Source organism: Brevibacillus choshinensis (assembly GCF_001420695.1).
GTDB lineage: Bacteria > Bacillota > Bacilli > Brevibacillales > Brevibacillaceae > Brevibacillus > Brevibacillus choshinensis.
This window is the reverse complement of sequence record NZ_LJJB01000007.1, coordinates 1,338,687-1,396,357: the sequence shown is the minus strand read 5'-3', so window position 1 is coordinate 1,396,357 and position 57,671 is coordinate 1,338,687. Positions and strand designations below refer to the sequence as shown.

The following is a 57,671-nucleotide window of genomic DNA, read 5'->3' as shown; positions in this document are numbered from 1 at the left end:
AGGCATTATCGGCCCTCTCATTGGCGGAGTCGTCAGCCATTTGTGGGGAAACAGGGAAGCCTTTATATTTTCCGGCATCGTCGTACTAGTCGCCGCTCTCATCGCCACTTTTATGGTGAAAGAAACCAATATCAACCGTTCTGGACCTCGTTCCCACGTACGCGAGGATTTGCGGTCCGCCATCGCGAACAAACCGCTCATGTCCATATTGGGATTGAGCTTGATTGTGACGATGTCCGTGATGTTGCTAGAACCATTGTTGACCGTCTATGTCTTGCAGCTGGGCGCATCTCAAAAGGACGCATCACTCAGCGCCGGGATCATTTTCGCCTCTGTCGGGATTGCAACGGTCATTGCAGCTCCGCGATGGGGCAAACTCGGATCAAGTGTCGGTTACTCCAAGATATTGTTCATCGGGCTGATCGGTGGTGCCATCGGGAACCTGCTGCAATTCTTCTTCACGAATTTGTACGGCTTTGGGATCCTACGTTTCGTATACGGTCTGTTTTTCGCGGCCGTCTATCCTTCCATCAATGCGATGATCGTCAAAGTGACCGATCCAGACTTCCGTGGCAGGGCATTCAGTCTCAACCAGTCCTCCACGCAAATTGCAACGATGCTGGGCCCTGTTATCGGTGGCGTGATGGGTGGTCTCATCCCCATCCGCATCGTCTTTATCATCAACGGTCTCGCGCTATTGGCTACGGCTATCTTGATCCGTTACAAAAGACCGGACGAAGCTGTACAAGGTACGAAGCAGAAAACATCAGAAGCACGGCTTGCTACAAAATAGCGAACAGACGGCTAAAGGGACCCCCATGGTGAGGGTCCCTTTCCTTGTACATTTATTAAGGTAGACGCCATAAAAATCGCGCAATGTGAAAGCTACCTCTTCGGGCTGTTCTTTTGGGTTTATGTATAACGAATATCATACGTGGTTTTCAATACGCCAGACGAATAGCGTTTCAGATCTGACAGCTCGAGTGCCATGCGTGGCTTGACACTACCAAACATGGGCACACCTTGACCAACGAACACCGGATTCACTTTCAGTACCAATTGATCGATGAGCTTTTCGTTGAGTAATGCCCCCGCCAACTCACCACCCCCACACAGCCACAGCTTTCCGTCTTCTCGTTCCTTCAGGTCTCGGATAAACGCTACTGCATCACCTTGGATCAGCTCAACTTCGTCGTTCGACTCAAACTGCAAGGAATTGGATAAAATATAGTGCTTGATCCCTTTATAACCTGGTTCGCCAGGCTTCGCACCAAACAGAAATCCAAACTCGTACGTTTTTCTGCCCATCAACACCGCAGCGTATTGCTGAATATCTGCTAAAAAGTCTGGCACATGGTCTCCTTCGAACATGAAAAGAGACCGGTCGATTTTTCCGTCCATCATTTCAGGATCGGCAATGAAGTGGTCAAGCGAAACGGCTACATGATAGACGAGTGTTGCCAAGCAAAACGCCTCCCTGTTTTCCGACTCTTTATTCTACATGTAATATTATAATTTGGAAAAATCAACGGGTTTTGTTGGAAACAGACCAACAAAAAAACGTGGCAGACAAGACATAGACTTCCTGTCCATCCACCACGCTTTGTTTCTTGTATCTTAGTAAACTTTTTTCCATTCAGCGATGTTGCCCGAATCAAACTTGAACGGGTCACCTAGCATGATTTGTGTTCCATCGCCATCCTGGATAATTTCTTTGTCACCCAAGCGACCTGCTTTAAATTTCTCTCCCGCTTTTCCTGTGATGGTACCTTTGACTAGTGCATCTGCTGCGAAACCAGACAGATAGCCTACATCAACTGGATTCCACAGGTACATCCATGGGCAGACACCACTTTCGATGTATTCCGCCATTTCACTTGGTAATCCGAGACCTGTCAGTTGGATTTTTCCTTTGAGTCCTTTATCAGTCAAGACCTTCCCTGCAGCTGCGATCCCTACTGTGGTAGGGGCAATAATGGCTTTCAAATCCGGATAAGATTTCAAGAGTGCTTCTGTCTCGGACACGCTCTTGTCGCGCAAGTCATCCCCGTACGCTACTTTCACAAGCTTGATATCTTTGTACTTCGGATCTTCCAGTTCTTTTTTCATCCACTCAATCCAAGTGTTTTGGTTGGTTGCTTGAGAAGTGGCACTCAGGACGGCGATTTCGCCCTTGCCGCCAATCATTTCGCTCACCGCTTGGATTTGTACGCGGCCGATCCGTTCTGGGTCAGCCTGGTTGATATGCACCATCCGACTTTGCGCATTAACTGCAGAGTCGAGCGACAATACCTTGATGCCAGCATCCATCGCTTTCTTCAGAGCAGGCTGCAGGGCATCAGGATCGTTCCCTACAACTGCGATAGCATCTACTTTTTGAGATATGAGTTCTTCAATCATTTGAATTTGCGCCTCGGCTGTAGGCTGGTCAGGAGCTTTCAGGATCGCTTCACCGCCGAGCTCCTCGATGGCGATCTTGAAGCCTTCCATTTGTTTCTCCCCATACGGGTTCCCCGTGTTTTTAAAGATAATGGCAAATCTCTTTTTACCGCCGTCTGCGCCTCCTGCGTTGTCAGCCGGTTTTGGTGCCTGAGTACTGCAGCCGACCATAACGGTAGCCACGAGCAATAAAGACAGACACGATGTGAAGAACTTCTTCATTTGTGCTCCTCCCCTTATCTTCCATTATGTATACGAAACAGTCACGAGGACTGCTAAGTATCGAAGCCAAGAACACTCCTCAAAGAAGTAAGCGCTCTCATAAAGCGGTTAAAACGATTCATTTTTGTTTGTACCCGTTCATCTACATCTTGTTTTGTTTGTTTTTGGATACGTATGAGTCCGGTCAATCAAATCTGCCATAGGCACCTTTTCAGGAATTCTTTTCCATGAAACTGTTGTCTAGTTTTAAAGGAATGAGTCACGATCTAAAAAAAGAGACAACAAAAGAGTTCGGACAACTTCAAAGGTGCTCAATGACTTTGTTTTGTTTTTGTTTATATTTTATTATTTATGTTCTGTATGTATGCATTCGTTGTATTCTTCTGATTTCCTTCTCGATTCAAAAAATATTTCTGCAAATTTGAAGAAAAAAAGGCGTACTTAATCAGTACACCTTATCCACTCGATTGTTATGGTGCGACGATCACAGATACCGCCTTCTCTTCCAATTGTCGTAATGAGAGCGGATCGATCTCGTTATCGGTGATGATTTCATCAATCTGTCTCAGCTCCGCGAAATAGGTAAAAGCCTGGACGCCAAATTTGCTGGTGTCCGCAAGCAAGTATACCTTATCTGAGATTCCAATCATCTTTTTCTTTACTAACGCCTGCATTTCATTCGATTCACTGATTCCCCGTTCCAGATGGATGCCTTTGCAGGAGAGAAACACCTTGTCAACATGATACTGGTCCAAGGAACGTTCCGCGCTCGGTCCCAAAAAAGAGAGGGATCGAGGAGCGAGCTTGCCTCCAGTCGAGATGACTTCGACTTTTTCCTTCGAGCTCAGTTCCATCGCTACCTTGATCGAATTCGTCAGAACGGTAAGCGGGATATCCGGAATGATTGAAGCCATATACCATGCGGTCGTACTCGCATCCAGAATAATTCGGTCGTTTGGCTCGATGTAGGAGACTGCTTTTCTCGCGATGCGTTTCTTCTCCTCCATCTGGGTAATTTCGCGCTCGATATAAGGAATTTCCGGTTGATGGTCCGTGATGCTGACTGCGCCACCATGACTTCGGAGCAGCCGTCCCGCTTCCTCCAGTCGATCAAGGTCTCTGCGAATAGTCTCTTCCGTCACTTGACAGATATCACTCAATTCCGAGACGCGAATACTTCCTCTATCGTTGACCAGACGGACAATCTTTTCGTGTCTTTCCGCTACAAGCATTGTCATCCTCTTTCCCTTGTATAATGATCGCAAGTTTGTCTTGACGTGATTATTTGTATAGTTTTGATTATACCAGCTTTGCAGGAGGACGCAGGATTTTTTTTGGTTTTTTGTTTGTTTTTTTGCAACCGATCGATCTCGATTACCACGTACAAAAGAGCCAGATAATCTTCCCCTGGCTCGCTTTCCTACGGCTATAACGTCACATGGACCATTCCTAGCAGTTCTCCTGCCTTCTGAAACAGCTTTGCTTGATGTCCGATTGCCATGGCGCAGTGATGGGTAGGAGCTTCATAGAACCACTGCTCCATATACTCATCCGGGTGCTTGCGGAATTTGACTGGTGTCTGGGTATTTCCGATTTTCATGATTGGGCCGTTCGTCGACTCGCCTTCGCTAATGATCATTTTTAGTTTACCGTCCCCGGTCTGGGTCACGTTTAGCGTCGTGATTGGGCCTGTTTTTACCTTTGCTTCCACGGACACTCCCGTACCTTGCTTACCGTGGTAAAGCCCCATGCCTCTCAGCAATGGTTTTCCTTCCGAGATGGCGATATGAAACGGGCCGTCGTGTCCGAGAAGGATCGTCTCGTCTTCGTAATCCACAACCACGATCTCCGAGTAACTGCCTCCTGTACCGAGTGTATCGCAAATCTTCATGGCGATAGCCGTCTTGAGATCTCCCTCGCCCGCACACGGAATGCCACGGGCGGTCAACAGCGAATGCCCCACGATAAAGCCACCTTGCAGCTTTTCATACTCATTGCCCGGAGCACCGTGATAGTAATACGTGAGCGCATCCAGATCATATTCGCGAACCAGCTTTTCCTGTGCAGCTGCGACTCGGCAGGACCACTGCATCTGCTCGTCGGTCGGGCGCTTGGCGATAGGATCTGCCGGTGAATCCTCACTGATGGTAAACATCTCGCGCACTTCCGCTAGCTTGGCCTTTACCTCAGCTTCGGTCACATCCCGCAGCATCCGTTCTAAATCACACATTTCCACGATCTCCACATGCAACCCTGTCTGAGCCTGGATCATCGTGAAATCACTGTACATATCCAGCATGCCGTTATACGTATTTCCGAGAAATCCAAATCGGCTATGCCGCAACGTACGGGGAACGGAAGCAGCGCGAATCCATTCTTCGATTGACTTCCAAGCACGCTTTGCCGCCATATGATCACTCGTTTTTTCACGAGTCAACGAAATAGCTGGCGTGTAATCGAGACCGAGCAATCCATTGATCACACGAAATGAAATATTTGCTCTCGCAAAAGCATTGGATATTTCCGGTCCCGGGCACGCTCCGCAATGCGCCAGCCATTCCCCTGTCGTCGTCTGCTCATAGTTGATTCTCGCGGCTGGCTGTAAATTCAGTACCACAACGGGTGCTTTGCAAATTTGATGCACCGGAAGAACTGCCGAGCTGGTGCAATACGTCCCAGAATGACAGAAAATCAGATCGACGTTCTTTTCGTTGAACCACTCGCCCGCTCTCCTTCCTTCTCCTTCGGTATCTACCAGCCCGTAAAAATAGACCTCGCCGTACTCGGACATTTTGGTCTCCAAAAAACGTCCGTACTCCAGGAGTCGTTCCTTCAGTCCGGGAAACTGATTCCAATAAGCTGCCAATCCAATCGTATAGAGACCAATACGTGCTTTTTTAATGGGTTTAATCGGTTGAAGAATCGTCATTGCCATCCTCCTAGCGAAAAATACAAGCTTTATGCGTTCATTGTATTCGCTTACAATGGAAGATACATCCATGCATGTTGTTCATTCATAACAGTATCTTGCTCAAAGGAGGGACGTATGGGGATCTACATGGAAAAAGCCGCTCATGATTGGACAAACGACTCTGTCCGAATCATAGCGACCCCAAGTCTAGTAGCCAAATCCACCTATTTTTACGTACAGGAAGTCGGCCATTTCCGCACTCTGCCGACGTATTTTACGGAACGGCAGCATTTGAACTCGTTTCTGGTCGTCTACACGCTGGCTGGAAAAGGATATTTGCGCTATCGAAACCACGAATACGAGCTTCGACCCCATCACGTGTTCTTCATCGATTGTCACAATTATCAGTTCTACAATACAGATAAAAATGACTTGTGGGAAATGGCATGGGTTCATTTTAACGGAAGCAGCAGTCGCGGCTACTACGAGCAATTTCTCAAAAACGGTTCTCCCGTCATTTCTGTAGATGATAACAGTCCTATCCCCGTAATCATCGATCAGCTGCTGGAAGCCAATCGTCAAAACGACGTTCGCACAGAGCCTCTATCGTCTAAATACCTCGTAGATATTTTGACTGAGCTCCTTCTCGCAACGAGTCCTCCGCAAGCTGCAGAAGCCTTTCTCCCCGCCCATATCCAGAAAATCATTTCGGATCTGGATAAACGGTTTCAGGAGAAAATCTCTCTCGATCAGCTTGCCAGCCAGCATGCCATCAGCAAGTATCACCTATTACGCGAATGTAAAAAATACACAGGCTATACCCCAAACGAGTATTTGATTCATCGACGAATTACGTATGCAAAAGAACTGCTCACCTATTCGGATCTAACGATCGCAGCGATTGCCCACCAAACGGGGGTGGACAATGTCAGCCATTTTATCAACCTTTTCAAACAACGGGCGGAGATGACCCCACTAGCCTATCGAAAAAAATGGCAAAGGATTACCTAAGTGAGCGGCTTTTCTCTTTTCTCCAAAAAAGCAGAAAGACGAGAGAGCCTGCCAGCAAGGAGAAGATCAATCGATACTTGTTCTCTGAAAGATAGACTAGGTCATGTCCAACAAATGTCTCAAAAACCATCGAAGGAATTTTCCCTAAAAAAGTAGCCAGCAGAAAATCCGGAAACGAAATCGTCGTCAGAGCAGCTCCCAGATTGATGACACCAGACGGGATTAAAGGATTCATCCGCAATAAGACGATAGCCAAACCTTTGCGAAAACGAGACGCCCCATTGATCGTGTGGATCCACGAAAACTTCTCCAGCTTTTTCAGACCCTTTGATTTCTGTATTCCGTATCGATACAAGAGAAAGGCTACTGTCGCTCCCAGCACTTCTCCTGTTAATGAAACGAAGAAACCACCCACCAGCCCATAGACAATCGCATTTGCCCCTGACAAAAAGATGGAAGGAAGCACCCCTGCCACACTGATGATAATGTTGAGGACAATACTCCCCATAATACCGAGAATTCCCCACGAGCGAATCCATTCTGCCAATCCCTCTACGTTTGTTAACCACTCCATGAAATCGCAGGACTCCTCTCATCAACCATTCTATCTACAGAGTAAACCAAACTTGTGAAGAAATCATGGTATTGGATAAAAGAATGCGTTCAGACCATACTAACATTGGTTAAGAGATTTACACTTTTTGCTAAATCGCTCATTAAAATAGAACCTCAAGGTGATGGATACTGATGTTTTCGAAAAAAAATAAGAACAATAATGATCCCACAAAAACAATTCCATCTACTACCTGTCAAACCCCTGTCACACTGGATAATTTGAAACGGGTATTAGCCAATATCGACGAAGCGGAAATCATCGAACGACAAACGAATAACGGCCAGCAGGTGATGATGCTCTATATAAGATCGCTAGTTAATCTAGAGCGATTAAATGAAGCGATTGTCGAACCACTAATCTCCAGCTCCCACCTGACGATCCACGAGTATATGATATCCTCCAAAGTTTCTCGAATGATCACGTTAGAAGAGGCGGAAACCCACCTCCTGCGCGGAGATGTGATCCTGTACGGTATGGATCATGAGGAATTTTGGGCGGTCCCCCTGCAAAATACCTTGAGTCGTTCCATCCAGCAATCTGGTACGGAAACCATTATCTATGGCGCAAAAGACAGCTTTAGTGAACTGTTGGAACAAAATATCACGATGATTCGCAGACGAATCCCACTGATGAATCTTAAAACGGAGTCTTTTACGATTGGTTCCATCAGTAAAACAGAGGTCGTCATCCTGTACATCGAAGGAATCACCAATCCGGACTATGTTTCCATCGCTCGCAAGAAAATAGCATCGATTGATTTTGATCAATTTTTGGACTCCTCACAAGTCGCTGCCTTTATGGAAGATCATAAGCATAGCGTCTTTCCTCAGTTTCAGGAAACGGATCGTCCGGATTCCTGTGCTTTTTCATTGGGGATCGGCAAACTCGTGATTATGGTAGGCAACACGGCTTATGCCTTAATTGCCCCTATCACCTTTTTTCATCTCTTTCAATCACCAGAGGATTATTTTTTACGTTGGATTATTTCTAGTTTTTTGCGTTGCATCCGGTATCTGAGCTTTATCATTTCCGTCACGTTGATTCCGTTTTATGTCGCCGTGACTACGCATCATTACCAGATGATTCCCTTGCAGATCCTCTTCGTCTTGTTGGAATCACGAAGCAAACTGCCATTCAGCCCCTTTTGGGAAGCGTTCCTCATGTTGATCACTTTGGAAATTATAAAGGAAGCCAGTCTGCGAATGCCAACGAAGTCAGGACAAACGTTGGGAGTCATTGGTGGGATCGTCATCGGTCAAGCCACAGTCGAAGCTGGTTTTGCCAGTAATGTCTTGATCGTACTCGTGGGCATATCCGCCATTGCTTCTTTTTTAGTACCCAATTACGAAGTCACGAAATCCAATTCGCTCTTGCAATTTATTTTACTGCTCCTCGCTGCTTATCTCGGTTTGTTCGGCATTCTACTCGGTGCAATCGGTATTCTCGCCCACTTGAATGGGTTAAGTTCATTGAAGCAACCTTACTTTGCACCGGTCGCTCCTTTCTATCTCAAAGAATGGAAGGATCTGTTCATAAGAGCTCCCTTACCATGGATGAAAACGCGTCCTGAATACTTACATCCGGTGCAGAAATGGCGAATGAGCCGAAGGAGATGATCTGGTGACCGCACTTTCGTTATTTGAAAAATCTACCACTTATAACGGTGCCTACATCTTTATGATGGCAAACCGCTTTCAGATGCTTTACTTTGTGATCATCATGCCTACTTATTTGATTCATCCCTATATGATTTGGGGAATCGTACTCGTAGGAATCGTCTCGCACCTCAATCTGATGCTGTTGACCAAATGGTTTCGTTCGAGGTTTGCCACAAAGGGGTACGATGGCTTTGTTGAGCTATTTGGTGAGACCTTGGTACGTTTTTTCGCATGCATCGGCTTGTTTTTTCTGTTGTTGAAAGCATCCATCATTCTCATAGGATACGTCGAGATTGTACGTACGTTCATTTACCCTTCAATGAATCCAAAATGGCTGATTCTCTTTATGCTCTTGATCAGCTGGTATGTCGCTTCCAAAGGAATGGAAATCACCATCCGCTTTATTGTGATTGCTTTTTTCATGATCATCTGGATAATCCTGCTTATTGTGCCGTTCTATCTGCCGCCGATTGCGGCTTTCCATGATCTCTTCCCCTTAATCCCCCTGGAATGGTCCCAAGTTAATTGGGAAGGGCTGTTATTTATATGGTCTTCGTTGTCAGGACCGGAATACTTGATTTGTTTGGGTCCCTGGCTCCGTCCGAATGAAAACACCTTCAAAAGCCTAGCGTATGCAAATGCTCTGTCTGTCCTCGAATATTTGCTTTTGTTTGTTGGATCTCTCTTCTTTTTTGGATCGAATTACTTAAGTACCAGCACCTATCCCGTTGTGAATATGTACCGATATTTGCAATCACCTGTCATTGAACGCATTGACATGCTACTGATTTCCATCTATCTTTTCCAATTTGTATTTGCCATTTCCGTCTTACTGCTGTGTTTCTATGGCGCAGCCAGAATCGCTGGTAGAAAAACCACCAAGCCGACCTCTCGAATGGGATATTTCGCCAGTTGGTTTACCTTACTCGCTTGCACGATGATCATCAACGAATGGACTTGGAATAGTGGCACCGTGGTCAATAGGTTGTTGAACCTGCAGATCTGGTCAGGGGCGATCACCTATCTGTTGGTTCCTTCCTTCCTTCTCATTTCGATCTATCAAAAAGGACGGGTGTAGCCATGCTCTGGATACACGCAGCTTTTGCATTTACTATTTTAAGTGGAATCATAGGGACGACGGGATGCTCTCCTTTCGTGGAGAACAATACAATCGAGGAAATCGCCCCCGTCATTTTCTGGTCGCTCAACCAGTCCGATGATAGACATATGGATATCAGTACGTTGGTCCCTCCCCTCATCCATGAGAAAAAAAGAATGCTGACCTTAAAGGTCGATCTGCAAAAGCAAGGTGGAAAAGAATTTAATCTGATCTATTATCGAGAATTGAAACCTGGACAGCTACGTGTAATCGTCATCAATGAAGAACTCGCTAGAAAAGGGGTGTTACCGCTCATTAGTACCTATTTGATGGATACGGACATCTCTCAGCGTTTATATCTCATCATCTCTAGAGGAAATTTTGAAGAGTTCATGAGAGAACAGCTAAATGACCAGGCGAATCTGGATTATTTCCTCTATCGCATGCTCAAACACTATGAAGCGAGTAATCAAGGAGAAATGAGCATCCTCAATCTGCATCAATTTAAAAACAAGCTGTTCTCGCCCTTTGCTGACCCGTATCTACCTTTGTTTGAAGTGAAGAAGGACAATTTCACGTACAAAGGGACAGCCATGTTCAGGCATGACAAGATGATCAATATGCTTCCCCTCATGGACGACCAAATTTTTCAGCTGATTGATAATGATCACTACCTAAAGCTTTTTGCTATACCATCCTCCGATGTCACCTTAGGTCATGTCCGCTCCAAAGTCGACATCGATCTAGACCCTGCCTACAAAAATATGACGATAAAGATTGACCTCACTGGCCGTCTTGAGGAGTATCGAGGGAACAAAAATTTACACGAGCGTGAGGAGCTGGCTAAACTGCATCAAAACATTGAGAAATACTTAGTCAGTCGTACCTCCGATTTGTTGAAGACCATGCAACAATGGAAGATCGACCCTCTGGAAATTGGTACACGAACCCTTCATCCTTTTTCTAAGCCAATCAGTGATAGCGAGTGGCTAAAACTTTGGGAGAAAATGAAGTTAAAAATCGAATATCGACTCACGATCCAGCCGTTAGTTAATGTAAATCAGTAAAAGCCGAGGTGATACTTTCCTCGGCTTTTTCCCCAACTTTTCAGGCTAGTTGATATCTGCAGTCTGTTCAGCTCGGTTCACACGCTATATACAGTTGGACTTGCGCATTGTTTGGATCCGCACAGTTTTCTCGATCGTACCGTTCAAAATCAGCAGTAAATGTGCGTTTGTTTCCACTCTGATGAGACCATTCCCATACGTGACTCCATGCCTCCACGACTACTTCCACGAGAGGACCGCGTCTTGTCGTGAATACCGCATACGTGCCAGCAGGGATAGATAATACCGTAAGACCTTGAGGCACATCACTTCCCAGCTGCACGGCTGACCCGATCAACAGGTTGTAAGCTCCATTTTCATTGTTCTCATACTCCGAATAGACGCCTAAAACAACGTCCGGGTCCAGGCGATCTGGAGTACGATCCTGAATCCCTTCCGCGTAATATCTTTGCCATAGCTCCCCGATTGACCCGTTTCCTTCGCTTTGTTGCTGATTGGTTGTACGGATGCCGATCCCCGCAATACACATCTCATCCAATTTGACAAAAGTAGGATTCATTCTGATCCGCTCCCTATTCACATAGTTGCTTACAAGGATCAGTATACAGAACCTACCTTGACAACTATCTGTCAACATTCCATCTGCTTTCATATCGTTCCGTCATTTTTTTTACCGAATCGCGTATTCGACACCTGATCGATTCTGGCTCGATCACTGTCAGTGCTTCGCCAAAGCTAAGCAACATGCCATACAGCCATTCATCATTGGAAGCTACCGTTCTTACCAGAAGAGTGCCGTTCTCTCGTAGTTCTACTTCATTTGGACGAAACATGTCCTTTACTCGAACATGGACATTGGGAGAAAATTCGAGCACCAAAGATACTTGATCCACGCTTTCCCATTCCTCCAGCCATCTGAGCGTATCTACCGTTGTCTCGTGCGGAGTAAATGTCTCTTCACCAACGGTCAAGTCAGCGATGCGGGACAGACGGAACAGTCGGTACGATTGCCGCCACAGACAATAGCCATACATGTACCAAACATAGCCTTTCAAGATTAGAGTGACGGGCTCTACGGTTCTTTCCTGGGAATCTCCTTGTATCTTTGTATAGAGAAAAGACACACGATGTTTATTTTCGATCGCCTGCCGTAGCTGGCTAACTTTGCTCATCGATTCTTTCGTACTACCCCACGGATTAAAATCATAGATGATGGGATGAACCGAGCCAGTTCCCGTTCTTTCGCTCCCTGTCGTAGCCAATGTCTTGATTTTTTCCAACAAGTGACCGACTTGACTTTCCGCGGAAGAGGATTGGACGCCCTTTAGCGCCGCAATCACCGTCACTAATTCCTCCAAGGAAAGATATTGTCGATCGATCGTAAAGCTTTCCATGATTTCATAGCCACCGTTTGAGCCTGGATACGCAACGATCGGAATTCCTGCGGCATTGATGTTCTCGAGATCCCGATAGATCGTGCGAAGGGAGACTTCAAAGTGATTCGCAAGCTCAGAAGCACTCATTCTGCGCTTGTTGAGTAGCATCGTGATAATCGCGAGCAGTCGTTCTATTTTCAAGTTTCCCACCACCTTTTACACCATAACAAATAAACAGGGGACATGCAGCGATCGATACACTGCACATCCCCTTGATGTTGCTCAAGACGCTTTATACACCCGTACGTCTACGTTGATTGTTCGTTTTTTTGGTTTGTTGGCTCCTCATGGATTGATTTTTTGCTTTTTGGTTTATCGGATTGTTGGCTTGTGCTTGCTCTGCCTTTTTCTCCGCGAGTCTGCGCTTCATTGCCTCTTGCAGACTGATTTTCCCTGGCTTTTGTTCGGACGTGTCTTTTTCGTTTTGATTAGGCTCCGTCATGCGTAGCAACTCCTCATCGATAATGATCTACTCATATGTATTCTAGAGCATGAGCGGTTGAGACGCCAGTAGGAATCTACCTGTTATTTCAAACGCATCTGCGCATATTTTACGCCACTTGCCTGGTAATGTAAAATCTCCTCCAGCAACTCCGCCAAATAGGCTCCTGCCTCGATCGGCGGCGTCCCGCCACGATGAATGTTGGAAATGACGGTGCGATCTGATTCCACGGTGTTTTCATTCGGTTGATAGATCATATAGGCACTGAGACTTTCCGCCGTCGCGAGTCCAGGTCTTTCTCCTATCAAGGAAATGACGACCTTGCACTTCACGATGGAAGCCACATGGTCCTGCACCCATACGCGGCCTCTATGAATGAACACAGGCTTTGCCACACTGATCTTTTTCAATGCTAACCCTTGCATGAGGGCTGGCAACAGATCAGGAATCGTCGCCTCACACGCAGAAGTACTCAAGCCGTCCGAGATAATGATCTGGACATCCTTTCCCTTTTCCCCATGCTGGGCGAGCCATGCGGCGGATTCATCCGAGAGCATACGACCTGAATCCAGATTCATCAAATATTCTTGCATATCTTTTGCTTTCGTATGCAAGGCAGGAAGCTGCAATTGATCGAGCAGTTCAGGCGTAATGGATTTCATCACAGCATCCTGAGCAGCCGCCTGATCGATGCGAAATTGCAGATAGCTCGTCGTCTTCATCCGTGTGCCTGCCCGTCCGATACCGATTCGGGCCGGAGTCCTACTCATCGCTTGTTCCAACGCTTCTGGATTTTTGGGACGCTCTACACCTGGCTGTTTTTGCTCCGGAAACTGAATGACTTCCTGCCTCTTTTTCATGACCTCATCCCAGACACGTTGGACCAGATTATCAACATCGATTGGTTTCATCCTCTACACCCTCCCGTGTTCTAGTCAAAAATAGATAAATCTCCTGCCTGTTCCGTCAATCGCCCATTCTCCATGATCCCCATCTTTTCCAGCCACTTTTCAAACTCGCGCAAAGGCCGTAGTCCCAATAGCTCACGATAGCTGGCGTCGTCATGATAGCTCGTATCCTGATAGCTCAGCATGACATCATCACCGCCCGGCACGCCCATGTAAAAGTTGGCGCCTGCGAGCGTCGTCAGCATGCCTGCGATCTCCTGATCATTCTGGTCTGCGTGCATGTGATTGGTGTAGGTCGGAGCGATTCCCATCGGCAATCCGTGCAGTTTCCCCATAAACAAATCTTCCAGATCAGCTCGAATCATCTGCCTGCCATCGTACAACGTCTCCGGCCCGATAAATCCAGAGACGTTATTCACCATAAATGGCTTCCAATGTCTGCAGAATCCGTACGTTCTCGCCTCTAATGTCTGCATGTCGACCCCTTCATGGGAGTCCAGTGATACTTCCGAGCCTTGGCCGGTTTCGAAGTACATCACGTTCGGACCAGCCGCCGTCCCTTTTCGCAGCATCAGTTCCATCGCTTCGTCCAATATCTCTTTAGAAACGCCAAACGCCTCATTTGCACGCTGTGAACCAGCCAGACTCTGGAACATTAACGAGATAGGGGCACCACCTCGCAAAGCCTGCATCTGCGTCGTGATGTGAGCGAGTACACAGTTTTGTGTAGGAATTTGCCACTTTTGCATAAAGTCGTGGGACATCTTGAGCAGCTTGGTAACACTTTCGACTGAGTCGTTGTTGGGGTTGATTCCGATGACGGCGTCCCCCGAGCCGTAGGACAGCCCTTCCTTGATAGAAGCGAGAATCCCTTGTGGATCGTCAATCGGGTGGTTTGGCTGGCAGCGAAAGGCTAATCGCCCTGGCTCTCCGATTAACGTATTGCAATATGCTTGGTGACGCATTTTTTGTGAGGCCATCACGAGGTCAATGCTCGACATCAGTTTGGCAGTCGCTGAGATCATCTCACTGGTCAACCCACGGCTGATGCGAGTCAGCTCGGGCATTTGCGTTGAAAAGGACAAGATGTATTCACGCAGCTCTCCGACCGTCCAATTTTTGATCTCTTCGTAGATTGAGAGATTGATATCATCGTAAATAATCCTTGTCACTTCATCCTGTTCATAAGGAATCACGGGGTTTTCATAGAGATCTGCCAGCGTCATTTCACTGAGTACCACTTTCGCTGCCATCCGCTCGAGAGCGGATTCAGCCGCGATTTTGCTCATGTGATCACCGGATTTTTCTTCACTCGCTTTTGCGAGTACTTCACGCACTGAGCCGAATGAATAATGCTGTTTGCGAATGACGCATGCCAATTTCATCGAAGAATCACTCTCTTTCTGTTCTCATCGGAAAGAATCGCTAACAAAATGGTCATGAAAAACGTCGAGATGTTCCAATCCCCCGATGAGAGGGGACGTTTTTCATAGAAAAAAGACGCTTTGAAAAATCAAACGGAGAGACATCCGTCTGCTTTCAAAAGCGCCGTTGCTTTTTTTGTTCACTTTTATTGAAGTTCTAACGATTCGCTAAGACTTGTTCTACGGTGGGCAGCAGTTCTTCCTCCATGACAGGCTTCACCAAGTAGGCACACACGCCTTTGGCCATGGCCTGCACGACCAGATCTTTTTGACTGTACGCCGTCAAGAGCATGACCTCGGTATTCGAGCAGTTCCGAATAATTCCAGTTGCCGTCAATCCGTCCATGACCGGCATCTTCACGTCCATGATCACAAGATCGGGGTGCCATGTTTGCGTCAAGCGGACAGCTTCTACTCCGTTCTTTCCTTCTGCCACGACATCATATCCTACCACCTGCAGCATCTCGACCAAGTCCATGCGGGTGATTGGATCGTCATCAATGACAATGATTCGGTATGGTTGACGCAAAACTCCACCTCCAGTTTCTCAGAGAATGGACGTGCATTCGAAAAGACGGCAAATTCGACACCATTGTCGAATTTCCTTATTTTCAGAATAATAATATTATATCGGGAAAACCAAGCTTTTTCCACCCTGAATCAAGTCCACGGCTCGCAAGAATTGTGGAAAGAAAAAAGCCTGCCACGATAAGCAGCAGGATAGATCATTCCTCGATTAATTCACACGTCGAGACATGCCTTCCCAGTAGCGGTCCCGGATGTTGCGTTTTAAAATCTTGCCCGCACCGCTCTTGGGCAGCTCATCCACGAAAGAAATGCGCTTTGGAACTTTGTAATGAGCCAGTTTTTCCCTCGTGAAATCTATCAGGTCCTGCTCAGTCAACGTACTTCCAGCTGTCTTCACAACCACCGCTACGACTGCTTCTCCCCACTTGGGATCCGGCGCACCTACTACAGCGACTTCCACGACCTCAGGATGTTGATATAGGATATTTTCCACCTCAGGCGAGTAGACATTTTCGCCTCCGCTGATGATCATGTCTTTTTTCCGATCAACGATGTACAGGAAGTATTCGTCATCAAAAGCTCCCATATCACCCGTGTGGTACCAACCGTTTTTCAAGACGGCACTCGTCTCCTCTGGGAGGTTCCAGTATCCTTTCATGATGTTGTCCCCACGGGCAATGACCTCACCTACTTGCCCTATCTGCACGTCATTCCCTTCCTCATCGACTACGCGCACTTCTACGCCCAACACTTGCTTTCCAGCGGATAACAGCCGGCGCTCCTCTTTTTCGGTACCTCCCACGACGTGGTATTCCGCTGTTAATTGGGTGAGCGACGGGGATGCTTCCGTCATCCCATAGCCCTGCACGAGCTGAATGCCCGGAAACTCCATGATCACCCTTTTCAAAAGTGCCACTGGCATAGGGGCAGCACCATACGTCACCCGTTCTAGTGAGCTCACATCGTATTTTTTGAAATCGGGATCGTTCATGACCATGTTGAGCATCGTTGGAACCAGTAAAGTGGATGTCACCTTGTATTGATCGATCGCCTGCATAAATGCTTTTGTCGTAAAGGAGCGAACCACACAGTGCGTTCCTCCCACGATCGTAATGCTCACCATGCTCGCGCCATCTGCGAGATGAAACATCGGAGCTACGTGCAAGTATCGCGAATTGCGGTTGAGACCTGTGAGTACACCTGTGTGGTAAAAGTTGCTGACCATATTTCGATGCGTCAGCATGACCCCTTTGGATCGTCCTGTCGTTCCCCCGGTATAAAACAATCCAGCCACATCACTCTCATGGATGTCGGGTGAATAGCTTAGTGGCGTATCTATGGCTTGCGTGATCCATGCTTCATAGGAATCCAGCTCCTCATGTGTCAAGTCACCATCTGCCAGAACGTAGTGAGTAAGGGATGGTAGATTTTCCTTCAAGTAAGGAAGCGTTTTCAAAAACTCCCGATGAACAAATAATGCTTTGGCTCCGGAATCATTGAGAACGTATACGAGCTCCTCGGGTGACAACCGGTAATTTAACGGTACCAGAATTGCCCCCAACGCTGTTACCCCAAACATCAACTCAATGTAACGAAAATCGTTCAGCATCAACACTGCGATGCGATCTCCCTTTTGAACCCCCGCCTGCGTTAAAGCTTCTTTCAGCTTGGCGACACGACTCGCAAACTCGGCGTATGTAAAGCGATGTTCCCCGTCTACGATGGCTTCCTTCTCTGGCATGACTTTGGCATTTCTCATCAATCCAGTCGTCAAGATCATGAAAGAACCTCTCCCTGTCAGGTTATTCGAGAGTCTACACATGAGGACAAACGCCGGAAGGACTGTTTTGCTCCGTACCGGCGTTTTTTCACGATGAATGATTCCTATGCTTTTCGGATGTCAAACCTAGCGCTGACTTTTTTCTCCCCTGCTTCATTGATGGCTACTGCTTCACATTTCCAAGTGTCGTCAGTTTCCCCTACGATTTCTCCTCGGACAGTAATCTGCTCTCCAGGTCGAGTCATCGCCTGAAATCGAACCGAGAAGCGCAAAAGCTGATCAGGATGAAACCACGTGCCGATCGCCTGTCCGATAAACCCCATGATCATCATGCCATGCGCAATCACGCCACCCAAGCCGACTTTTTCAGCAAACGGTACTACGGTATGAATGGGATTAAAATCACCTGATGCCCCTGCGTAGCGTACTAACTGGGTATGTGTAATCTCGCCCTTTTCCACAGGTGGCAGCTCATATCCGACTTTCAATCCGACTCCTCCTCTCCATGTCTCTCGATGATCGTCGAGCGACTCAACAACACCGTTTCGCCGTTTTGATTCCGGTAGGTCTTTCTCACGACGAAGAAGTTCATCCCTGCCTTGGTGTAGGCATTCTCGACTTCCCCTTCAGTGGTGATGACATCTCCCGGTCTGATTTTCCCCACGTATTCGTACTCCTGCCCCCCATGCAGGACTTTGGCCATATTGAGGTTCAACAGGGCAGACAAGGACGAGTCACCGCTCCAAAAGTCGATTACGGTGCCAAAGGTCGGAGGCAAGCACTCCCCTGTTTCGTAGCTAGGATGTGGATCACCCAGTGCCCTTGCAAACTCTTTTACTTTCCCCAGCTCAACAGTAAAGGTCGTGGTACCCGTTTTCGTTCCGATTTTTGATTCGATCTTTGATTCGATCAACTCGATCCCTCCTTCATCAGGTATAAGTTCCTCCGTTAATATGCAAGACTTGCCCGTTGACGTAATTTGAGAGTGGAGACGCGAGATAGAAAATACCGGCTGCCGCCTCTTTTGGATCACCCGCGCGCTTTTGCGGGATTTTATCAATAAACATATTCCGTACCTTCTCCGGAATGCCTACGGCTACGCCATCGACCGTTTCACCCAGCTCCTTTGGTTGGGTCAGCCGCGTATCGATAAATCCAAACGCGACGGCATTGGAATTGATGTTAAATCCTGCCCATTCCTTGGCGACCGTCTTGGTCAAACCGACCATACCTGCTTTGGCTGATGAGTAGTTTGCCTGCCCGACATTCCCGCTGATCCCTGCTACAGATGACACATTCACGATTTTTCTATGGTGGACAATCCCTTGTTCGATTTCCTTTTTTGCGGCATCTCGCATGTACGGTGAAGCTTCTCGGATCAGTCTGAACGGAGCAATCAGATGAATGTCGAGCATCGCCTGAAACTGCTCATCCGTCATTTTGTGAATGAGGGCGTCGGACGTGTACCCGGCATTGTTCACCAGAATGTCGAGCCTGCCGAATGCTGAGATCGTCTCCCCAATGATTCCTTTCGCAAAATCAGAGGCAGTCACATTCCCGCAATAAACCAGTGCTTCTCCTCCGCTATCCCGGATCTCCGCTGCCACCTCGTTTGCAGGGCCTTCATCGCGATCGGATACGACCACTTTCGCACCATGCTCAGCCATCATCAGGGCGACTTCTCGTCCCACACCTCTGCCCGAGCCTGTTATAATTGCTATTTGATTTTCTAACATACGACCCATACGCATTCTCCTTTGTCGACTTTTTTGTGGTTACAATCCGAAGTTCTTGGCGATGATCACCTTCATAATTTCGTTGGAGCCTGCAAAGATAGGAGATACCGCGATATCTCGATAGCGTCTGGCGATCTTGTACTCCTCCATAAAACCATACCCTCCATGAAGCTGCATGCAGCGCGGAGCCATTCGTCTGGCCATATCTGTAATCCACCACTTGGCCATCGAGGTCTGAGTCACCACATCCTGTCCTTGCATATGCCGAACGATCAAGTCATCCACAAACGTACGCGCCATTTGTACATCCGTCGCCATTTCCGCAATCTCAAACTGCGTGTTCTGGAACGTGCTGATGGTACGACCGAAAGCTTGCCGCTGCTTTACATATTGAATGGTCAGATCAAGCATGTCTTCTGCAGCAACGAGCGCGCCAGTAGCTGCGAGAATCCGTTCCTGCTGCAGCTTGTGCATGAGGTAGTAAAAGCCTTTGCCTTCCTCACCCAAGAGCTGGGAGACAGGGACTTTGGCGTCTTCGAAAATGAGCTCCGCTGTATCCTGGCTGCGCAAGCCTATTTTTTTCAGTTTTTTTCCTCGGGAAAAGCCAGGCGTATCTCGATCAACCAACAGCAAGCTAACCCCTCTATGTGCAGGCGTCGCTTTCGGGTCTGTCTTGACCGCAACGATGACAAGATCTGCATGGATGCCGTTTGTGATGAACGTTTTCTCCCCGTTCACGATGTAGTGGTCACCCTGACGAATGGCTGTCGTCCGAATACCTGCTACATCAGAACCGGCTGCAGGCTCAGTCATAGCTATCGCCGTCACGATTTCACCACTGATGCACTTGGGCAAATACATTTGCTTTTGTTCTTCCGTACCAAAAGACTCCAGATAAGGCACGACAATCGAGGAGTGTAAACCGGGACCGCCAAGTCCTCCCCCGACTTTACCGATCTCTTCCGCCAGCACGATCGAGAATCCAAAATCTAGACCGAGACCCCCATATTCCGGTGCCACCTGCGGGCAAAGAAACCCGTTCTCCCCCATCCTGTCCCAATACGACCTGGGAATGAACTCATCCGCTTCCCACTTTTCGAAATGGGGCTCGACTTCCTTTTCCAAAAACTTGCGTAGCGACTCGCGGAACATCTGATGCTCCTCCGTCAAATAGGGGCGCGTCGTTTTATGAGAATCGTGGGCAGCCGTCGTGGACATCGTGATTCCTCCTTCGATAGAAAATCATATCGTTTAACGACCCGAGAATTGAGGAGCACGCTTTTCAAAGAATGCTTTGACTCCCTCTCTGAAATCTTCCGTCTCAAAGCACAGCCCTTGGGCAAATGCCTCTATTTCAAACGTATCGTGTAATTGACCCAGGATGCTGCGATTCACCATTGCTTTTGTCAGTCCCATCGAAATCGCTGGACCCTTTGCCATCTTTTCTGCGATCGCTCCTACTTCTTCCATCAGGCTTTCATCGTTCATCACGCGATTTACCACGCCTAGCTCCTGTGCTTTTTCCGCAGATACCCTGTCTCCTGTGAACATCAGCTCCTTGGCGCGATGAGGTCCGAGTAGGCTGGTCAAGAAATGAACGGCCCCAAGGTCGGGAACAAGTCCCACATTGACAAAGCTTTGTACGAAAAAGGAGGATCTGGCAGCAAAGATCATGTCGCAGGCAAGAGCGACGCTAAATCCTGCTCCCGCTGCCGCTCCGTTTACCGCCGCGATCACGGGCTTTTCTAGCCGTAGAATGGTTCGTATCAGCTCATGGGATTGCAGCAGTCGTTTCCGGCCCGTCACAGCGTCAATCTTCCTGTTCATTCCTCCCAAATCTCCACCTGCACAAAACGCCTTGCCATCCCCTGTGAGGACGAGAACATTCACCTGATCATCTTGTTCCATCTGAGCCAAAGCTTCGTGGAGCTCGCGTCGCAGCTCCGGAACCATGGCATTGCGAATGTCTGGCCGGCTCATCTTGATCAGACCGACCTTGTTCTCTACCCGTACCTCGAGTTGCTCGTACGCCATCCTGATTCTCCCCTTTACGAGTTTTTCATCAATCTCGTCAACCACTCTTCCGTGTGTTCCCCTAGCTTGGGTGCGGGTGAAGCTGAATCCAGGACAAACCGCGACTCCTGATAGCTGGTCCCCACGTATCGATGTCCCCAGCATTCCTGAATCAATCCTCTAGCCTGCATCTGTGGATGCTGGTATAACTCTCCCGCTTCTAAAATGGGAGTCAGACAGCAATCGACCTGGAGCGAAAAAGCGGTCCACTCCGCCAAAGTCCTGCTTTGAAAAAGTGCCTTCATGTCTTGATAGACCGGGTTGTCATCATGGGGTGGAGTCATTCCTGCAGATCGCCACTGCGGCTTTTCAACGGCCTCGCAAAAATTCTCCCAAAACTTTGATTCTAGAGCAGCCAAAGCTACAAAGCGCTGATCCTTTGTCTGATAGATCCCGTAGGAGACTAGACCTCTGGACAATTTGGAAAGACCGTGCTGTTCACCAGTCGCGGACTCCAACAAGACATGAGTCGTCATCATCGTCAACATGACATCAGCGATCGCGATATCCAGATAGGCACCCTTGCCGGTTTTTCCGCGCTGGACGAGCGCCGCCAAAATCGCTTCTGCTGCTGCCATACCACCAGCCATGTCTGCAAAGGTCAAGCTCGGCGGTATGGGGCTTCCGTTGTCATCGGTTAACTGGGCCAATGCTCCGCTTAACGCCATGTAGTTGAGATCATGACTCCCGAGCTGTTGCATCGGACCGTCCTGGCCATAGCCCGATAGGGAGCAATAGACAATACCCGGGTTTACTTTTACCGCATCCTCATAGCTGATCCCCAAGCGCTTGGTCACGCCTGGACGAAAGCTTTCAATCACCACGTCCGCCTGACTTATCAAATCGAGTGCCACGTAACGCTGCGACTCTTCTTTGAGATTGAGGACGATGCTTTTTTTATTGCGTCCATTTGCCCGAAACAAGTAATTGTCTTTTTGGTCGATCATCGTAGGCTTTCGAGCAGGGTCTCCTTGTGGCGTCTCCACTTTCACGACTTGTGCTCCTCGATCTGCCAGTCGAAGTGTGGCGTAAGGACCCGGCAGAAGCTGTGAAAAATCAACGACGAGAATGTCTGAAAGCATGCTGCTTCCTCCTCTAGTCCAACCGCTCGATGATGGTGGCATTCGCCATCCCCATACCTTCGCAGATAGCTTGCAATCCGTAGCGTTTGCCCGTGCGCTCCAGCTCGTGCAGCAGTGTCACCATGACACGTGCTCCGCTAGCTCCAAGCGGATGTCCGAGCGCAATCGCTCCTCCGTTCGTATTGAGCTTGCTCGGGTCCGCCTCCATATCGACCATCCAGCAGAGTGGAACCGGAGCAAATGCCTCGTTGACCTCGTACAGATCCATGTCTTCTATCGTCAGACCTGCTTTTTTCAATACTTTTTGCGTTGCGGCAATGGGACCTGTCAGCATCAAAGTCGGGTCAGATCCCACCACTGAGCGTGCTACTACCCTAGCGCGAGGTTTGAGTCCCAGACTCTCTGCCTTTTCCCGCGACATGAGCAAGATCGCAGCCGCCCCATCGCTGATTTGGCTCGCGTTCCCCGCGTGGATCCGTCCATCCTCCTGAAAAGACGGCTTGAGCGTCCCCAGCTTTTCTACTGTCGAGCCTTTACGCGGTCCTTCATCCTGGGTCATCCGTGTCTGTGTCCCATCAGGCAGTGTCACGGTGAGCGGCAAGATTTCTCTCTCAAAGCGTCCTTCTTCTTGTGCCCGGAGCGCTCGCAGATGGCTTTCTGCCGAATACTCATCCAGTTGCGTACGTGAGAAACCCCACTTTTCGGAGATTCGCTCTGCTGATAACCCCTGATTGATCAGCTCGTATTGGGCGGTCAGCTTTTCACTTCGTTTTGCCCCCTGGCTGGTAGAACCCATTGGGACACGGCTCATGCTCTCGACCCCGCCTGCGATCACTACGTCCATATCCCCGCTCAAAATCGCCTGTGCCGCGAAATGAACAGCTTGTTGACTGGAACCACATTGTCGGTCGATCGTCGTCCCTGGTACTTCAATGGGAAACCCAGCGATCAAAGCTGCGATACGGGCAATATCTCCTGCTTGTTCCGATACTTGCGATACGCAACCGAGGATCACGTCCTCCACCAGCTCAGCCTGAATTCCCGCACGATTCACCACCTCACGCAAGACCTCTGCTGCCAATTCATCGGGACGTGTTCCGCTCAATAATCCGTTCCTCTTGCCGATTGGCGTACGTACCGCTTCAACAATCACGACCTCACGTGCCACTCTCATCATCCTCCCTTTTCCTCACGCTTATTTCTATGTCTACCTTTGCTAGGTATTGCAATTTCGTTGCCAATGCAAAAAAAACCCCTAAATGAAGGAACAGCGACCTTCTCACTGTCCGTAGGTGTAAACAAAATAAAAAAACTGTCCGGCATACCGGACAGATCTACATCTGGAATTTTTTCAATTTTTCGTAAAGAACAGACCTGCTGATCCCTAAAAGGCGTGCCGCTTTCACTTTGTTTCCATAAGTCTCGCGAAGCGCACGCTCGATTTCTGTCTTTTCGGCAGCCTGCACGATCGTTTTTCCATGGATTTCTGTCGCCTTTCCCAACAATTCACCCGGGAGATCGGCAAACGAGATTTTTCCCTTCTCCGCCATGATCATGCCTCGCTCGATAGCATTACGCAGCTGTCGAATATTTCCTGGCCACTCGTAATGATAAAGAACCTTTTGCACCGATTCCTCGATTCCTGTCACCGCTGTTTCTAAGACCGGATTCAATTGCTTGATAAAGGTATTCGCTAACAACAGGATATCGTTTGGACGAGCACGTAGAGGCGGAATAGATAGCGTAATCACATGGAGTCGATAATAGAGTTCTTCGCGAAAGGTTTTCTGCACAATCATTTGCTCGAGAGGAGCATTCGTCGCAGAAACAATCCGAACGTCTACCTGAATCGGCTTTGTCCCACCGACGCGATAAAACTCCTTTCCTTCAATTACTCGCAAGAGCTTGGCTTGAAGATGCAGCGCCATATCCCCTATCTCATCGAGAAAGAGCGTCCCTCCATGTGCTAGCTCCAGCTTCCCCATACGACCTGACCGATCCGCTCCCGTAAAGGCGCCATTCTCATATCCAAAAAACTCTGCTTCGAGTAAATGTTCTGGCACGGAGGCGCAGTTGATCGTCACAAACGGGCCTGAAGAACGCTTGCTTGCATTGTGTAATGCATGCGCAAACAGCTCTTTACCCGTACCGCTCTCCCCCCGTAAGAGGACGGACGTAATTCTTCGTGCTGCCTTTTGTGCCGAAGAGATCAGCAGTTTCATAGACTTATCTCGCGTGAGGATATGTTCCCAGTGATACGTCGCTTGATGGTAAGGTTTGGATACTGATTTATCATGAATGCGAACCACGCTTTCCTCTACGGGTGTGGCTGATTGCAGGATCGCTTCCAATTGCTCTCTCAAATCATTCTTTGACTCTACTAATGCATTTACCACTTTTGATTTGGTGAGAATGCCTATAATTCTCCGCTCTCGGTCAATGATAATGCTGGAGCCGACCTGGCTGTTCTGAATGACTTGCTCCAGCTCCTCGAACGTGATGTGATCCAGTCTCTCGAGCTGTGTCGTGACCGCCTCTGTTTTTACAAATGCAGTTATTGACGTATGTGATGGCAATTTTTCCAAGATCATGCGGTACAGAGAGCTTCGCGAAAAAACACCTACCAGCCGTCCCTGGTCATCACCTACAGGCAGGACATCTAGACGCGTCTCTAGCATGACGCGTGCGGCATCCTCCAAGGTGTCAATCGGACGAAGATAGGTGTTGATCGGTTGAATCATGTTAGGCAATGTCACTCATATCCGCCCCCCGATACGTAGGTTTCACTCCTCTATATCATACGACACGACACAGGGGATCCCTCCCACGGTCAGGGGTAGCTGACAGATCGTTATTCATTTGCTGCAATCTGATGCCTCAGATCCGTAACGAGATGCTCCATGGTTACGTTGCCAAGAATCTCTTCCATTGCGTTTTGTGCGCGTGTCAAGATCAGCTCCAGTACAAATTGAATATTGGCACCTACTGGGCATTGGGGGTTGGGTTGCTCATGAATGTGAAAGAGATGGCCCTCCTCCACTACATCCACTGCACGGTAGACATCGAGCAAAGTAATTTCCTTCAGATCTTTCGCGAGATTAGCTCCACCTGTCCCTGAACGGACATTTGCCAGTCCTGCTTTCTTTAATTGCCCCAAAACACGGCGGATAATCACAGGATTGGTATTGACACTGCCCGCGATCCATTCCGAAGTATTATGTGAAGTCGAATCAATGGAAAGAAGCGACAAGATGTGGACAGCGACGGAAAAACGGCTACTGATTTTCATAAGGGTCACCCTTTCGTTGTAATGATTATAGTTACACCTTTTATAGGAAGTCAAGTTGCAGGTACTGTTAAGTTTCAGGAACTGTCACAACTTCATTCCCTGTGCTTTTTTAAACTCTACTATAATGGTCTTGTTCCTGATTCCCATATTTTGAATAAGGGAGTGTTTGTCTGTCATGATGCAACCACAGATTGATGTCACCCCATCAACTGCCTTACTAGACGTTCCAGTCCACATTACGTTGAGCGGCTTTATTCCGCATCAATTGATCACCCTCCATGCTACCCTGACTGATGGTTTGCCAGGTGGAGAACTGACTGCCTCTTCTCACGCCATTTTCCAAGCGGATGACGAAGGCAATGTCGATCTCGTATCCCAAGCCCCTCTTTTCGGCACCTATGAAGGAATTGATCCTATGGGATTGTTTTGGTCTATGCATGTACAGACCCAGCGTTTTTTCAGTCCTTATTCACTCGATACCTTTGAATTTGCTCCGCGCTCCACAGAGATTCATTTAACCGCTGAGGTACACGAGAAGCCTGTTGCAAGGGCCTCTATCACCCGTATCTTTGTCTCTCCTGAAGTCTCGATCAAGAAAATCCGTGACAACGGTCTCGTCGGCCAATACTTTTATGATCCTCAAGCGGAGCAGCGTCCAGCTATTCTCGTCTTGGGAGGAAGTGAAGGTGGAATTGGCTCTTGCTCGCAATTTGCTGCTTTGTTTGCGTCCCACGGCTACCCTTCCCTGGCACTCGCTTATTTTCAGTGCGATGATCTCCCGGACGATATCCGCCAAATTCCTCTGGAGTACATACAGAATGCCATTCGTTGGCTGAAGGAACAGCCACAGGTGAATCCTGAAAAAATTACCGTCTTTGGACGATCAAAAGGGGCTGAATTGGCCCTCGTCATCGGTGCATTGGATCCAGAAGTACGAGCAGTCATCGCCTCCAGTCCCAGCTCTACCGTAAGTATCGGAAGCAGCAACGAAATTGCTGGATCGGATCTATTTGCACCGCAGTCTTCCTGGTCATTCCGTGGAGAGCCTCTCCCTTATGTTCACTGGACCGAAGCGCAGTCCGATGAAGCCGATGCGCTTCTCCAAGCGGGACAGCGAATCGACCACATCCATGCCGAAACGTGGAAAGCGTGTAATTGGCTAGAGGAAGCCACCATTCCAATCGAACGAATCAATGGACCGATCATGCTGTTGTCTTCAGATGACGACCATTGGTGGCCAGCAGCTGAGCACTGCGATCAGATGGTTTCTCGATTACGTGAAAAGGGCTTCGCTCACGATGTCGTTCATCTGCGTTATGAAGATACGGGACACTCGATCCGCTTTCCCTATATTCCCACGACGCGAGTCCAATTAAATGGCGGTACAGCCAAAAACAATGCCTATGCGAGTGAGCACTCGTGGAGAGAAGTTCTGCAATTTTTGGAGAAGGTCTTTTCAAAAGAAAGGTGAAATTTGATAACCATGGCAAAAAGCCCGAGCCGCAACACATGGCCTGGGCTTTTTGCTCTATTTGCTAGAGACGTTTACCTCTCGGCGAATGCCTCCGCTGCTGCTGTTAAATAGTATGCCAAACCTGTCTGCTGGCCTTCGAGCATACCGAGGTGAAAATCGTCCTGTAGGAAAAAGCGCGCTTGATTGGCAAAGTCCTGAGGGGTAACGGGATGTCCATTCTGGTTCAGAAAAGCGAGATGCTCGTCGATGAGCATACTCACTCTCCCATCCGTATGTTTGATACCAGCTACCAGGGCACTCGCCATATCTGTCATGAAGGAAACCGCCTCTTTGGCTTGCGCGTTCATTTCCTGCACATCCATCGTATCCGTATTCAGGTCGAACTGATACGTGTCTCGCAAATAGTCTTTTTGCTCCTGAAGCGCTTGCTCCCATTCTTTTTCATTTGCAAAGCCTGTAAATAACTCTTGCTTTTCCATACAATCTCCTACCTCCATCGCCCGAATTGATTTTTCCAACGTCTCCATGATCGTTTCCAATCTACCTGCTTTTTTCATTAGCAATATCCTTTGTTCGGACAAGATACCGGATCGCTCCACATCTCGGTCCAGCAATTGCTTGATTTGCACTAGTGAGAAATCCAGCTCTCGGTAAAACAGGATTTGCTGCAGTCGCTCCAATTCTGCCGTTCCGTACAATCGGTATCCCGCTTCACTCATTTGCTGCGGCAAGAGAAGTCCGATTTTGTGGTAATGATGCAACGTTTTAATAGTGACGTTGGACAACGATGACACTTCTTTTACCGTATACAGCATGCTTACTCACCTCCACAAGACACAGGATAATGGCTCCCCTAAGTGGAGAGTCAACTAGAAGACAACTTGAATAGTGGGAAAGTATACCATTTTTTCTTTTATTATCAAAGCGAATTGCTATATAATTCAATAGAATGATTATAGTGAAATGGATGAGGAGAATGAGCAAATGACGAAAGAAATTTGGCTGAATCTACCCGTGAAGGATGTCCAAAAATCCAAACAATTTTTCACCGAGATCGGCTTTTCCTTGAATCCTCGATTTGGCGACAACGATCAACAGGCAAGTCTCTTCATCGGAGAAAAACAATTCGTCGTGATGCTTTTTCCTGAGTCTACGTTTACACAATTTACCAGAAATGAGATTCCAGATGCGACCAAAGCTACACAAATACTGATTTCCATTGATGCGCAAAGCAAAGAAGACGTAGATTCGCTTTTGGACAAGGTCGTGACTGCTGGGGGCACCATTTATGCCAAGCCACAGGATCAAGGCTGGATGTACGGCGCTGGATTCGCAGATTTGGATGGGCATCGGTGGAATGTGCTCTTTATGGACGAGTCTAAAATAGCATCCGAATAGTTATTTTTAGTGTAATTAAACTTCCTTCTACTCTTTTTCAGCCTTCGGGATTATAATGTACAGGTTGAATGGGTCAACCATTCGTCCTCACTTCTTGTACACCTTCGTACGCCATTCTCTTTGCGATTCTCATTCTGTTTCTGTATTTTTGGATGTACAAACAATTGGCCAGATAAATCATCCAACCAAAGAAAGGTAAAGCCTACTTGCATGCCGAAGTAGGCTTTACCCCTATTACTTCCCTATTGGAAAGGATGTCGAGAACGATGGACTGCATTTTTTGCAAAATCGCAAACGGTGAATTGCCTTCGAAAAAAGTGTATGAGGACGAGCATGTCGTAGCCTTTCATGACATTAATCCGATTGCCCCTGTACACGTCCTGATGATCCCGAAAAAGCACATTCAATCCCTACTGGCAATTGAACCAGAGGACAAGGAATTGATCGGTCATCTCCACATCGCTCTGCAAAAGGTAGCAGAAACGATGGGAGTAAAAGATCCCGGATTCCGTGTCATCACGAATATTGGCAAACACGGCCAACAAACGGTATTTCACCTGCATTACCACTTGATCGGTGGCAAGCAACTGGAGTGGACCATGTAATTTATCGTGCCAAACGTGACGTGATGTGGCGGGCGATTCCTTCGCCGTGGAATCTGCCATTTTCGATAAAGATGGCATTCGCGCGATGTCCCGCCGCAATCACTCCTGCGATGTACAAACCCGGCACGTTCGTTTCCTTGGTTTCTGGATGATGCTGTGGTGTACCCGTCTCTGGATCGATCTCTACCCCAAGGGATTGTAAAAAAGATCGATCCGGGCGGTATCCGATCAGAGCAAAGACTTGGTCGTTTTCCAATTCAACGATCTCTTCACCCGTTTTCACCCGGATGCTCCGCTCCTGGATCGACTCTACCACGGAGCCGAACATCATGCGGATTCGTCCTTTGTTGATCAAGCTTTCGAACACGGGGCGCGTCCATGCTTTTACTTTTTCAGACAACTCTGTTCGCCGACAGATCACTGTCACTTCTGCTCCTGCACGCTCCAGCTCCATCGCAGCATCTACAGCTGAGTTATTACCCCCTACAATCGCTACACGCAGTCCCGCATAGGGATGCGCCTCCTTGTAAAAGGAAGATACTTTCGGGAGGTCCTCCCCCGAAACATTCAGCCGATTTGGATTGTCAAAATAGCCCGTCGCAATAATGAGATTCTTTGTATCGTATGTATGCGTCTCTCCAAAGCGATCGGCTGTCGTAACGTGAAAGCCATTATCAGTTTGTTTCGTTGTAGTCACTGTCTCAAAGCTTTTGATCCGGAGCTGTTCTCGCTCCGCCACCAACCGATAGTACTGAAGTGCCTCTTGGCGTGTCGGTTTTTCATGAGGAGTCGTGAAAGGAATCCCTCCGATTTCCAAAAGCTCTGCCGTACTGTGAAAAATCATGTACGTAGGATATCTGTAAATGGAGTGGACCAACGAACCTTTTTCTATGTTAATCGGGTTTAGACCCGCTCTCTTGCAAGCTATCGCTGCTGCCAGCCCACAAGGACCTGCACCCACGATCAGTACGTCTTCCATAACTCTCCCGCCTCGTTTCTTCTCTCTTCTTTCGTTCCGTGTACTATCATAACATATCCCGGAGTCTCCAAAAGAGTTCGCCCCAGTTGTCAACACTCGAATCACTGCCAATAAATGATCAATGAAACATTGGGGCTCTCTCCTTATACTGGATGTATGATGAATAAACGACACCTACATATTCTGCTCGTTTCACTTGTTTTTCTCACGTATTGTTTCACACTGGGCATCGGTGTGCCGGCCTCTACGGCGTCAACGAATAGCCTGCGCGATATTTCCAGCAGTTATGCGCGAGAACAGATTCGCACCTTGCAATCCGCTGGCATCGTCTCCGGAGATGAGAACGGATATTTTCATCCGGAAAGTCCTGTCACCCGAGCTGAATTTGTGTCTATGCTCGACCGTACGCTGGGCATCAAACCGGTAGCAAGCAACGTACCTTCCTTTTCGGATGTTCCTAAATCTTCTTGGGCATACGGGTACGTACAAGCGGCTGCCTCTCTCAATATGGCAAACGGGACTAGTCCAACCACCTTCTCACCAAACCGGACCATTTCTCGTCAAGAAGCAGCTACCTTCCTCGTTCGAGCTTTGGGATTGAAACTGTCCTCGACAGCCAATCCGTCCGTCAAAGATGCGAATGCCATCTCTAGTTGGGCTAGATCGTCTGTTAATGCGGCCATGAAAAAGCACTGGCTCGTCGGCTATCAAGGCTATTTCCGCCCTGCTGCTGCCCTCTCGCGGGAAGAGACTGCGGTCATTTTAAAACGCATTCTAGATGAACTGAATGCACAGACTGTTTCGGCAAAACCACTGGTCTCGCTAGGCTGGCAGTATCAGTCCACCACGCAAGAATTTATTGCCCAAGCACAAAAGTCAGGAGTCAACACCCTTTCTCCACGTTGGTACTTTTTGCAAAAAGACGGGTCGTTAAGCGATTATTCTGACGCTGCATTCGTTAAATGGGCACAGAAAAACGGAAAAGAAGTGTGGCCATTGTTCGGGAATCAATTTGATCCTGCTACGACACACGCCTTATTGTCCGACAAGTCAAAACGGACAGCCGTGATACAAAAATTGATCTCGTTCGTCGATAAGTACCAGCTGGACGGAATTAACGTGGACTTCGAAGGATTCAATCCCGAAGACCGGGACAATTTCACTGTTTTTATTAAAGAACTTGCCGCTGCTCTGGACGCCAAGGGCGCCGTTTTGTCAGTCGATGTTCCTCCCGATACCGGTACGGATTGGAGTGAACCTTTCGATTATACGAAATTGGCGACGTATGCCGACTTTCTCGTATTGATGGCGTATGAAGAGCACTGGGCAGGTGCAACAAAAGCGGGCTCTGTCGCGTCACTCCCATGGTTTGAGAACGTGATCAAAGGCGTTCTCGACGACATCCCTGCTCAAAAACTGATTGTAGGCATGCCACTGTATACTCGCGACTGGTACCAATCCAGTGGTCAATTGAAATCCACCGATATCAGTATTCCAGAGTCATATCAATTGATTACCCAGTACAAAGCGACAACAAAGTGGGACAGCTCTATCGGGCAATATCACTCTACCTTCAAAAAACAAGGTGTTTCGCACTCGATTTGGCTGGAAGAAAGCCGCTCCTTGGGTCTGAAAGCTCAAACCAGCCTGAACTGGCAAATTGGGGGCCTGGCTTACTGGTACGTCGGCTCTGAGTCGACGGATGTATGGACGTCGATCGCTAATTCCATCTCACTCAAGCAGGCACGACAAAAAATGTAAATCATTTGAACAAGATGAAAGGCAGTGGCCGTTTCGGACGAGAAAATAGTCCAAGACTGCCGCTGCCTTTTTCGCCATTCTCTGCTCTCAATCTCAACATCAGTAATTGCTATTTACCAGAAAAACTTTACCATCCCTTCCCCCAGAAGAAGCTGCCACCCGCACAGCTTCATGGACCTCCCTCAGGCTGTAACAAGCCTTTGGCTCTATCAGCCTTAATTTTCCGTCCACCACCATGGATATCAAATGACGAAAGGTTTCTTGCCAGGCTTGAACGGATATTTGCTGATTCCAATGCCGCAAATGAAACAGTTTTACATTCACTTGGGCTTCTTTATGAATCTTGGCCCAATCTACAGGTTGTCCAGATAAAAGACCGATTGTTAGAAAATGACCGCCTGGACGAACAGAAAAAGCCAATTCTGTCCCAGCTACGCCCCCTACGGAATCAATGGCAGCATGCGCACCCATACCATACGTAAGCTCCATGACGGTCTCATGCAATTGCTTTTCACTTCCATGGATGACATACGAAGCACCCAACTCAAGCAACTGTTGACTATGCCAATCATCTCTTGTAATCGCAATCAGTCGATACCCGACAATCTTAGCCAACTGCGCAAAAATGCGACCAATCGCCGAACCACCTGCATTGATTAATAAAATATCGTCTGGTCGAAGTCTCAAGACTTCTGTACACGTAATCCATGCTGTAACGGGGTTAATATATAACTGAGCAGCCTTGTAGTCGCCTATATGATCGGGAACGGGAATAACCAAATCTGCCCGAGCCTTCACAATCTCCTGCCAAGTCCCTTCACCTCGTAAAGGGAGTACACGTTTACCGATCAGCTCCCGAGAAACGGATGGTCCCACTTCTTCCACGATACCGACTCCCTCATAGCCCGGAATATCTGGAAGTGCGATCCGATGAGCATACGCTCCCGTTATTGGGATCAAATCGGAGGGATTGATGGGATTCACAATCATTCGAACTAGGAGTTCTCCATTTCCAGGGGGTTCTTTTCGCGCTGACTCCACCCGCAACACATCCTGAGGGATGCCAAATTCATTATATTTTACACAAGTAGCATTCAAAATGTCGTTCCCGCTCCTTTACGTAAGATCAAGTATGCTTGAGTGGTTTTTGGCAATGTTGTAAAACCTATGAAGGTCATCACGAGTGATTAGGTGGGGGAATGCTCATGGACTGGTATGACCGTTTAAATGATTACTTTCCAGAATATGAAATGAAAAATGAAGGGCAAATACAGGCTTTAATCAATGAAAAGGACGCTTATCACAAGGAGGAAACGGACGATTATTTATTGCTGTACGCTGAGTTTCCCACGTTTATCTTCATCGATTATCTCTTGATTAATCCTGCTACACGGGGACAAGGCATCGGAACAAAAATAATCAATAAGCTCAAAGAAAAAGGAAAAGACATCATTCTTGAAGTAGAACCCATTGATCGACAAGATGAAGATACGGTAAAGAGAGTCCATTTTTATCTAAAAAACGGGTTTGTGAAAGCGGACCGGATTGAATACAGCTGGGAAGATGAAAATGGCGAGAACTATGAAATGAAGATTTATTATTGGAGCCCCAATGCTGATTTACCACAGGAAACCATCCTCGAAAAAATGGCAAAGGCCTGTCAAGAGATACACAACTTTCGTTCCCAGCAATACTATGGCCGAATGGTCGCAAACCCTGAAGAAGTATTGCATTTGAAACACTAATCTATCCAATCGAGATATGCAACAGGAATCAACGCCCCTACTGATATTTGTAGGGGTGTTTCGTCATGGACTCGTGCAAGGTTCTCCCCTTTCCCTGTACAAAAAGCATTGAGTTTCAAAATGTTTCCAAATAAAACAAAGGAGGTTCCGCCATATTTGCTCAATCCTGTTGCTGATCATCTGCTTCGTGCTGACTGACGTTTTTGGCTTCTCTGCCCGAATGTCCGTTTCGATTCAGCAATCGACTAGCTATAAAGGAATAGTTCTCTGCTTCCCCATGACATATATACCAAGCCGTGTGGTTATTAATTACACTAACTACATTAGGAAAAATTAAGAAAGAAACCTCTAAGAACATTAAATTCTTAGAGGTTTTACATACATCACGTAAATGAAATTATACAACCGAAATTTTTCATCGATGGACTCATAGAAACAAGAAACATTTTTTCATATATGAACAGCTTGGTTGGGAATTCGGAGTATATCTTACGTGATCGAATGCTTATAAAAGAACACACTTTAGGAATACAACATTTCCTACAATGGTTTGTTAGTCTGACGGAACTCCTTTGCCTTCCTCCCCCCGCTCAAGAACACGAGTAGGAACAAAGCCACTGTCCATATGTCAAACCAACCAAGTTCTTTAATTGCTCTTCCGTCTATTGCTCTCACATTCTATTTTATTCCAGAATCAGATTGGATAGCGTAAACACTGTCCAAAGAACCTCTTTCAAAAGATTCTCTTGTAGTAATATATGTTGCTTTAAAACCCTGGGCTGTAGTTTTTAAGATGACTTATTTTTGGTGGGCTCACGCGGACATAGGGGCGTTGCTGGGCGATGAAGATAGACCGTTCCCAAGTAAAATCAGACCGATGATAATATAATACATCGGATCAAACGCCTTGTCTCACCTATCAGCCATTTATTCAAAACGTGCGTGTCTCCAAATTCCGTAGGATACAAGATCAGAGTACTCTTGTCAGCCCGCAGCCGCTCTCGGATGACATCCACATGAGTTATTCATACATCAACGAGTGGAATTGTAAAATAAAAACAAACCATATCATCTTCCTGCCGTACCTCAAAATTGCTATTATGCATAATCAAAATATGCTTCACAATCTCAAGTCCAATACCCTCGCTTGGCAAGCGTGCCGTCGTTTTTTCGGATGCCCGGTAATAACGCTCCCATATATGGTTAATGTCTTGCTCGGAAATATATCCATCGTTGCAAATGCGGACCTTCACATTTTCATTCTCTCTTGTAACGCTCACCTCAATAATTTTTTTCTCACTGGAATATTTTAAGGCATTTGAAATCAAATTCGTTAATACTTGCTCAATTCGCCGCCCGTCAGCAAAAACCATCGCATCCAGTAAATCAACCTTCAACGTAAAGTTTTCTCGCATAATCTTTTCAGAGAACCTTGAAAGTGCCCCTTCGATAAGGTCACTGATGTAGAACGTTGCGGGTTTGTACTCCCAGTATCCTGCCTCCAGCTTTGACAGCTGAATGGTCTCGTCAATCATCTGAGTCAGATTTTCTATTTCGTGTTCAATAATTCCAAAATAGTATGCAGGCTCCTTTTCAAACATTCGGTTTTCAATGACTTCGCTATAAAGTGAAATTATCCCAAGCGGTGTTTTAAACTCATGTGCCAGGTCAGCAAGCAACAGCTTCATACGTTTTTCGTTTACTTTTGCTATCTCAGCCGATTGCTGCAATTCTTCCATTGCTGCTTGAAGGTTGTCTGCCATCACATTTATGCTTTCCGAAAGTTGTCCAACTTCGTTATCTAAGTTGACATTTGCCCTGACTGAAAAATCCTTGGAAGCAAGCTTACTGGTTACATTTGAAAGACGAACGATAGGTGCACTCAGCTTCCTGGACAAAATAAATACCGCCGCTATTAAAAGGATGCCAAGAATACAATAAACTGTATAAAAATAATTGCTAAAATATCGCACTTCACTTTTGGATACAACAATAGGCCGGATAGTTACAAAATAAGTCACGACTCCATTTATACTTCTGCTTTCGGAAATGATATAGTACGATGTTCCTCTCTTATCTGTAAACGGCTCTTTTGTAATCGCAGCAAGATATGTTTTGATATCTTTTCTATTAATCAGGCAATCTTTCATTAGATCATAGATGATTCGTGCACGGTCGTTTAAAAGACTTGCTTCATTTTCGGTATACCAGTTACTGGTTGCAGTTATTGTTTTCGTGCTCGTTGTTCTCTCAGTTTGTCGATATAGATATATTTTGTTCGTAGAGCGGATCGAATATGGTTCAAAGTAATTGCTCTCACCCACACGTACTGCTTCAATCGTCAGTAAATCATTTAAATTAATATTGCGCAGTTCATTTAAACCGCTAATAAGAATTCGAGAAATGCCAACTTCGGGTACTCGAACCGTCAAAATGCTTAGGTAGTTGAAAAGCCCTTGCCCAATAACGCTGTAATCTTCGGTAAAAGCAAGCACAGGTGCGTCATAAGATACAGCATAGGTACTTAAAACAGAATTGGCATTCTCATTTTTGCTGTTAGAGAATTGTTCAACCGCACTTTGAAATTCTGCACGGATATCTCTTAATAAAAAATTACTATATAGGGAAGTGACATATTTTCCAAAAAATATAAATTGCACAACGAATACAAGTAAAAATATAGATAATATTGTAAAGAATATTTGAAGCATTATTGATTTCTTGATTTTCATATGTTTTTCTCGTATTTGTACCCGACAGAAATGACTGTTTTGATATATGTTGAATAAGTCCCAAGCTTTCGTCGGATATTTTTTATATGATTATCGACAACACGGCTCTCGTTATAAAAGTCGTAACCCCAGACCGTATTGAGAAGATAATCGCGTGTCATGGTACGTCCCTCGTTAAGCATTAAAATTTGCAGCAAATGAAATTCCTTTTGAGTTAATTCGATAGTCATCCCATCAATAAGACACCGAAAACCATCTATGTCCAGTTCGATACCTTTTGCTGTTATCTTCACAGGATCAGCTTTGGCCTGCCTTTCAAAAATACGCCGAACTTTAAGGGCGAGAATTGAAGCCTTAAACGGTTTGACAATATAATCATCTGCACCTAAACGGTATCCAAGTGTGTAATAATCATCATCTCCGAGCGCTGTTAGAAAAAGAATCGGTACATCTGAATTCTTCCGGATGCGCTCACAAACATCGAATCCGCTCATATTCGGCAACATGATATCCAGAATAACAAGATCGACTGCGCTTTCAGAAAAGATCTTTATTGCTTGTTCACCGGTTTCGGCCTCAAGCACTTGCAATCCATCTCCATGTAGGAATAGGGTAATAACTTCACGTAATTTTTGTTCATCTTCAACTATCAGAACAGTTTTATTCATCATTGCCCTATGTCCTTTTTATTATTTTATTTGAACTTGCTGACTAATCAAATTCGTTTCTGTAAAGCAGCTATTTTTGAATGCAGTTAATGTCTGATTCACAGGAATTGTCTATTCTGTCCACCTTCACCCTCCCAACTAGTCATCTTGTTTGTTCCAATTCTGAGATGGTTGTTAAATGACGAATCTCAATATTTATTGTGTTCTTCTATCTCGTTTTACTCCCTTAACATAGGCACTTGGACAGCTTGCCAGATTGCATGAAATAATATTTGAGTGTGATTGAATAAATAAATTTATTTTTCATATAATACAGAATTTTATTCTCCTTTTCAAGTAAACCTTTGTTAGTGCTTCCAACTAAAAATCCACAGGTAAGGAGAGCATGTACAACCAAAGCTACTAAACAAAATGCTTCTGTTCACTGAAAATAATGTTTTAGACGCCCATGCTGCTACGTGGAACAATCAAATGATGAAAATGGGTGGTTTGCTTTACTAGTACCAGTTTAATTTACTGTGAACCATCCTTCTGACATTTCTCATGCCTAAAGTCAGGGGATTCTTGGGTAGTCACACCTAACGCAGTGAACTTCACCAAGCTATCCTTGTGTATCCCACAGTTTAGTTGGCCACGCCAACTGAAGCACGAGCTCTAGCCCGTTTAGAAGAACTGGAAAAGATGAACATGTCGTGATGAGAGGTTTACTACAAACAAGGAGAGCTGTACGCCGAGTTGAATCAAAAAGAAAAAGCCAAGCTGTCTTACCTTGAAGCGATTGATATATATCGAGGGTTTGCCTTCCAAAAAGCGCTGCATGGAAAGGCGTTGGGCACTTCTGGCTTGTTTGAAATCAAATAAGGCAGTAGCAGGCCAAGATTTTCTTGCCTTGTCTGGATTCTGCTACTGCCTTTCCATGATTCGTTGCCTATTAGCCTGTAACCATCCGATTCACTTGGCCTGCAATCATCAGCATCGATTTCAGTACAGGCATCATGGTGACCACATTCGGGGATTGGAAACGAATCGTACGTCCTTCTATGAGCTCGACTTCGGGCATCCAGCTGACCGCCGTAGCAATCTGGGATTTGGTGAACTCCACTTCGAGCGTATTTTCTGCCTTCTGGACAAGCGGCTGTACCTTGCTGAGGTTGATCAGTGCCTCTTTTGCTTGCTGGCGAATCATCTCGCGTGCACGGACAGGGTGAATCACCTGGGAGGAGAGCCCGGTAATGCCCGTCTTCACAGCAACCGTAAAGACCCCCGGTATTTCCTCTTCCACTTCCTGCGCAGTTTGTGAGTCGCCTGTCACCAGTACGACTGGAACGCCAAATGCTCCAGCAATAGCTGCATTTAATCCTGCCTCTCCCACTTCTTTGCCATTCAGCACTAAACGGTGGATTGCCAAGCTGGAATACGTATGATTGAGCACTGCATCACCCACGCCTGCCATTCCGTGATACCCGACAAAAAAGGCGGCGTCGTACGTGCTGTCAATTCCTTGCATCATGCCCAGTGGCTTGAAGAACCCGCGGATGACGTCCGCCTGTGGATGCAAATCCTCAAGGATCAAATTGTTCATTGGGCCGTGTGACTCATTGACGACAATCTGTGTAGCTCCTCCTTCCAGTGCACCTTCGATGGCGGCGTTTACGTCTTGGGTAAGCAGCCGACGTCCTGCCTCGTAATGCCGACGACCCGGAATGGTATCCTCCCACTCCGTAATGCCAGAAATCCCTTCCATGTCCAAGGAAATAAACACTTTCATTCTTGTTTCCTCCCGTGTTTTGATTTCGCTTTTACGGCTTCCACTTTCGTACAAGGCAAAACGCTTGACTTCTCCCTCTGCGTTGCGGACAAAGTAGTAGTTCTTATCCTTTATTACAACCCAACGTGCCAAAGTTGTCCGGAAAGAGATTGGTGACGTGCACCGGTACGTATCGATGAATCTTATCATCAGCATACTTGCTGATAAAGCTGACTCCTTGGCCAGTATAGAAAAATGCTGGTTATATCCGGACCGTAACGCCAGCAGCAAGTGATGTTCGACAACATAAAGCGTCAGTTAATCCTCAATCTTTTTATGTTTGGACTCGCCTCCCCCAGCATTTGTTAAAGTAATCATTGAGCCCCCGAATTTAAAACTAAAGCCTGTGCGAGTAATAAACCGTCCGTATTTCGCAGGCAAAATTTCGTGTGTCTCGGTTTGTTCCCTCGTATTGAAAGAAGCAAATAAGCTGTTTTCCTTCAAACTTACTGAAATGTCCCCCTCATAGTTCCCACACAGAGCCAGGTATTTTGACTTATCAAAATCTAGATCAATAAGTTCATCGGTTGGTGTTATTGGTTGTGGCATCCGACCTTCAACTATAGACTCAACGCCTTCAAGGAATGTACGTCTCCCCCATATATCCCCACTCAAATTCATCAACAGAACCAAAGTCATTTCCTTGTCAATATAACGGATAAAATGAGTGTGATATCCCGGCCATCCGCCTGCATGACGCACACCATACCCAGCTTTTTCATTATTAAATAACCTCCAACCATACCCGTAGGGCACCGATTCCCCATTTACATATGTTGGAGTATACATCTCCTGCTGGCTGGCATGTGAGATAATCTTTCCTTCCTTCAATACAAGACTCCACTTTAGCATGTCATGGAGATTTGAGTTGACGATGCCATCTCCTTCAATCCCATCCAAGGGAATGACAAACTGGCTGCTCTGTGAGTCATCCGGCAGTATATATTCACCATTTTCGAAAATATAGCCGTACGCATAATTAGGAATGGTATCTCCGTTCAAACGCCTGTGGTAGACGCAGGTGCTACTCATTTTTGCCGGTTGAAAAAACTCTTTTTCTAAAAAAGTACCAAATGGCATGCCTGATGCCTTCTCTATTATCAAAGCCAAAGCAGCATAGCCTGTATTTGAATAACTCCATTTGGTACCTACTGCAAATTCTTCTGGAAGATTGGATTCAATAAGAAATTTTTCGATAACATCATTTTTGGGTATTGTTCCCGTCTGCTCAGCTTGCTTGATTACCCACTTCTCGTAGTCAGGGATTCCTGTAGTGTGGTTAAGTAGATTCTTTATTGTTCGTCCTTTATACGGGATCCCGGGAAAATATTTTTCCAAGTCATCGTTTAAGGAAAGAACCCCTTTATCGTTAAGCAATATGATTGCAGAAGCTGTAAACTGCTTGCTCACAGATGCTAGTTCAAATACGCTATCCAGATTAAGTTCTGTTTTTTTTGCCATATTGGCAATTCCAAGTGCTGTTTCAAAAAGGATGTCATTCTTGTGCGCAAGCAATATACACCCGTTGAAAAAGCCACGTTCATACGCTTCCTTCGTATAGCTATGCATCATTTTGTATATTGAATTTTGCATGATTTACTCCTCCATATGAATGATTCACTCATCGACGTGTGGAATTGTAAAAATGGGGGTCGTTCCATACACGTAGCAACTTTCATAAGCTATTCAACAGTATCCTTCTTGTATGACAAGCACTAACGTACGTCGTTAAAATATGGAATGTTATTAATTACTTTAAAATTAGGTAAACTCTTTTGATTGTATACAAGCAACGAATTTACACGAACAAGCGGAAGATTGCATCTTGAATCCATGAGCATCTGTTGAGCCTTTGTATAGCCTGCCATACGCTTTTCTTTATCTGCCGTAGTGATAGCCTCTTGAAGAATTTCATCGTACGCTTTAGAGTCAAATATGTTCTTGTCCTTTACAATATAGGGAAGCGTACCTGCTGTGTCACCCCATTGAAACAAACTGATAGCTGCTTCATGCGTGTCGCTTTTAAACAAATTCCTAAATGCCCCAGTATCCATATAGTTGAGATTCATCTTTATGCCTTTTTCTTTAAATACAATTTGGAGGCATTCAGCAAGATTTTTCATAGCATTATTGTTGAGCGATACAGTAAATTCAAACTTTTTGCCGTTGCGATCCAAAAAACCGTCTCCATCGCTATCATTCCAGCCTTTGTCCGAAAGAATCTGCAAAGCACGTTTGGCGTCATTAACGTATTTTGCCTTAAAATACTCTTCAGCCGAAGAACTATAATCTGTCATTCCGCTTACACTATAAGAATAAACTGGTTCGTAGTTTCCATTGGAATATACTTTTGTTTTTTCGCGGTCAATCAAAAGCATCATTGCCAGTCTGATATCGGGATCCTTGAAAAGCTCAAAATCGTTATTCATTTCGAAGCGTGCTACACTAGGTTGTGATTCCCAATCAGTAACGATATCCGGATTATCTGCCAACTGAGTCTTTACGTCGGCCGAGAGTCCTTCCACATTTGCAATTTCTCCAGATAACATACCTTGCACATTTGCAAACGTGTCTTTAATAAAACGCACAGTGATTGTTTCAACATTCATTGCACCTTTATTGATAACATGTTGATTGTATGTTTTATAATAAGGATTCTTCTTCAATGTTACGTGATCACCGGCGACATATTCATCAACATAGAATGCGCCATAAACAGTAGTGCCCCACAGTAATTGTTCCTTTGTCTTGCCGTTACTATCAGCTTCTTTTAAAATAGGAAAGATGTTCGACCCTAGATTAAACAAAAGTGTTGTCGAAGGCGTGCTTAGAGAAACAATCACATTATTACCGCTGACTTCGACAGATTTGACTGCTGCAAAATCATCAGCAAAGGGACTTACTTTTATAAAATATTCAAAAGAAAATTTCACATCATTCGGTGTAACAGATGTACCATCATGAAACTTGAGGTCATCAGGCATCTCAATCGTAACAGTTAGGCCGTCCGGACTGACATTATAAGATTTTGCAACGTTCGAGGTCAGGGATCCATCCGTTTCATAATTGAGCAGTGGATCGGCAATTAAATTTTGAGAAGAATAAGTTGCAGTTATTTGAGCTGTATCTGCACCTTGCCATTCAGGAGAAGAAATCACGATTGACCGCGGTACTGCAGCTGTCTTTTCTTGCTCATCATTATTGTCAGCTTTATTGCAACCAGTAACTAAACTAAAAATTAACACAAGGACCAAAACCATACTAAAAATATGTTTACTTTTCATCGTCATGCCTCCTTCGAAATTTCACTAGTCTTACGAGTTAGATGCGTTTTTTATGCTGGGAAACTGAGTGTTTCATCTGTAATCTACCCTTGCTATCTCCTCTCCAAGATTTTAATAAAAGCTGTTTGTTTTCCCCCTTTCTTTTATTTTTCATTGTATAAATGGCATGCAGCTAAATGGCCATTTGAGATTTCGATAAGTGCAGGCGAGATTTTTCTGCAAGCCTCCGTGACATGAATGCATCGCGATACCAAACTGCAACCAGGCTTGATATCAATAAGACTTCCAGTCTCTCCCCCCAGCAAAGGTACTTTTCTGCCCCGCAGCCTTGGATTCATAATGGGCACTGCTGCCATGAGTCCAACAGTATAAGGGTGTTTTGGATGTAAAAACACTTCCTCGGCAGGCCCGTATTCAACAATTTTGCCTAGATACATTACGGCAATTTTATCGCTTACATAGCGAATAACATTGAGGTCATGGCTGATAACCAAATAGGTCAATCCATACTCCTCCTGCAAATCAAGCAACAGGTTGAGTACCTGAGCCTGAACAGATATATCAAGTGCGCTGGTTGGCTCGTCCAATATCATGATTTTGGGACGAACCGCCAACGCGCGTGCTACTGCAATGCGCTGAAGTTGCCCGCCGGAAAGCTGGTGCGGGTAGCTTTCCAGATAACAAGCATCCAGTTTTACTTTCTCCATTACTTCACGGGCTCGTGTTTTCGCTTCCTTTAGCGGCACACCATAAATTCGCATTGGGCGCATAATAGATTCCTCAACCGTGATGCGAGGATTGAGATTAGAGGCCGGGTCCTGAAAAACTACCGCAATATCACGCCGCATTTTTTTTAATGCGTTTCTGCCGATACGATTCATATCCGTACCATTTATAGTCACAGAGCCATCTGTTTGCTTGATTAGTCCAAGTATGATTCGAGCAAGTGTAGTTTTTCCTGAACCTGATTCGCCTACAATACCGACAATTTCGCCCTTTTGAACGGTCAGACTAACATCGTCAACTGCTTTAATAGCAATTTTACGTTTGTTAAACAAGAAACCATCTGTGATATAAAAATGTTTTTTTATGTTTGTAATATGAATCATTGCTTCGCTCATAGTATTTCCTCTCTATGGCAGCTGACAAAGTGCCCGGTAGTAATTTCACGCATAGTCGGTGTCTTTGAACCGCAGATATCTACTGCAAAAGGGCAACGATTTGCAAACCGGCAACCGTTATATTCTCCGATTATGCGTGGGACAGTACCTTCAATCGTTGAAATACGGCCAACGTTCTTTGATTGACGTGGTAGTGCTTTCATTAATGCCTTCGTATAAGGATGCAAAGGATTTTCAAATATAGTGTTGACATCCCCCATTTCAACAAGTTCACCAGCATACATTACTCCCACACGGTCAGCGATTTCCGCGACAATCCCTAAATTGTGAGTGATAACAAGGATTGCCGTACCGTACTGATCTCGTAGCGAGCGCATAATATTGAGTATCTGAGCCTCGGTAGTTACATCGAGTGCCGTTGTGGGTTCATCGGCTATTAATAGTTCCGGGTTGCGTGACAGCATCATTGCTATCATCACTCTCTGACGCATGCCTCCTGACATCTCATTCGGAAAGCTTTTCATGCGGCGCTCAGCATCGGGAATCTTAACATCTTGGTAGAGCTGAAGTACTTTTGACCATGCCTGCTGACGAGTAACCTTGTCAAGCGTTAAGGCTTCATATACCTGTGTGCCTGAGCGGTAAACCGGATTAAGTGAATCAAGTGGGTTTTGGAAGATCATTCCGATTTGTCGTCCCCGCACCGAATTCATCTCATGGTTTGAAAGTGTTAAAAGGTTTGTTCCTTTGAATTCGATTTCTCCAGAAACCGATGTGTTGCGATCCATAAGCAAACGCATTATTGCTAATGAAAGAGTCGATTTACCGCAACCTGATTCGCCGAGAAACGCAAAAATTTCTTTTGGTTTGATATCGAGACTCACATTATTTACTGCAGACAACGTACCTCCACGTACGGCATAGTCTATTTTAAGATTTTTAATTTTCAAAAGTGTTTCCATTTGTATGCAAGCCCCCTTATAGCGATCGTAAACGCGGGTCAATCAGATCACGCAGCCCTTCCCCAAGCATTGAAAAACCAAGGGTCGTATAAACAAGTGCTAGACCAGGTGCTATGCCTAGCCATGGTGCCATCGTCAAATGCCGGACACTATCACTTAAAGCAAGTCCCCAATCTGGTGACGGTGATTGAGCCCCTAAGCCAAGAAAGCTAAGGGCAGTTGTTGACATTATAGCGCTTGGTATTGATATTGACGCAATCACTACCATAGCTGGAACAACGTTTGGCAATATATAGCGTAAAAGTAGAGCTGGCGTGCTCTCGCCAAAAGCAATGCCTGTCTCCAAAAATGCCATGTTTTTTATTGACATTGTCTTTGCACGTACAATACGGGCATACTGAGCCCAGCTTACTACTGCGATCGCTATAATAGCATTGTTAAGACTTTGCCCAAGTACCGAAACAACCGCAAATGCTATAATAAGCGGCGGCATCGCCCAGGTAATATCCATAATGAATGATAAAATGCGATCGATCCATCCTCCAAAATAGCCGCACAACAAACCGATTGTAACGCCTATTACAAGCTGTATGCCGACCGATTGTAGCGCAATCTGCAATGCGATGCGTGCTCCATACAAAATACGACTGAATACATCCCGCCCATAGAAATCGGTACCTAATAAATGATGTATACTTGGCTCTTGAAGCCTTTCGTTCATCATTGAATCATCGTATCGATAAGGTGCTATAACATTAGCAAAGATAGCTACAAGTAAAAGCAATAAAATCATACTACTACCGATAATTAAATTAGAATATTTCGCTTTATTTTTTAAGAATTTTATCTTATCCATATCAGTTACCTCTCGAAATTTCCATACGAATTCGTGGATCCAACATCCCGTTAATCAGATCACTTGCAAGATTGCACAAAACAGTCAATACGGTAATGATCAATACACAAGCCTGAACAACCGGGAAATCCTGATTTGTAATTGCGTTTGTCAAATAACTGCCCATTCCCGGAATGACAAATACATTCTCGATTATTACAGCCCCCGAAATGATCCACGGTATATTCATAAAAACCAAAGTAACAATAAGGATCAATGAATTACGGAGTACATGGCGAAGAATTACAGCCTTGTCAGACAATCCTTTTGCATATGCTGTCAGTACATATTTCTCACGAAAAACATCCAGAACCTCTGTTTTTGCTAATCGAATTAATCCTGCAGCCCCACCGAATGCAACGGATATAATAGGCAGGATAAAGTGATTTACACTTGAATAGCCATTCATCGGCAGCCATTTTAGTGTTATTGAAAACAAAAGAATAAGTAGTATCCCCAGCCAATAATTAGGAATAACCTGAGTAAAACTTGCAAATGTCATAAGTAGACGATCGACCCATGAGTCTTTCTTATATGCGGCTATTAAACCCAACGGTATTGATATTAGAACTTGAATGACGGTTGCAATACCGATCAGTTTTAATGTCAACGGAATACGCTGACTCAAGGCTTCCGCTACTGGCTGTTTTGTCTTTATCGAATTGCCAAAATCGCCAGAAACCACCTTCTTCAGCCAATTATAATATTGAATATACATTGGTTTATCCAAGCCATAACTGATTCGTAATTCAGCCTTTTTCTCAGGCGCTACACGATCCCCCGTAAGAATATCGATCGGATCTCCCGGCATGATATACAATAAGGCAAATGCTAGGTAGCTCACAGTTATTATGAGCAGCAACCCCTGGATAAGGCGTTTGAATGAATAGGCTCCCATCCTGTAACCTCCATTCTATTATCAAGGTATGGGAAATCTGGTAGAATACTGTTCAATTTATCTTCAATTTCGATTTCACCTTGCTCCTAAAGTAGCATGATACCTAGTGTCATATTGTTTGCGTTTACAAAAACTAGTTGTGTCACTTTGCTTCACTCCTTATTATTTTGCGGAGCATAATAATTACAATTGAAAGCGTATTTGTTGAGAAATTGCCTCTGCCTTGCCGTTATAGCTCGCCAATTCCCGATCTCCGTAGGCAAAATGCCATCATTCGCCCTTAAATGGAGCAAACCCGGCCTTTACCATGCAATTCCGCAATACTTGCCGGTTGTTCCACACTACTCTCTCGACAAACGAAGAAAATACACAAACGTCTTTATCCGACTCAAAAGCTGGAACTATGTCAATTGGTGCACCATCAAATCCGATGATTCGAACGTCAACCGCACCGCCTGTCGGATGTCCTGCAACGTCTGGAGCTGCACTGAAACGATGCGCATCTTCTGTTAAATCACCTCCCTCCAGTTGTGGCTCTGGAGCAATCAGAAATCGCTTGAGATCATTATGTCTTTATAAGTAGGAAGTTTATTTTCAAGCAATTCATAATAGGTTATTTTATCCATTTTATAACCCCTCCTGGTTCACTTTGATCTACTTGCTTACACAAGCATCGTTAGCAGCAAACTACCTGGAAATACGCATTCCCCTACCGACGACACAGACTTCCTCCGCTGAACCTTGGGACTGCTTAGTGACTGAACCAGTGAAGTACGCCTGATTTATAAAGCCACCTCCTAGGTGTTAGTGCTTTCGTGTCATTTTCATCCGCAAAGCAGTGTTCTTTGATGGAGAGTAATGGCCGATTTCTCTAGAAACAGACTTGGAATATTAAGCGATTTTTACCAGTCTTGAGTGGGGAATCAATTGACTGCGGCGTTTAACCAGTTTTGATGTTACAAACATAAGCTTTTGAAACATGGGCTAAGTATTAATGTGAATATGACAGTCATTAAAATTTGTTTTCTGTTATTTCAGATAATTAATCACTTATAAATTAGTTTAAAATCAAACACGGACATACTTGTGTATCTCGTGTATGTTTTGTGTAAAGTTGTGTTCCAATCTAGGCAATTGATACGGGGTCAAATCCCCAAACAAACAATGATCAACCCAACATTCACTCAGAACAGATGATGAATAATTAGTTATATGGATCCCTCACCAATTGTTCAAAAAAAGTCCCTCCTTGAATCTCTGCTCACACACCGAATCATCAACGTCTCATCGTCCATGAGGGGGCTTCGCTGAAGTGGCATCACTCAGGCGAGATCCCCATGCGGAGGAAAGAACCCGAAAATTGGTTCAGTTGAATTAAGCGCTGCTGAACAACGAAAAGTACGTAGAACTCAGGGAAGAATCCGTTCAACTCGCGGATGAGTTCATGTTCTCGAAGAAGAAACGCTACGCCTTCTTCAAAGCACAGAAGGAGATGGAAGAAATTTCGAAGGAGACGCAAATTCGGGAGTTTGGCGAACTGTTCGTGCCCACTGGCGAAGACGGAAAAACGGAGAACCCCTCACGTTTATCTAGCGAAGACGCTTTAATTAGTGCTGTCGAGGCATACTAACATTTGCTAGCAAATCAGCAGATGGCGGACGGGCCCGACGAGATCCCGATTGCCGTAGACTTTGTCGCTGAACGATTTCATGAAAATACAAACGGTAAAAGGAGCGGAAATGAAGATGGCAATATAACCGTACTGGATAACGATATCTTGTAAGAAAGCGATGATGTTCACACTCCAGTTCTAATGGCTTTGGGCAAGGAAGACTGTCATGTGCTCCACCCGAAAATCCACACCCCAAGTCAACCCGTTTTCCATAAAGGTTAATGAGTCGGGTTTGTCCTTGTACGCTGCATCTCGTCTCCTGATTGATTCATCGCCCTTTCGGGTATCCTTAATGCCTGCCTTGTCAATAAACCTAGTGCCGAATTGTCACATGACGCTTTCAAAGTGGCTGGATGTCATGGATGACGAAATGCAACTTGTTGGTGTGACAACTTCTTTGCCATTCTGGGCTCAGCCGATTGTTAAGAGGCAAATCTAATGGTCAAGGAGACATCATTTATGAAGAAATGGACTCGCACGAAACTCGCAGTTCTGCTATTAACTCTTCTGGTATTAACTGCTACGGTCATTACCGCTTGCATGGGGTCAGGGAACGCACCCAATACCCCGCCAGTTGCATCTGAGGAGGCCAGCCAGGAGGGGCCGCGGGATGCCAAGGAACTGGAGGCCTTTGCAGATGGCATCTTTGCGGACGCGATGAAGAAGTATAATACGGTTGGTTCTAATTTTGCGGTCGTATCGAATGGGAAAGTGCTGCTAAGCAAGGGTTACGGTTATGCCGACAGGGAAAATAAAATTCCGGTAGACAGCAGCACCGTATTCCAAATTGGTTCTGTGACGAAGCAGTTCACGGCATTGGCAGCTATGCAGCTGGTCGATAAGGGAAAGATTGATTTGCATCACGATATCCAGGAATACCTGGGAGGGATGAAGGTACCGAATACAACAGGGAAAAAACTGACGATGTACGACCTGCTTACGTATACCAGCGGCTTTGACAAACCGGATATTCTCTCGGGATCGAAGCCGGAATATGTGAATCAATTCTTCCCAATGAAGGAGTCTCTCGAAGCGAATATGCCGACTGTTGTCAGGCCTCCGGGGGAAGCGTACACCTACGATAATTTTGGGTTCACACTGGCGGGGTATGCGGTAGGGGAAGTAGCGGGCATGTCATTCGCCCAGTATATGGAGGATAATATTTTCAAGCCGTTAGGCATGAACTCGACGAATGTGCGGTTTACCCCCGAACTGTTGGGCAGAATGGCTGCCCATTATGGGCCAAAAGGCGAGCTGATCCCCCTGGAGGGATTCAAACCAACTGATCGGCCTAGCGGCGGCATGGTATCAACCGCAGATGACATGGTGAAGTACCTCATGATGCATCTGAACAAAGGAACGTATGAAGGCAAAGAAATCTTAAGTTCCAAGAGCATCGAGCAAATGCACACCTACCAGGTATTCCCTGACAAAGAGTACCCTGTCACAACCATCGGATTCGAAGGCTACTTCAAAGAGAATATGAATGGTCAACATGTGGTTCTCAAAGGGGGAAATGTGACCGGGCATTCTTCCTTGATTGTTCTTCTGCCGGAGAAAAATACAGGGTTCTGCATGTCCTACAATAACGACTCTCTGATGAGTCTCGACGTGTATGAGGCATTTATGAATCATTATTATCCGAGAAAAGAAGCGGCTCCACAGCCATCCTATTCGGCAATCAGTGAGCAGCAGGCCAAGGACTACACGGGCTTGTACCAAAACACGCGTCTTGGATCCATGAGAACCCACGTTTCCTATTCAGACGGAAAATTGGTTATGGAGACAGGAGATCTGGGCAAGAGTACGCTGAAAATGATCCACCCGTTACTCTTTGAGGATGAAGCCGGCAATAAAGTAGCCTTTCAAAAAAATGGGGCAGGCCAAATCACCTATTTCTATTACATGACGCTTCCGCACTACGTGGGTTATGCACAAAAAGTAGATACGGATGCGCCATTCACTGATGTACCGGCAGACAGCAAGTATACGTCTTATATTCAAAATCTCCATGCTTTAAAGATCATGGACGGCAAGACAGCTACCCGCTTCGATCCGAATGGAACGTTAACTCAGGGTGAGTTCTCGGAGTTGCTACTGCGCGCCCATGGCTGGGAAGCCATGCCTTATACGATTGAACCAAACAAGAAGCAGATGTTGTCCGGATTACCTAATTATAAGCCTGATTCTCCTGTCACCAGACAGATGGCAGCAGTTATGATCCAAAACCTGAGACAAGCTGAGCCTGGAGCCAAGGTTACATTGCGTGGCGAAACGGATGCCTGGGCAGTTGAAGCCATCTCAACCCTTGTATCCCAAGGCATCATGGACCCGGATACCAAGATCAATTCGGACGGCTCCATCGACTTCCGTTCCAAGCAGCTACTGAAGCGGCAGGAAGCGAGTGCCTTATTGGATCTGGCATTTGATTACTACACATTGCCAATCCGTAATGAACGGAAACCATAATTCTGAAAAAGTAAAAAAAGGCCTTTAAAAATCTAAATGGCGGATGTTCGATCATACGAAGTAGAATCACTCCGTAAGTCGGCATCCGCCACCATGATATATAACTTGGAGGTTATTCCAGAAGCCCAGCCTCCCTGGCTTTTTGCACCGCTTCCTCCCGGTTGCGGACCCCCAGCTTCATATAAGCCGATGACGCATAGTTTCGAACCGTACCATCAGATAAATACAATTTGTTAGCAATGCTTTTATATCGCAGCCCTTTGGATACGAACTGTAAAATTTCAAGCTCCCGCGGCGTTAAGTCATAGGCCGATGACGCTTTGATTGACGAAGGATCATCCCCGCTATTGTCCGCTTCCAGTTGGGCAAACAATTTGTGCGACATGCTCTGATCGATCAGCGTGCCCCCGCGGTAGACGGTGCGTATCGTTTCGGCCAGCTCTAACGGCTGCATGGACTTCAGCAAGTATCCGTCCGCCCCGCTTCGCATCGCCTCAAGAGCCTGTCTGGTATCCTCGAACGTGGTGAGAATCAGAATGCGGATGTGGGGCCACGTTTCTTTTATCGTACGGGATGCGGAGATTCCATCCACATTCGGCATTTCCAAATCCATAAGCACCAGCTGCGGCTGAACCTGCCTGCACAGTTCGATCGCTTGCTCGCCATCCTCTGCCGTCCCGACAACCTGCAAATCCTGCTGCTCCTCCAGCAGAGCGCGCAGGCTTTCACGGATAAAGGGCTGGTCATCAACGACCAACAGGCGGATGACTTCATCCTTAAGCTCCGTTTGTCTGGGCAGCGTACAGGTAACCAGAGTGCCTTCTCCCAGCTCCGAATAGACGGCCACATGGCCTTGCAAATTAATCGCCCGCTCCTTCATGGCACTCAAGCCGAAGCCCTCCCTCCCATGCTCCATCCCGCGGCCGTTATCTTGAATTTCCAGTCTCGTCTGCTGGGGCTCGAATTGCACGGAAACCTTAATCTCTGTCGAGTGTCCATGACGCACGGCATTCGTCAATGACTCTTGCAGGCAGCGATAGAGTGCTATCTTCGCTTGCTTCATTACAGGGTATTCCTCCCCGTAGGCATGGAAACGAACCGTCACCTTGGCATGCTCCTGAAACTCCTCCGCCAGCTTCCTCAAAGACTGAAGCAGCGGGAGCTCCTCATGCGGCGATTCGATTTGATGCACGTAGCTTCTGACCTCCTCCATATTTTGGCGGGCCAGGTTCAATAGGGAGTCGAGCCTTTCCGTTCCTGTATCCGTTGCCAGCTCAGGACGCAACGTTTCCAATCCCATAATGAGCGAAGTGTAGGCATGACCGACGGTATCATGAAGTTCTTTGGACAACCGGTTCCGCTCTTCGGCAAGAGTGATGCGTTCGATTTGGGACAGGTACTGCTCCAGCACCGCATTTTGCTCGCGGATAATTTCGCCTTGACGATGATTGAGCACGAGTAAATGGAAGGAGAATCCGAAGACATACGCCATCCCGATGTGAACGGCCATGACCCAGTATTCACTCTGCTCTGCAAGCAGCTTGATTATAGCGGGCAGGATCAATATGGATAAAGGCCCTGACCAGAGATAGGCCCTTTGCGCGCTGTGGGCAGCAATTAAAAAGGCATACAGCAGGAATGATAAGTAGGCTTGCGGAAAAAATGAAGCCAGATACAAGCACAACCCGCCCGAGATCACGATTTCGGTATACAGGTAGTATTTATAATCGAGCTGCAAGCAAAGCCATGGAACGGAAAATGCAATCAGCTGCCACAGCACAAGGACCACAATCGGCAACGTGAAATAATCTTGCAGCTCTATAGTCGTAAACACGAGAGAAATGCTGCATATCAGGCGGATTATGAACATGAGCCAGTTGTACCAGTACCATTGCTTGACCATATCGAACAAAACCATCAACCCCTAAAGACCTTCAGTATGACATTATGTAAATAGTATTGAGTAAACTGCTATTGAGTAAACTACCATCCGACGACCTACGGGCATGGCGTCTACTGGTTCACATGCTTGATCATCAGACGCGTGTAGCCACCTATCAAGCGCGCCAAGCTGCCCGCAAGCCTGTAGCTCACCATCATCAATACGACCCCTGTGGCCGATACCATCACGGCTTTGGCAACCGTATCTACCGCCGCACCCATAAAGGAAAGGTTGATAAACCGATAGAGGAACGGGACCGCAATCAATACAAGCGGCGCCGCATAGAGCAAGGTCGCACTGATCAGACTTAAAATCCCTATCGGAAATTTCAACAGCAGCCAGCCAATTGCGATCCAGTTGCGTAGGTTCAGCAGCTCCTTTTTCGCTTGAAGCCAGTTGGACACATCGGGGGTGACGGATTTAACGCAAGGCTCGGTGGTAATGTCCGTATAGATCTTGGTCTGTACTCGTTCAAATTGCAGGAAGGCGGTCGTCGTCCGCAAAACGTGAGTCAGGAGAGGAACGCCCGCGACGGTAAACGAAAGGCTGAAGCCCAATGTAAGAGCGACCAGATAAAAGCTGAAGTAAAACAATCCGGTGACGAAAGTAAGCAGCAGGAAATATCCGTTTTGAACAAAGCTGACGACGGTTCTGGCCATCAAAGAGACCACATCCTTTCCAAGTAGTAGATGAATTCTACGGATCTTGATGTCAAATCCGCAAGTGTCATAATGTCACGTGACACAAAATGAACGGAGCTACCCGCAGCAACGAGCGGGACAGGTCCCCAGATGAACCACTTTCCGGCCTCCGTTGCCTCCGCCCTGCGTATCTACTCATCAGAGTCATCTTGTCACATGCTGATGATTTGGAAATTGAATACATCATCCATAGATGAACGTATATCAATTTCGTTATATAAGTAAATACGTCCAATAATAAATTTCAAAGCAGAATTAAATTTTTCTCTGGGGAGGAACTCGCGAGCATCAAGAATCAGAGTGAGCGCGCTTCTTCAAGTTGTTCGAGGGAAACGGCGTCGACAACGATCTGGTAACGACGAAAAATACAAAACCGCCCGAGTGGATTTATTTCCACTCAGGCGGGGACTTTGTTTATGCCTTGCGATTTTGCATCAGCCCATCATTTCAAGCGCTTATAGCATCCTTATGAATACGACCGCCGATTGTGCACGCGTCGTTTCGCTCTTCGGATTGAACGTATCTGCGCTTATGCCTGTCATGATTCGAAGGGTGACCATCAGCCGATTGTCATCCAGGTATGCCGGGTTCCCCCCATATCCTTATAGCCATTCAAGCTAAACAATTCATTTTTGTTCGGCATCTTTCCAAGTTTCATGGCTCCCGCCAACATACTCGCCATTACATTTTAATATTCCACGGGAATTTATTGAGGTAACCTTTAATAAAGTAATAGACACGGCCAGTATCTATTACTGGACTGGATTCTCAACAGTTTTCGTTGCATACATAATTAATAGATTATGGAGTAAATTAGGTAAATCTTCTAGGCTGAGAACCAACATGAACCGAGCTACCCTACATTGTTTTTGCTGGTTAATATTAATAATTGGATTTTATGGTTATCTTGACATTCTGTAGGCGGATATTTTAATGGATTACGTGATGGAGTGACGGGAAGATACATAGTCATTCTTACTTGGATTTATTTTTCATTAATTAGGGTTTGATTTGCGTACCTCGTTAAGAATTGGTTCATCAACAAGGGAAGAGAAATCAAGATAGGAGGATCGTCTGGACGTGGCGGGAAGAGCCACACATCTTGATGAGGAACAATCGTTTCGGTAGTGACCACGATCGGCTCCTTGGATCGAGTGCGTAAGGTCGAGTGAGGGAGCAAGATTTCCTTTGCCTGCATCTCCCAGTGGATCGAGGTTGCCATGATGTAATATGTACCAGGCTTGACACCCCTAAAACTGAAATGTCCTAATGAGGAAAGAACTGTTCCATAGAGTGGGAGTCCCTCTGGAATAGGTTTGGCAAAAAGGCCGATAAGAATAACACCTTCAAAAGGAAGATCTGCATGTATGGTTCCTACTACACGCGCCCTCCCAGGAGAAGGCGGGTGCTCCATCTGCCAATCTCGGATCTTGCGCAAGGAATGGAAGGCTGCATCGGTGCCATGAACCGAATTGCGAAAAACGCTTGGGGTAACACCTACCCTCTCCGTAAATCGAGTAGAAAAGGTGCCGAGGCTCTGCTGACCGATCTCCAGCCCGATATCACGAACACTCATGTTGGTCTGCAGCAGCAAGTCTTTTGCTTTTTGCAATCGCAAAGAAGAAACGTAGTACAGAGGGGAAAGACCCATTCTTTCTTTGAAAATACGAGTAAAATGATAAGGGCTATAAGCGACATACGAAGCCAAACGGGAAAGTGGAAGTGGTTCATCTATATAGCGGTGTATATATTCAATCACCGCGTCGATTTCAGCATACCGGTCATTCTCCATTCCGACACCTTCCTTTACGCACTCTGCATACGATTTTGGGCAGTTGGTATGTCCACGGTAAATAGATGTAATCCCTACCCAGAACAATCGTTCGCATATCATTCTACCATATATTTCTTCTCTACGGAATATCCAAAGTACCCAAAGTTTGGAAAAAAATAAGACTGCCATTGCTGATTCAAGCCAGCGATGACAGTCTTACCATTACTATTGTTTCATCCAACCATTTGGAGAAGCTTTCCCCGCAGTTTGGTGAGCATATCTTCGGTCATTTTTTCCAAATCATACTCGAAGGTGAAGCCCCACTCTTCTATGGCAGCCGTAGCGTCGATGGAGTTTGGCCAGCTGTCGGCAATCGCCTGACGTACCGGATCTACCTGATAGGAGAGCTTGAATTCAGGGATGTGCTTGCGAATCGCAGCCGCTACTTGCTCTGGCTCGATGCTCATGGCCGTCACGTTGAAGGCATTGCGGTGTTTCAGTTTAGACCCATCCGCTTCCATGAGCGTGATGATCGCATTCAGCGCATCTGGCATGTACATCATGTCCATGTATGTGTCTTTGGCGATGTAGGAGGTGTAAGCCCCCTCTTGAATCGCTTTGTAGTAAATTTCAACGGCGTAATCCGTCGTTCCTCCACCAGGAGGTGCTACGTACGAAATCAGGCCCGGGAATCTCACTCCCCGTGTATCTACTCCAAATTTTTGGTGGTAGTAATCGCACAATAATTCGCCTGACACTTTGTTAACACCATACATGGTCGTTGGACGCTGAATCGTGTCTTGCGGTGTGCCGTTTTTAGGTGTCGATGGGCCAAATGCACCAATCGAGCTCGGCGTGAAAAACTGACAGTTCAGTTCGCGTGCTGTTTCGAGAGCATTGACCAGTCCGCCCATGTTCAGGTTCCAGGCCAGCAATGGTTTTGCTTCTGCTGTCGCAGACAACAAAGCGGCCAAATGCATGATGGTGTCAACCTCATACGTTTTTGCAATCTCGAACATCCGATTGGCATCCGTTACATCGAGAATCTCAAATGGACCTGATTTCACCACAAGATCATCTTCTCTTTTGCGAATATCTGTGGCGATAACCTGGTCTCCCCCATACACTTCACGCAGCTTGGTAACGAGCTCTGACCCAATTTGGCCTAAAGCTCCTGTGACTAATATTTTCTTCATTTCAGGATCCCCATTTCCTTCCCAACTTTTTCGTAGATGCCAAGGGCACGATCCAGCATTTCTTTTGTATGTGCAGCAGTCGGCATATTCCGCACGCGGCCTGTTCCTTTTGCTACAGTAGGGAACACGATCGCTTTGGCGTAGACGCCTTCTTGGTAGAGTCGTTTACTGAATTCCTGTGTCTGTTGCTCGTCCCCGATGATGCAAGGCGTGATCGGGGTTTCACTTGCTCCGATGTTAAATCCGAGCTCTTTTAACCCTTTTTTCAAATAATGCCCGTTATCCCACAGCTTATCGTGGAGCTCCGTGCTGCTTTGCAGGATGTCGATAGCAGTAATCGATGCAGCTACATCCGCTGGGGTCAATGCAGTCGAGAAGAGGAACGGACGGCTGCGGACTTTTAGCCAGTCAATCAGCTCTTGACGTCCTGCCACATAACCACCTACTACCCCGATCGCCTTGGACAACGTTCCGATCTGGAAGTCGATTTTGTCGGACAAGCCAAAGTGCTTGACAGTACCCGCACCTTTACCCAGTACCCCAGAACCGTGTGCATCGTCGACGTACGTCATGATGTCAAATTCTTCAGCTACCTCGACAATCTCCGGCAGTTTGGCAATATCGCCATCCATCGAGAATACGCCATCTGTAATTACCATCAGCTTCTTGTACTTGCCAGACTCTTTTGCTTCCTTGGCCTTGGCGCGAAGGTCATCGATGTCCGAATGATTCACGCGAATGATCTGGGCGCGCGACAGGCGGCAGCCGTCAATGATGGAGGCATGATTCAGCTCGTCGGACAAGATTGCATCGTCTTTGTCCATCACAGCAGAGATCGCGGCCATATTGCAATTAAAACCGGACTGGTAGGCAATCGCTGCTTCTGTGTGCTTGAAGGCTGCTAGCTTCTCTTCTAGCTGCACGTGAAGCTCCAGCGTTCCGTTGATCGTGCGAACCGCACCTGCCCCTACTCCGTACTTCTGGGCAGCAGCTACCGCTGCATCGATCAGACGCTGGTCAGTAGCAAGACCCAAGTAGTTATTCGAGGAAAGGTTGATCAGTTCTTTTCCGGAAATGGTGATCACGGGTCCGTTCGCACTTTGCAAGGGATCGATCACATTGTAGAGTCCCTTGTTTTTCAGATCTTCCAGGTTGTCGTGTAAAAATGCTGCCAATGTTTTGCTCGCCAAGTCAAATCCCTCCATCATTCAGCCGTGGCTCTGAACACCTGTACGCTTCGGAAGTAATTTCCACAAAAACAAGTGTGCACTCCATACGGACATATAAAAATTTATGAAATCGCTTGATATCAACCTTATTTACATCTAGATTACCACTTTATTCTCTATCTGTCCATATCACAAAGACACAAAAGATAGCGCTTTCAACACTTTTTCAGTGATCTTTCCTCATAATTTCTCCTTAACTCATCATCTTAGCCATTCAATAGCTTGACGAGGGCAATACCTGAAGAACGTAAAAAAACCACCCTCCAGCTGTTCAGCTAAAGCGCGGTTTATGATCACTTCTTGATTTTTTCTGATTTTAAAATGCCTGGAATCGTGTTTTCTTCACGGACAAAGCTTTGCTGATCGAACCGATGGGATATCATGGATGCCACTGGTTCTCCTTTTAGAAAATGTTCCTCAACCAATCTCGATGCATCTTCAGGTGTCACATTCTGGTACCAGATTCCCTCTGGATAAACGATCATGACACATGCATCTTCACACCGACCATTACACCGTGTTCTCGTAGTGTGAACTCGATCATCCAATCCAGCCTCAGCGATGGCATTTCGAATCGCTACCGTCACTTCTTCCCCACCATTCCGATTGCAACTCCCACCGTTACATAGCAGGACATG

The 57,671-nt window shown here is 46.3% G+C and carries 52 protein-coding genes (2 of these 52 cut by a window edge); 13 read left to right on the top strand and 39 right to left on the bottom strand.

The window, feature by feature from the left end; translation table 11 throughout:
• Positions 1–793, top strand: partial view of an MFS transporter gene (locus AN963_RS06785; RefSeq protein ID WP_055743751.1) — the 3' portion only. Its footprint begins 437 nt before the window's first position; 793 of the gene's 1,230 nt are visible here — the last part of the coding sequence; its start codon lies off the left edge, out of view; it ends in the stop codon at positions 791–793.
• Positions 794–912: 119 nt separating this feature from the next.
• Here AN963_RS06785 and AN963_RS06780 read toward each other — a convergent pair whose 3' ends face one another.
• The 4 genes from AN963_RS06780 to AN963_RS06765 all read right to left on the bottom strand — a co-directional run bounded on the left by AN963_RS06780 (position 913) and on the right by AN963_RS06765 (position 5,590).
• A complete protein-coding gene (locus AN963_RS06780) occupies positions 913–1,464 on the bottom strand; it encodes a dihydrofolate reductase family protein (protein ID WP_055743750.1) in 552 nt (183 codons plus the stop codon).
• A 153-nt stretch (positions 1,465–1,617) separates the two neighbouring features.
• A complete protein-coding gene (gene rhaS / locus AN963_RS06775) occupies positions 1,618–2,661 on the bottom strand; it encodes a rhamnose ABC transporter substrate-binding protein (protein WP_055743749.1) in 1,044 nt (347 codons plus the stop codon).
• 470 nt (positions 2,662–3,131) lie between these two features.
• Positions 3,132–3,893: a DeoR/GlpR family DNA-binding transcription regulator gene (locus AN963_RS06770; RefSeq protein ID WP_055743748.1), complete on the bottom strand. Its 762-nt coding sequence runs from the start codon at positions 3,891–3,893 to the stop codon at positions 3,132–3,134.
• A gap of 194 nt (positions 3,894–4,087) precedes the next feature.
• Positions 4,088–5,590 (bottom strand): L-fucose/L-arabinose isomerase family protein, encoded by a 1,503-nt coding sequence (locus AN963_RS06765; RefSeq protein WP_055743747.1) that lies wholly within the window; start codon positions 5,588–5,590, stop codon positions 4,088–4,090.
• Between the two features lie 117 nt (positions 5,591–5,707).
• Between AN963_RS06765 and AN963_RS06760 the strand changes: the two genes are divergently transcribed.
• A complete protein-coding gene (locus AN963_RS06760; protein WP_055743746.1) occupies positions 5,708–6,583 on the top strand; it encodes a helix-turn-helix transcriptional regulator in 876 nt (291 codons plus the stop codon).
• On the opposite strand, the gene AN963_RS06755 is transcribed toward AN963_RS06760, so the two are convergent.
• Entirely contained in the window at positions 6,576–7,157 is a 582-nt protein-coding gene (locus tag AN963_RS06755; RefSeq protein ID WP_055743745.1) for a TVP38/TMEM64 family protein, read from the bottom strand. The genes AN963_RS06760 and AN963_RS06755 overlap by 8 nt on opposite strands.
• Positions 7,158–7,330: 173 nt before the next feature.
• Here AN963_RS06755 and AN963_RS06750 point away from each other — a divergent pair, with 173 nt between their 5' ends.
• The 3 genes from AN963_RS06750 (at position 7,331) to AN963_RS06740 (ending at position 11,023) form a co-directional block, all read left to right on the top strand.
• The gene (locus AN963_RS06750) at positions 7,331–8,815 is read left to right on the top strand and encodes a spore germination protein (protein ID WP_055743744.1); all 1,485 of its coding nucleotides are present in this window, start codon (positions 7,331–7,333) and stop codon (positions 8,813–8,815) included.
• Between the two features lie 4 nt (positions 8,816–8,819).
• Positions 8,820–9,935, top strand: coding sequence for a GerAB/ArcD/ProY family transporter (locus AN963_RS06745; protein ID WP_055743743.1), 1,116 nt, complete (start codon positions 8,820–8,822; stop codon positions 9,933–9,935).
• Between the two features lie 77 nt (positions 9,936–10,012).
• Positions 10,013–11,023, top strand: a complete 1,011-nt coding sequence (locus AN963_RS06740; protein ID WP_236707882.1) for a Ger(x)C family spore germination protein — start codon at positions 10,013–10,015, stop codon at positions 11,021–11,023.
• Positions 11,024–11,090: 67 nt separating this feature from the next.
• Here the strand turns inward: AN963_RS06740 and AN963_RS06735 are convergent, their stop codons facing one another.
• The 16 genes from AN963_RS06735 to AN963_RS06660 form a co-directional block, all read right to left on the bottom strand.
• Entirely contained in the window at positions 11,091–11,582 is a 492-nt protein-coding gene (locus tag AN963_RS06735; protein ID WP_055743741.1) for a GyrI-like domain-containing protein, read from the bottom strand.
• A 64-nt stretch (positions 11,583–11,646) separates the two neighbouring features.
• Positions 11,647–12,600 carry a helix-turn-helix transcriptional regulator gene (locus AN963_RS06730; RefSeq protein ID WP_055743740.1) on the bottom strand — a complete coding sequence of 318 codons (954 nt, stop codon included), beginning with the start codon at positions 12,598–12,600 and terminating at the stop codon, positions 11,647–11,649.
• 91 nt (positions 12,601–12,691) lie between these two features.
• On the bottom strand, positions 12,692–12,901 hold the full coding sequence (locus tag AN963_RS06725) for a hypothetical protein (RefSeq protein WP_055743739.1): 210 nt from the start codon (positions 12,899–12,901) through the stop codon (positions 12,692–12,694).
• An 83-nt stretch (positions 12,902–12,984) separates the two neighbouring features.
• Positions 12,985–13,812, bottom strand: coding sequence for an ethanolamine ammonia-lyase subunit EutC (gene eutC, locus AN963_RS06720; RefSeq protein WP_055743738.1), 828 nt, complete (start codon positions 13,810–13,812; stop codon positions 12,985–12,987).
• A gap of 20 nt (positions 13,813–13,832) precedes the next feature.
• Entirely contained in the window at positions 13,833–15,194 is a 1,362-nt protein-coding gene (locus AN963_RS06715) for an ethanolamine ammonia-lyase subunit EutB (RefSeq protein WP_055743737.1), read from the bottom strand.
• 196 nt (positions 15,195–15,390) lie between these two features.
• Positions 15,391–15,762 carry a response regulator gene (locus AN963_RS06710; protein WP_055743736.1) on the bottom strand — a complete coding sequence of 124 codons (372 nt, stop codon included), beginning with the start codon at positions 15,760–15,762 and terminating at the stop codon, positions 15,391–15,393.
• A 207-nt stretch (positions 15,763–15,969) separates the two neighbouring features.
• Positions 15,970–17,541 (bottom strand): long-chain-fatty-acid--CoA ligase, encoded by a 1,572-nt coding sequence (locus AN963_RS06705; protein ID WP_055743735.1) that lies wholly within the window; start codon positions 17,539–17,541, stop codon positions 15,970–15,972.
• Between the two features lie 104 nt (positions 17,542–17,645).
• Positions 17,646–18,029 carry a MaoC/PaaZ C-terminal domain-containing protein gene (locus AN963_RS06700; protein WP_055743734.1) on the bottom strand — a complete coding sequence of 128 codons (384 nt, stop codon included), beginning with the start codon at positions 18,027–18,029 and terminating at the stop codon, positions 17,646–17,648.
• The gene (locus tag AN963_RS06695; protein ID WP_236707881.1) at positions 18,026–18,454 is read right to left on the bottom strand and encodes an FAS1-like dehydratase domain-containing protein; all 429 of its coding nucleotides are present in this window, start codon (positions 18,452–18,454) and stop codon (positions 18,026–18,028) included. Before AN963_RS06695 ends, AN963_RS06700 begins: the two co-directional genes overlap by 4 nt.
• Positions 18,455–18,470: 16 nt before the next feature.
• The gene (locus AN963_RS06690; protein WP_055743733.1) at positions 18,471–19,286 is read right to left on the bottom strand and encodes an SDR family NAD(P)-dependent oxidoreductase; all 816 of its coding nucleotides are present in this window, start codon (positions 19,284–19,286) and stop codon (positions 18,471–18,473) included.
• Between the two features lie 30 nt (positions 19,287–19,316).
• A complete protein-coding gene (locus AN963_RS06685) occupies positions 19,317–20,495 on the bottom strand; it encodes an acyl-CoA dehydrogenase family protein (RefSeq protein ID WP_055743732.1) in 1,179 nt (392 codons plus the stop codon).
• Positions 20,496–20,528: 33 nt separating this feature from the next.
• Positions 20,529–21,311, bottom strand: coding sequence for an enoyl-CoA hydratase/isomerase family protein (locus AN963_RS06680; RefSeq protein ID WP_055743731.1), 783 nt, complete (start codon positions 21,309–21,311; stop codon positions 20,529–20,531).
• Between the two features lie 14 nt (positions 21,312–21,325).
• Positions 21,326–22,432 carry a CaiB/BaiF CoA transferase family protein gene (locus AN963_RS06675; RefSeq protein WP_055743730.1) on the bottom strand — a complete coding sequence of 369 codons (1,107 nt, stop codon included), beginning with the start codon at positions 22,430–22,432 and terminating at the stop codon, positions 21,326–21,328.
• A 13-nt stretch (positions 22,433–22,445) separates the two neighbouring features.
• Positions 22,446–23,600 carry a thiolase family protein gene (locus tag AN963_RS06670; RefSeq protein WP_236707880.1) on the bottom strand — a complete coding sequence of 385 codons (1,155 nt, stop codon included), beginning with the start codon at positions 23,598–23,600 and terminating at the stop codon, positions 22,446–22,448.
• A 166-nt stretch (positions 23,601–23,766) separates the two neighbouring features.
• Positions 23,767–25,188, bottom strand: a complete 1,422-nt coding sequence (locus AN963_RS06665; RefSeq protein ID WP_055743729.1) for a sigma 54-interacting transcriptional regulator — start codon at positions 25,186–25,188, stop codon at positions 23,767–23,769.
• Between the two features lie 95 nt (positions 25,189–25,283).
• Positions 25,284–25,721: an Rrf2 family transcriptional regulator gene (locus AN963_RS06660; protein WP_055743728.1), complete on the bottom strand. Its 438-nt coding sequence runs from the start codon at positions 25,719–25,721 to the stop codon at positions 25,284–25,286.
• 175 nt (positions 25,722–25,896) lie between these two features.
• Between AN963_RS06660 and AN963_RS06655 the strand changes: the two genes are divergently transcribed.
• Positions 25,897–27,192, top strand: coding sequence for an acyl-CoA thioesterase/bile acid-CoA:amino acid N-acyltransferase family protein (locus tag AN963_RS06655; RefSeq protein ID WP_055743727.1), 1,296 nt, complete (start codon positions 25,897–25,899; stop codon positions 27,190–27,192).
• Positions 27,193–27,266: 74 nt separating this feature from the next.
• Here the strand turns inward: AN963_RS06655 and AN963_RS06650 are convergent, their stop codons facing one another.
• Positions 27,267–28,010 carry a MerR family transcriptional regulator gene (locus tag AN963_RS06650; RefSeq protein WP_055743726.1) on the bottom strand — a complete coding sequence of 248 codons (744 nt, stop codon included), beginning with the start codon at positions 28,008–28,010 and terminating at the stop codon, positions 27,267–27,269.
• A gap of 169 nt (positions 28,011–28,179) precedes the next feature.
• Between AN963_RS06650 and AN963_RS06645 the strand changes: the two genes are divergently transcribed.
• Both AN963_RS06645 and AN963_RS06640 read left to right on the top strand, forming a co-directional pair.
• Entirely contained in the window at positions 28,180–28,593 is a 414-nt protein-coding gene (locus tag AN963_RS06645) for a VOC family protein (RefSeq protein ID WP_055743725.1), read from the top strand.
• 266 nt (positions 28,594–28,859) lie between these two features.
• Complete coding sequence (locus AN963_RS06640; RefSeq protein ID WP_055743724.1) at positions 28,860–29,198, top strand: histidine triad nucleotide-binding protein; 339 nt, start codon at positions 28,860–28,862, stop codon at positions 29,196–29,198.
• 1 nt (position 29,199) lies between these two features.
• On the opposite strand, the gene AN963_RS06635 is transcribed toward AN963_RS06640, so the two are convergent.
• Positions 29,200–30,177: a YpdA family putative bacillithiol disulfide reductase gene (locus AN963_RS06635; RefSeq protein ID WP_055743723.1), complete on the bottom strand. Its 978-nt coding sequence runs from the start codon at positions 30,175–30,177 to the stop codon at positions 29,200–29,202.
• Between the two features lie 156 nt (positions 30,178–30,333).
• On the opposite strand from AN963_RS06635, the gene AN963_RS06630 reads away from it, so the two are divergent.
• Positions 30,334–31,938 (top strand): S-layer homology domain-containing protein, encoded by a 1,605-nt coding sequence (locus AN963_RS06630; protein ID WP_236707879.1) that lies wholly within the window; start codon positions 30,334–30,336, stop codon positions 31,936–31,938.
• Positions 31,939–32,037: 99 nt separating this feature from the next.
• On the opposite strand, the gene AN963_RS06625 is transcribed toward AN963_RS06630, so the two are convergent.
• Entirely contained in the window at positions 32,038–33,039 is a 1,002-nt protein-coding gene (locus tag AN963_RS06625; protein WP_083496796.1) for a zinc-dependent alcohol dehydrogenase family protein, read from the bottom strand.
• 104 nt (positions 33,040–33,143) lie between these two features.
• Between AN963_RS06625 and AN963_RS06620 the strand changes: the two genes are divergently transcribed.
• Positions 33,144–33,683: a GNAT family N-acetyltransferase gene (locus tag AN963_RS06620; RefSeq protein WP_055743721.1), complete on the top strand. Its 540-nt coding sequence runs from the start codon at positions 33,144–33,146 to the stop codon at positions 33,681–33,683.
• A gap of 1,025 nt (positions 33,684–34,708) precedes the next feature.
• Here the strand turns inward: AN963_RS06620 and AN963_RS06615 are convergent.
• Together AN963_RS06615 and AN963_RS06610 are read right to left on the bottom strand one after the other, a co-directional pair.
• Complete coding sequence (locus tag AN963_RS06615) at positions 34,709–36,415, bottom strand: sensor histidine kinase (RefSeq protein WP_055743720.1); 1,707 nt, start codon at positions 36,413–36,415, stop codon at positions 34,709–34,711.
• Positions 36,412–37,086 carry a response regulator transcription factor gene (locus AN963_RS06610; protein ID WP_055743719.1) on the bottom strand — a complete coding sequence of 225 codons (675 nt, stop codon included), beginning with the start codon at positions 37,084–37,086 and terminating at the stop codon, positions 36,412–36,414. Before AN963_RS06610 ends, AN963_RS06615 begins: the two co-directional genes overlap by 4 nt.
• A 732-nt stretch (positions 37,087–37,818) precedes the next feature.
• On the opposite strand from AN963_RS06610, the gene AN963_RS32225 reads away from it, so the two are divergent.
• Positions 37,819–37,944: a hypothetical protein gene (locus tag AN963_RS32225; protein WP_269084379.1), complete on the top strand. Its 126-nt coding sequence runs from the start codon at positions 37,819–37,821 to the stop codon at positions 37,942–37,944.
• Between the two features lie 70 nt (positions 37,945–38,014).
• Here AN963_RS32225 and AN963_RS06605 read toward each other — a convergent pair whose 3' ends face one another.
• From AN963_RS06605 to AN963_RS06575, 7 genes are all read right to left on the bottom strand, one after another.
• Positions 38,015–38,851 (bottom strand): M55 family metallopeptidase, encoded by an 837-nt coding sequence (locus tag AN963_RS06605; protein ID WP_055743718.1) that lies wholly within the window; start codon positions 38,849–38,851, stop codon positions 38,015–38,017.
• 297 nt (positions 38,852–39,148) lie between these two features.
• On the bottom strand, positions 39,149–40,483 hold the full coding sequence (locus AN963_RS06600) for a serine hydrolase domain-containing protein (protein ID WP_055743717.1): 1,335 nt from the start codon (positions 40,481–40,483) through the stop codon (positions 39,149–39,151).
• Between the two features lie 122 nt (positions 40,484–40,605).
• Complete coding sequence (locus tag AN963_RS06595) at positions 40,606–42,174, bottom strand: ABC transporter substrate-binding protein (RefSeq protein ID WP_055743716.1); 1,569 nt, start codon at positions 42,172–42,174, stop codon at positions 40,606–40,608.
• A 143-nt stretch (positions 42,175–42,317) separates the two neighbouring features.
• Positions 42,318–43,295: an ABC transporter ATP-binding protein gene (locus AN963_RS06590; protein WP_055743715.1), complete on the bottom strand. Its 978-nt coding sequence runs from the start codon at positions 43,293–43,295 to the stop codon at positions 42,318–42,320.
• Positions 43,292–44,257 carry an ABC transporter ATP-binding protein gene (locus AN963_RS06585; RefSeq protein WP_055743714.1) on the bottom strand — a complete coding sequence of 322 codons (966 nt, stop codon included), beginning with the start codon at positions 44,255–44,257 and terminating at the stop codon, positions 43,292–43,294. Before AN963_RS06585 ends, AN963_RS06590 begins: the two co-directional genes overlap by 4 nt.
• A 16-nt stretch (positions 44,258–44,273) precedes the next feature.
• Entirely contained in the window at positions 44,274–45,113 is an 840-nt protein-coding gene (locus AN963_RS06580) for an ABC transporter permease (RefSeq protein WP_055743713.1), read from the bottom strand.
• Position 45,114: 1 nt separating this feature from the next.
• Positions 45,115–46,050, bottom strand: a complete 936-nt coding sequence (locus tag AN963_RS06575; protein WP_055743712.1) for an ABC transporter permease — start codon at positions 46,048–46,050, stop codon at positions 45,115–45,117.
• Positions 46,051–47,683: 1,633 nt separating this feature from the next.
• Between AN963_RS06575 and AN963_RS31100 the strand changes: the two genes are divergently transcribed.
• Both AN963_RS31100 and AN963_RS06560 read left to right on the top strand, forming a co-directional pair.
• Positions 47,684–47,833 (top strand): hypothetical protein, encoded by a 150-nt coding sequence (locus AN963_RS31100; protein WP_161827252.1) that lies wholly within the window; start codon positions 47,684–47,686, stop codon positions 47,831–47,833.
• A 348-nt stretch (positions 47,834–48,181) separates the two neighbouring features.
• The gene (locus AN963_RS06560) at positions 48,182–50,191 is read left to right on the top strand and encodes a serine hydrolase (protein ID WP_055744475.1); all 2,010 of its coding nucleotides are present in this window, start codon (positions 48,182–48,184) and stop codon (positions 50,189–50,191) included.
• A 112-nt stretch (positions 50,192–50,303) separates the two neighbouring features.
• Here AN963_RS06560 and AN963_RS06555 read toward each other — a convergent pair whose 3' ends face one another.
• The 6 genes from AN963_RS06555 to AN963_RS06530 form a co-directional block, all read right to left on the bottom strand.
• Positions 50,304–52,094: a helix-turn-helix transcriptional regulator gene (locus AN963_RS06555; RefSeq protein ID WP_055744474.1), complete on the bottom strand. Its 1,791-nt coding sequence runs from the start codon at positions 52,092–52,094 to the stop codon at positions 50,304–50,306.
• A gap of 110 nt (positions 52,095–52,204) precedes the next feature.
• Entirely contained in the window at positions 52,205–52,792 is a 588-nt protein-coding gene (locus AN963_RS06550) for a sensor domain-containing protein (protein ID WP_055743709.1), read from the bottom strand.
• Positions 52,793–53,819: 1,027 nt separating this feature from the next.
• Positions 53,820–54,626, bottom strand: a complete 807-nt coding sequence (locus tag AN963_RS06545; protein WP_055743708.1) for a helix-turn-helix domain-containing protein — start codon at positions 54,624–54,626, stop codon at positions 53,820–53,822.
• 215 nt (positions 54,627–54,841) lie between these two features.
• On the bottom strand, positions 54,842–55,804 hold the full coding sequence (locus tag AN963_RS06540) for an L-threonine 3-dehydrogenase (RefSeq protein ID WP_055743707.1): 963 nt from the start codon (positions 55,802–55,804) through the stop codon (positions 54,842–54,844).
• Positions 55,801–57,009, bottom strand: coding sequence for a glycine C-acetyltransferase (locus AN963_RS06535; RefSeq protein ID WP_201783741.1), 1,209 nt, complete (start codon positions 57,007–57,009; stop codon positions 55,801–55,803). Before AN963_RS06535 ends, AN963_RS06540 begins: the two co-directional genes overlap by 4 nt.
• Positions 57,010–57,326: 317 nt before the next feature.
• Positions 57,327–57,671, bottom strand: partial view of a (2Fe-2S) ferredoxin domain-containing protein gene (locus AN963_RS06530; RefSeq protein WP_055743705.1) — the 3' portion only. Its footprint extends 33 nt past the window's final position; the window shows 345 of its 378 coding nt (coding positions 34–378); its start codon lies beyond the right edge, outside the window — the gene reads right to left on this strand; it ends in the stop codon at positions 57,327–57,329.

Bases quoted from the DNA above. Each gene is read 5' to 3' on its own strand.
- rhaS (WP_055743749.1), bottom strand. From the start codon at position 2,661: ATGAAGAAGTTCTTCACATCGTGTCTGTCTTTATTGCTCGTGGCTACC.
- AN963_RS06770 (WP_055743748.1), bottom strand. From the start codon at position 3,893: ATGCTTGTAGCGGAAAGACACGAAAAGATTGTCCGTCTGGTCAACGAT.
- AN963_RS06765 (WP_055743747.1), bottom strand. From the start codon at position 5,590: ATGACGATTCTTCAACCGATTAAACCCATTAAAAAAGCACGTATTGGT.
- AN963_RS06760 (WP_055743746.1), top strand. From the start codon at position 5,708: ATGGGGATCTACATGGAAAAAGCCGCTCATGATTGGACAAACGACTCT.
- AN963_RS06755 (WP_055743745.1), bottom strand. From the start codon at position 7,157: ATGGAGTGGTTAACAAACGTAGAGGGATTGGCAGAATGGATTCGCTCG.
- AN963_RS06750 (WP_055743744.1), top strand. From the start codon at position 7,331: ATGTTTTCGAAAAAAAATAAGAACAATAATGATCCCACAAAAACAATT.
- AN963_RS06735 (WP_055743741.1), bottom strand. From the start codon at position 11,582: ATGAATCCTACTTTTGTCAAATTGGATGAGATGTGTATTGCGGGGATC.
- AN963_RS06725 (WP_055743739.1), bottom strand. From the start codon at position 12,901: ATGACGGAGCCTAATCAAAACGAAAAAGACACGTCCGAACAAAAGCCA.
- eutC (WP_055743738.1), bottom strand. From the start codon at position 13,812: ATGAAACCAATCGATGTTGATAATCTGGTCCAACGTGTCTGGGATGAG.
- AN963_RS06715 (WP_055743737.1), bottom strand. From the start codon at position 15,194: ATGAAATTGGCATGCGTCATTCGCAAACAGCATTATTCATTCGGCTCA.
- AN963_RS06705 (WP_055743735.1), bottom strand. From the start codon at position 17,541: ATGATCTTGACGACTGGATTGATGAGAAATGCCAAAGTCATGCCAGAG.
- AN963_RS06690 (WP_055743733.1), bottom strand. From the start codon at position 19,286: ATGGGTCGTATGTTAGAAAATCAAATAGCAATTATAACAGGCTCGGGC.
- AN963_RS06685 (WP_055743732.1), bottom strand. From the start codon at position 20,495: ATGTCCACGACGGCTGCCCACGATTCTCATAAAACGACGCGCCCCTAT.
- AN963_RS06680 (WP_055743731.1), bottom strand. From the start codon at position 21,311: ATGGCGTACGAGCAACTCGAGGTACGGGTAGAGAACAAGGTCGGTCTG.
- AN963_RS06675 (WP_055743730.1), bottom strand. From the start codon at position 22,432: ATGCTTTCAGACATTCTCGTCGTTGATTTTTCACAGCTTCTGCCGGGT.
- AN963_RS06660 (WP_055743728.1), bottom strand. From the start codon at position 25,721: ATGAAAATCAGTAGCCGTTTTTCCGTCGCTGTCCACATCTTGTCGCTT.
- AN963_RS06655 (WP_055743727.1), top strand. From the start codon at position 25,897: ATGATGCAACCACAGATTGATGTCACCCCATCAACTGCCTTACTAGAC.
- AN963_RS06650 (WP_055743726.1), bottom strand. From the start codon at position 28,010: ATGCTGTATACGGTAAAAGAAGTGTCATCGTTGTCCAACGTCACTATT.
- AN963_RS06645 (WP_055743725.1), top strand. From the start codon at position 28,180: ATGACGAAAGAAATTTGGCTGAATCTACCCGTGAAGGATGTCCAAAAA.
- AN963_RS06640 (WP_055743724.1), top strand. From the start codon at position 28,860: ATGGACTGCATTTTTTGCAAAATCGCAAACGGTGAATTGCCTTCGAAA.
- AN963_RS06635 (WP_055743723.1), bottom strand. From the start codon at position 30,177: ATGGAAGACGTACTGATCGTGGGTGCAGGTCCTTGTGGGCTGGCAGCA.
- AN963_RS06630 (WP_236707879.1), top strand. From the start codon at position 30,334: ATGATGAATAAACGACACCTACATATTCTGCTCGTTTCACTTGTTTTT.
- AN963_RS06620 (WP_055743721.1), top strand. From the start codon at position 33,144: ATGGACTGGTATGACCGTTTAAATGATTACTTTCCAGAATATGAAATG.
- AN963_RS06615 (WP_055743720.1), bottom strand. From the start codon at position 36,415: ATGAAAATCAAGAAATCAATAATGCTTCAAATATTCTTTACAATATTA.
- AN963_RS06610 (WP_055743719.1), bottom strand. From the start codon at position 37,086: ATGATGAATAAAACTGTTCTGATAGTTGAAGATGAACAAAAATTACGT.
- AN963_RS06605 (WP_055743718.1), bottom strand. From the start codon at position 38,851: ATGAAAGTGTTTATTTCCTTGGACATGGAAGGGATTTCTGGCATTACG.
- AN963_RS06600 (WP_055743717.1), bottom strand. From the start codon at position 40,483: ATGCAAAATTCAATATACAAAATGATGCATAGCTATACGAAGGAAGCG.
- AN963_RS06595 (WP_055743716.1), bottom strand. From the start codon at position 42,174: ATGAAAAGTAAACATATTTTTAGTATGGTTTTGGTCCTTGTGTTAATT.
- AN963_RS06590 (WP_055743715.1), bottom strand. From the start codon at position 43,295: ATGAGCGAAGCAATGATTCATATTACAAACATAAAAAAACATTTTTAT.
- AN963_RS06585 (WP_055743714.1), bottom strand. From the start codon at position 44,257: ATGGAAACACTTTTGAAAATTAAAAATCTTAAAATAGACTATGCCGTA.
- AN963_RS06580 (WP_055743713.1), bottom strand. From the start codon at position 45,113: ATGGATAAGATAAAATTCTTAAAAAATAAAGCGAAATATTCTAATTTA.
- AN963_RS06575 (WP_055743712.1), bottom strand. From the start codon at position 46,050: ATGGGAGCCTATTCATTCAAACGCCTTATCCAGGGGTTGCTGCTCATA.
- AN963_RS06560 (WP_055744475.1), top strand. From the start codon at position 48,182: ATGAAGAAATGGACTCGCACGAAACTCGCAGTTCTGCTATTAACTCTT.
- AN963_RS06555 (WP_055744474.1), bottom strand. From the start codon at position 52,094: ATGGTCAAGCAATGGTACTGGTACAACTGGCTCATGTTCATAATCCGC.
- AN963_RS06550 (WP_055743709.1), bottom strand. From the start codon at position 52,792: ATGGCCAGAACCGTCGTCAGCTTTGTTCAAAACGGATATTTCCTGCTG.
- AN963_RS06545 (WP_055743708.1), bottom strand. From the start codon at position 54,626: ATGGAGAATGACCGGTATGCTGAAATCGACGCGGTGATTGAATATATA.
- AN963_RS06540 (WP_055743707.1), bottom strand. From the start codon at position 55,804: ATGAAGAAAATATTAGTCACAGGAGCTTTAGGCCAAATTGGGTCAGAG.
- AN963_RS06535 (WP_201783741.1), bottom strand. From the start codon at position 57,009: ATGGAGGGATTTGACTTGGCGAGCAAAACATTGGCAGCATTTTTACAC.